This window comes from Streptomyces canus, from assembly GCF_001514145.1.
In the GTDB taxonomy this organism is placed as follows: Bacteria; Actinomycetota; Actinomycetes; order Streptomycetales; family Streptomycetaceae; genus Streptomyces; species Streptomyces canus.
In genome coordinates, this window is sequence record NZ_KQ948666.1 from 339,730 (window position 1) to 386,278 (window position 46,549).

General features: G+C 71.2%; 41 protein-coding genes and 2 pseudogenes (1 of these 43 cut by a window edge). 19 read left to right on the forward strand and 24 right to left on the reverse strand.

Translation table 11 applies throughout. The features are described 5' to 3' along the window. Both AQJ46_RS32245 and AQJ46_RS32250 read left to right on the forward strand, forming a co-directional pair. A protein-coding gene (locus AQJ46_RS32245; protein ID WP_059208907.1) for a glycosyl hydrolase family 95 catalytic domain-containing protein crosses the window boundary here: on the forward strand, nt 1-1,316 show its 3' portion. 1,027 nt of this gene lie to the left of the window's left edge; 1,316 of the gene's 2,343 nt are visible here — the last part of the coding sequence; its start codon lies beyond the left edge, outside the window; its stop codon occupies nt 1,314-1,316. Then, nucleotides 1,313-2,518, forward strand: coding sequence for an SGNH/GDSL hydrolase family protein (locus tag AQJ46_RS32250; protein ID WP_059208908.1), 1,206 nt, complete (start codon nt 1,313-1,315; stop codon nt 2,516-2,518). Before AQJ46_RS32245 ends, AQJ46_RS32250 begins: the two co-directional genes overlap by 4 nt. Nucleotides 2,519-2,525: 7 nt before the next feature. Here the strand turns inward: AQJ46_RS32250 and AQJ46_RS32255 are convergent, their stop codons facing one another. The 5 genes from AQJ46_RS32255 to AQJ46_RS32275 form a co-directional block, all read right to left on the reverse strand. Continuing rightward, on the reverse strand, nt 2,526-5,471 hold the full coding sequence (locus tag AQJ46_RS32255; protein WP_059208909.1) for a helix-turn-helix transcriptional regulator: 2,946 nt from the start codon (nt 5,469-5,471) through the stop codon (nt 2,526-2,528). A gap of 60 nt (nt 5,472-5,531) precedes the next feature. Continuing rightward, nucleotides 5,532-5,885, reverse strand: coding sequence for a UBP-type zinc finger domain-containing protein (locus AQJ46_RS32260; protein ID WP_059208910.1), 354 nt, complete (start codon nt 5,883-5,885; stop codon nt 5,532-5,534). Beyond that, the gene (locus AQJ46_RS58840; protein WP_059208911.1) at nt 5,882-7,339 is read right to left on the reverse strand and encodes an ATP-binding protein; all 1,458 of its coding nucleotides are present in this window, start codon (nt 7,337-7,339) and stop codon (nt 5,882-5,884) included. The genes AQJ46_RS32260 and AQJ46_RS58840 overlap by 4 nt, the downstream gene beginning before the upstream one ends. Further along, nucleotides 7,336-9,012, reverse strand: coding sequence for an FAD-dependent oxidoreductase (locus AQJ46_RS32270; protein ID WP_059208912.1), 1,677 nt, complete (start codon nt 9,010-9,012; stop codon nt 7,336-7,338). The genes AQJ46_RS58840 and AQJ46_RS32270 overlap by 4 nt, the downstream gene beginning before the upstream one ends. A 119-nt stretch (nt 9,013-9,131) precedes the next feature. After that, entirely contained in the window at nt 9,132-9,485 is a 354-nt protein-coding gene (locus AQJ46_RS32275) for a VOC family protein (RefSeq protein WP_059208913.1), read from the reverse strand. Between the two features lie 60 nt (nt 9,486-9,545). Between AQJ46_RS32275 and AQJ46_RS32280 the strand changes: the two genes are divergently transcribed. Then, nucleotides 9,546-10,418, forward strand: coding sequence for a universal stress protein (locus AQJ46_RS32280; protein WP_059208914.1), 873 nt, complete (start codon nt 9,546-9,548; stop codon nt 10,416-10,418). 2 nt (nt 10,419-10,420) lie between these two features. On the opposite strand, the gene AQJ46_RS32285 is transcribed toward AQJ46_RS32280, so the two are convergent. The 3 genes from AQJ46_RS32285 to AQJ46_RS32295 form a co-directional block, all read right to left on the reverse strand. Further along, nucleotides 10,421-11,662 (reverse strand): DUF4032 domain-containing protein, encoded by a 1,242-nt coding sequence (locus AQJ46_RS32285; RefSeq protein ID WP_059208915.1) that lies wholly within the window; start codon nt 11,660-11,662, stop codon nt 10,421-10,423. 41 nt (nt 11,663-11,703) lie between these two features. Beyond that, nucleotides 11,704-12,450, reverse strand: coding sequence for an MBL fold metallo-hydrolase (locus AQJ46_RS32290; protein ID WP_059208916.1), 747 nt, complete (start codon nt 12,448-12,450; stop codon nt 11,704-11,706). A gap of 176 nt (nt 12,451-12,626) precedes the next feature. Then, nucleotides 12,627-13,256: an alpha-ketoglutarate-dependent dioxygenase AlkB gene (locus AQJ46_RS32295; RefSeq protein WP_059208917.1), complete on the reverse strand. Its 630-nt coding sequence runs from the start codon at nt 13,254-13,256 to the stop codon at nt 12,627-12,629. A 115-nt stretch (nt 13,257-13,371) separates the two neighbouring features. Between AQJ46_RS32295 and AQJ46_RS32300 the strand changes: the two genes are divergently transcribed. Both AQJ46_RS32300 and AQJ46_RS32305 read left to right on the forward strand, forming a co-directional pair. Next, on the forward strand, nt 13,372-13,998 hold the full coding sequence (locus AQJ46_RS32300; RefSeq protein WP_057611390.1) for a TetR/AcrR family transcriptional regulator: 627 nt from the start codon (nt 13,372-13,374) through the stop codon (nt 13,996-13,998). Nucleotides 13,999-14,015: 17 nt separating this feature from the next. Continuing rightward, the gene (locus AQJ46_RS32305; RefSeq protein ID WP_059208918.1) at nt 14,016-15,689 is read left to right on the forward strand and encodes an FAD-binding dehydrogenase; all 1,674 of its coding nucleotides are present in this window, start codon (nt 14,016-14,018) and stop codon (nt 15,687-15,689) included. On the opposite strand, the gene AQJ46_RS32310 is transcribed toward AQJ46_RS32305, so the two are convergent. Continuing rightward, nucleotides 15,686-16,036, reverse strand: a complete 351-nt coding sequence (locus AQJ46_RS32310) for a DUF488 domain-containing protein (RefSeq protein WP_059208919.1) — start codon at nt 16,034-16,036, stop codon at nt 15,686-15,688. The two genes, AQJ46_RS32305 and AQJ46_RS32310, sit on opposite strands and share 4 nt — an antisense overlap. 142 nt (nt 16,037-16,178) lie before the next feature. Between AQJ46_RS32310 and AQJ46_RS32315 the strand changes: the two genes are divergently transcribed. Genes AQJ46_RS32315 through AQJ46_RS32335 form a run of 5 tightly spaced genes read left to right on the forward strand, consistent with a single transcriptional unit; the run spans nt 16,179 to nt 21,416 of the window. Next, complete coding sequence (locus AQJ46_RS32315; protein ID WP_059208920.1) at nt 16,179-17,564, forward strand: M1 family metallopeptidase; 1,386 nt, start codon at nt 16,179-16,181, stop codon at nt 17,562-17,564. Nucleotides 17,565-17,605: 41 nt separating this feature from the next. After that, entirely contained in the window at nt 17,606-18,361 is a 756-nt protein-coding gene (locus tag AQJ46_RS32320; RefSeq protein WP_059208921.1) for a L,D-transpeptidase family protein, read from the forward strand. An 18-nt stretch (nt 18,362-18,379) separates the two neighbouring features. Next, nucleotides 18,380-19,081, forward strand: a complete 702-nt coding sequence (locus AQJ46_RS32325; RefSeq protein WP_059208922.1) for a response regulator transcription factor — start codon at nt 18,380-18,382, stop codon at nt 19,079-19,081. Beyond that, on the forward strand, nt 19,078-20,907 hold the full coding sequence (locus AQJ46_RS32330; protein WP_059208923.1) for a sensor histidine kinase: 1,830 nt from the start codon (nt 19,078-19,080) through the stop codon (nt 20,905-20,907). The genes AQJ46_RS32325 and AQJ46_RS32330 overlap by 4 nt, the downstream gene beginning before the upstream one ends. A gap of 59 nt (nt 20,908-20,966) precedes the next feature. Then, nucleotides 20,967-21,416: a DUF6098 family protein gene (locus AQJ46_RS32335; RefSeq protein ID WP_059208924.1), complete on the forward strand. Its 450-nt coding sequence runs from the start codon at nt 20,967-20,969 to the stop codon at nt 21,414-21,416. Nucleotides 21,417-21,481: 65 nt separating this feature from the next. On the opposite strand, the gene AQJ46_RS32340 is transcribed toward AQJ46_RS32335, so the two are convergent. After that, nucleotides 21,482-21,736, reverse strand: coding sequence for a WhiB family transcriptional regulator (locus AQJ46_RS32340; protein WP_057611382.1), 255 nt, complete (start codon nt 21,734-21,736; stop codon nt 21,482-21,484). Between the two features lie 110 nt (nt 21,737-21,846). Then, a complete protein-coding gene (locus AQJ46_RS32345) occupies nt 21,847-23,067 on the reverse strand; it encodes a saccharopine dehydrogenase family protein (RefSeq protein ID WP_059208925.1) in 1,221 nt (406 codons plus the stop codon). A gap of 106 nt (nt 23,068-23,173) precedes the next feature. Between AQJ46_RS32345 and AQJ46_RS32350 the strand changes: the two genes are divergently transcribed. Beyond that, nucleotides 23,174-23,899, forward strand: a complete 726-nt coding sequence (locus AQJ46_RS32350) for a TetR/AcrR family transcriptional regulator (RefSeq protein WP_059208926.1) — start codon at nt 23,174-23,176, stop codon at nt 23,897-23,899. 35 nt (nt 23,900-23,934) lie between these two features. On the opposite strand, the gene AQJ46_RS32355 is transcribed toward AQJ46_RS32350, so the two are convergent. Next, nucleotides 23,935-24,825, reverse strand: coding sequence for a LysR family transcriptional regulator ArgP (locus AQJ46_RS32355; protein WP_059208961.1), 891 nt, complete (start codon nt 24,823-24,825; stop codon nt 23,935-23,937). Between the two features lie 69 nt (nt 24,826-24,894). On the opposite strand from AQJ46_RS32355, the gene AQJ46_RS32360 reads away from it, so the two are divergent. Then, nucleotides 24,895-25,512, forward strand: a complete 618-nt coding sequence (locus tag AQJ46_RS32360) for a LysE/ArgO family amino acid transporter (protein WP_059208927.1) — start codon at nt 24,895-24,897, stop codon at nt 25,510-25,512. Nucleotides 25,513-25,622: 110 nt separating this feature from the next. Then, nucleotides 25,623-26,918, forward strand: a complete 1,296-nt coding sequence (locus tag AQJ46_RS32365; protein WP_059208928.1) for an MFS transporter — start codon at nt 25,623-25,625, stop codon at nt 26,916-26,918. Between the two features lie 29 nt (nt 26,919-26,947). Here the strand turns inward: AQJ46_RS32365 and AQJ46_RS32370 are convergent, their stop codons facing one another. The 3 genes and pseudogenes from AQJ46_RS32370 to AQJ46_RS32380 all read right to left on the reverse strand — a co-directional run bounded on the left by AQJ46_RS32370 (nt 26,948) and on the right by AQJ46_RS32380 (nt 29,407). Beyond that, nucleotides 26,948-27,403 carry a cyclic nucleotide-binding domain-containing protein gene (locus tag AQJ46_RS32370; RefSeq protein WP_059208929.1) on the reverse strand — a complete coding sequence of 152 codons (456 nt, stop codon included), beginning with the start codon at nt 27,401-27,403 and terminating at the stop codon, nt 26,948-26,950. Nucleotides 27,404-27,661: 258 nt separating this feature from the next. Continuing rightward, a pseudogene (locus AQJ46_RS32375) lies at nt 27,662-29,139 on the reverse strand (aminotransferase class I/II-fold pyridoxal phosphate-dependent enzyme). Nucleotides 29,140-29,197: 58 nt separating this feature from the next. Beyond that, the gene (locus AQJ46_RS32380) at nt 29,198-29,407 is read right to left on the reverse strand and encodes a hypothetical protein (protein ID WP_059208930.1); all 210 of its coding nucleotides are present in this window, start codon (nt 29,405-29,407) and stop codon (nt 29,198-29,200) included. A 208-nt stretch (nt 29,408-29,615) separates the two neighbouring features. Here AQJ46_RS32380 and AQJ46_RS32385 point away from each other — a divergent pair, with 208 nt between their 5' ends. The 4 genes from AQJ46_RS32385 (at nt 29,616) to AQJ46_RS32400 (ending at nt 32,542) form a co-directional block, all read left to right on the forward strand. After that, nucleotides 29,616-30,059, forward strand: a complete 444-nt coding sequence (locus tag AQJ46_RS32385; protein WP_059208931.1) for an ATP-binding protein — start codon at nt 29,616-29,618, stop codon at nt 30,057-30,059. Between the two features lie 204 nt (nt 30,060-30,263). After that, nucleotides 30,264-31,121: a SigB/SigF/SigG family RNA polymerase sigma factor gene (locus AQJ46_RS32390; protein WP_059208932.1), complete on the forward strand. Its 858-nt coding sequence runs from the start codon at nt 30,264-30,266 to the stop codon at nt 31,119-31,121. Between the two features lie 124 nt (nt 31,122-31,245). Further along, nucleotides 31,246-32,079, forward strand: a complete 834-nt coding sequence (locus tag AQJ46_RS32395; RefSeq protein ID WP_059208933.1) for a DUF1206 domain-containing protein — start codon at nt 31,246-31,248, stop codon at nt 32,077-32,079. A gap of 28 nt (nt 32,080-32,107) precedes the next feature. Beyond that, a complete protein-coding gene (locus tag AQJ46_RS32400) occupies nt 32,108-32,542 on the forward strand; it encodes a hypothetical protein (RefSeq protein ID WP_059208934.1) in 435 nt (144 codons plus the stop codon). A 10-nt stretch (nt 32,543-32,552) separates the two neighbouring features. Here AQJ46_RS32400 and AQJ46_RS32405 read toward each other — a convergent pair whose 3' ends face one another. Together AQJ46_RS32405 and AQJ46_RS32410 are read right to left on the reverse strand one after the other, a co-directional pair. Continuing rightward, the gene (locus tag AQJ46_RS32405) at nt 32,553-34,784 is read right to left on the reverse strand and encodes an FUSC family protein (protein ID WP_059208935.1); all 2,232 of its coding nucleotides are present in this window, start codon (nt 34,782-34,784) and stop codon (nt 32,553-32,555) included. Nucleotides 34,785-34,865: 81 nt separating this feature from the next. After that, nucleotides 34,866-36,242: an NAD(P)/FAD-dependent oxidoreductase gene (locus AQJ46_RS32410; RefSeq protein ID WP_059208936.1), complete on the reverse strand. Its 1,377-nt coding sequence runs from the start codon at nt 36,240-36,242 to the stop codon at nt 34,866-34,868. Between the two features lie 265 nt (nt 36,243-36,507). Here AQJ46_RS32410 and AQJ46_RS32415 point away from each other — a divergent pair, with 265 nt between their 5' ends. Beyond that, a complete protein-coding gene (locus tag AQJ46_RS32415) occupies nt 36,508-36,867 on the forward strand; it encodes a hypothetical protein (RefSeq protein ID WP_059208937.1) in 360 nt (119 codons plus the stop codon). Between the two features lie 16 nt (nt 36,868-36,883). On the opposite strand, the gene AQJ46_RS32420 is transcribed toward AQJ46_RS32415, so the two are convergent. Next, entirely contained in the window at nt 36,884-37,318 is a 435-nt protein-coding gene (locus AQJ46_RS32420; RefSeq protein ID WP_059208962.1) for an ATP-binding protein, read from the reverse strand. A 117-nt stretch (nt 37,319-37,435) separates the two neighbouring features. Then, nucleotides 37,436-39,331 (reverse strand): AMP-dependent synthetase/ligase, encoded by a 1,896-nt coding sequence (locus AQJ46_RS32425; RefSeq protein ID WP_059208938.1) that lies wholly within the window; start codon nt 39,329-39,331, stop codon nt 37,436-37,438. A 152-nt stretch (nt 39,332-39,483) separates the two neighbouring features. On the opposite strand from AQJ46_RS32425, the pseudogene AQJ46_RS57465 reads away from it, so the two are divergent. Then, a pseudogene (locus AQJ46_RS57465) lies at nt 39,484-39,703 on the forward strand (DUF6480 family protein). A gap of 3 nt (nt 39,704-39,706) precedes the next feature. Here the strand turns inward: AQJ46_RS57465 and AQJ46_RS32430 are convergent. The 5 genes from AQJ46_RS32430 to AQJ46_RS32450 form a co-directional block, all read right to left on the reverse strand. Beyond that, nucleotides 39,707-40,795: a glutamate--cysteine ligase 2 gene (locus AQJ46_RS32430; RefSeq protein ID WP_059208939.1), complete on the reverse strand. Its 1,089-nt coding sequence runs from the start codon at nt 40,793-40,795 to the stop codon at nt 39,707-39,709. 108 nt (nt 40,796-40,903) lie between these two features. Next, a complete protein-coding gene (glgB, locus tag AQJ46_RS32435; protein ID WP_059208940.1) occupies nt 40,904-43,111 on the reverse strand; it encodes a 1,4-alpha-glucan branching enzyme in 2,208 nt (735 codons plus the stop codon). Nucleotides 43,112-43,114: 3 nt separating this feature from the next. After that, nucleotides 43,115-44,476 carry a maltokinase N-terminal cap-like domain-containing protein gene (locus tag AQJ46_RS32440; protein WP_059208941.1) on the reverse strand — a complete coding sequence of 454 codons (1,362 nt, stop codon included), beginning with the start codon at nt 44,474-44,476 and terminating at the stop codon, nt 43,115-43,117. Nucleotides 44,477-44,502: 26 nt separating this feature from the next. Beyond that, complete coding sequence (treS, locus tag AQJ46_RS32445) at nt 44,503-46,221, reverse strand: maltose alpha-D-glucosyltransferase (RefSeq protein WP_059208942.1); 1,719 nt, start codon at nt 46,219-46,221, stop codon at nt 44,503-44,505. Beyond that, a partial coding sequence (locus AQJ46_RS32450) for an alpha-glucosidase C-terminal domain-containing protein (protein ID WP_208617015.1) occupies nt 46,218-46,549 on the reverse strand: 332 nt, incomplete at its 5' end. The genes treS and AQJ46_RS32450, both read right to left, overlap by 4 nt.

Genomic DNA, 46,549 nt, shown 5'->3' on the forward strand with positions numbered 1-46,549 from the left:
TCGCGGGATCACGCGGCAGCCTCCCGCTGGGCCTCCAGGGACTGTGGCTCGACGGCAACGACCCGGACTGGATGGGCGACTACCACACCGACATCAACATCCAGATGAACTACTGGGCGGCCGACCGGACCGGCCTGCCCCAGTGCTTCGACACGCTCACCGACTACTGCGTCGCCCAGCTCCCGTCCTGGACCGACCTCACCCGCAGGCTGTTCAACGACCCCCGCAACCGCTACCGCAACTCCACGGGGAAGAACGCCGGCTGGACGGTCGCCATCTCCACCAACCCCTTCGGCGGAGGCGGCTGGTGGTGGCATCCGGCGGGCAACGCCTGGCTGTGCAACTCCCTCTGGGAGCACTACGAGTTCACCGCCTCCCGCACCCATCTGGAGAAGATCTACCCCCTCCTGAAAGGCGCCTGCGAGTTCTGGGAGGCGCGGCTGCTGACCACGACCCTCCCGGGCATCTCACGGGAGGTCCTGATCGCCGACAGCGACTGGTCGCCCGAGCACGGCCCGCTCGACGCCAAGGGCATCACCTACGCCCAGGAACTCGTCTGGACGCTGTTCGGCAACTACTGCGCGGCCGCGGCCGAGTTGAGGAAGGACGCGGAGTTCGCCGCCACGATCGCCGGCCTCCGCAAGCGCCTCCACCTCCCTCAAGTCAGCCCCACCACAGGCTGGCTGGAGGAGTGGATGTCCCCCGACAACCTCGGCGAGACCACCCACCGTCACCTGTCGCCGCTCGTCGGTCTCTTCCCCGGCGACCGCATCCGCCCCGACGGCTCCACCCCGGCCGACATCGTCGAGGGTGCCACCGCCCTGCTCACCGCACGCGGCATGGAGAGCTTCGGCTGGGCCAACGCCTGGCGCGGCCTGTGCTGGGCCCGCCTCAAGAACGCCGACAAGGCCTACCAGCTGGTGGTCAACAACCTCCGGCCCTCCACCGGAGGCAGCAACGGCACCGCCTTCAATCTCTTCGACATCTACCAGGTGGAACAGGGCCGCGGAATCTTTCAGATCGACGCGAATCTGGGTACCCCTGCGGCGATGATCGAGATGCTGCTCTACTCCCGCCCCGGCCACCTGGAACTCCTGCCCGCACTGCCCGACGCCTGGGCCGCCTCCGGCTCCCTCACGGGAGCGCACGCACGCGGCGGCTTCGTCGTGGATCTACGCTGGCGTGATGGGAAACCGACCGAAGCACGGATCCGCAGCGCCGGAGGCCGTACCACGACGGTCGCGTACGCGGGAAGCTCCCGCACGGTGACACTCAAGCCGGGCGCCACGGTCACCCTGAAAGGCTTCGACCGATGAGGCGTCGCACGGCCCGAGGGGCCCGGCTCCTCGCGGTCACGGTCGCGGCCGCCGCACTCCAGGCCACGCCCGCACCGGCCGCCGTCAGCCCGCCCGAGGGGGTGATCACCTGGGGCACGAGCGCCTACCCCATCGGCGACTCGGCCGCCGACCGCGGCTACCGCATGGTCGTGCACACCAGCGTCGGCGGAAGCGAACCGCGCATCCGGCTCTCCAACGCGTTCGGCCACCAGCCGGTCACCTTCGACAGCGTCTACGCCGGTCTCCAGCTGAAGGACGCCGAGCTGGTGCGCGGCAGCAACCGGCGGCTCACCTTCGACGGGTCGTCCTCCGTCACCGTGGAACCCGGCAGCACGGTGTACAGCGACCCCTTGTCCGGCAGGCTGGCCGCCGGATCGAACCTGGTCGTCAGCCTCCACACCCCGGACGCAGCGGGCCCGGTCACCGGCCACTGGATGGCCCTGCAGACGTCCTACGCCACCCAGGGCGACCACACCGCCGAGGAGAGCGGCGCCCACTGGACCGAAGGCATCGGATCGTGGTTCTACCTCGACGCGGTCTCGGTGCGGACGCCCGCGGCCACCGGTGCCGTGGTCGCACTCGGCGACTCCATCACCGACGGATGGCAGTCCACCAGTGACCACAACCGCCGCTGGCCCGACTACCTCGCCCGCCGCCTCCAGAAGGCACACACCACGGTCAAGGGCGTGGCCAACGAGGGGATCTCCGGCAACAAGGTGCTGGCCGACGGCGCCGGGCCGAGCGCCCTGAACCGGCTGGACCGGGACGTCCTCTCCCAGCCGGGCGTGCACACCGTGTTCCTCTTCGAGGGGGTCAACGACCTCAAGGCCCACACCGGCGTCACCGCACCGGACCTGATCGCCGGCTACCGCGAGATCGTCGACCGGTCCCACGACGCCGGAAAGTGCGTGGTCGTCTCCACCATCGCCCCCTTCAAGGGCTGGCCGGAATGGGATCCGGCCGCCGAGGCCGTACGACAGGAGGTCAACGACTTCATCAGGAGCCACGGCGACGAGTTCGACGCGGTCACCGACTTCGACCGCGTCCTGCGCAGCCCCTACGACCCCGAGCGGATGCTGCCCGTCTTCGACGGCGGGGACCACATCCATCCCAACGACAAGGGCATGCAGGCGATGGCGGACTCCGTCGACCTGAACAGCCTGGACTGCGCACGCCACTGAGGCAGCGTCAGCCGCGGGCCGTCGTCTCCGGGGCGATCAACCCCTTGCGGTAGGCGACGGCCACGGCCTCGGTGCGGCTCGCCGCGCCCAGCTTGGCCAGGATGTTGGAGACGTGCACACTCGCCGTCTTGCCGGTGATGAACAGCTCCTCGCCGATCTGGCGGTTGCTGCGCCCCCGGGCGAGCAGCCGCAGCACGTCCTGCTCACGGGCAGTGAGCACCGACGCGGTGGGCGGAGCCTCGGCGAGCCGGCCGCGCCGGATCAGCTCGTCGACCTGCTCGAGCAGCACCGTGGCGCCGAGCCGGGCGAACACCTCACGAGCGGCACGCGCCTCGGACTCGGCTTCCACACGCCGGTCGGCGGCGAGCAGGGCCTCGGCGTACCGCAGCCTGCAGCGCGCCGGTTCGTACACGTCACCGAAGTCGAACGCGGCGACCGCCCTCGCCCAGGCCTCCGGATCCGGCCCCGACCGGGCCCGTGTCCACTCCGCCTCGGCCCGCGCCAGCCAGGCCTGTCCCTCCGGACCCTGCGGTATCCCGCGCTCGCCGTGCGCGGCGGTGGTCCTGGCCAGTTCGACCAGCTCGGTCGCGGTCTCCGCCCAGCGACGCGCCCCGGCCTGGTCCCCCTTGCGGCGCAGATCGTCGGCCCGGTCGGCGACCGCGGACAACGCGAGGGTGGCCAGCCGGACGGTGACGTGAGGAAGCGCGCCCGTGTCGTCCGTCAGCGCCGAGACGGTGGACCGCATCCGCTGTACGGCGTCCTCCGCATCGCCCCGCAGCGCCGCCGCGTCGGTCAGCGCGATGCCCGCGACAAGCGTGGCCATCCAGTCGAAGGGCCCCTCCAGCAGGGCCCGCGCCCGGTCGGTGGCCCTGCGGTCGCCGCGCGCGAGCCCGACGTACAGCGCGGGCGCCATCGTGTACCCGCCGGCCGCGGGCAGCACGTCGGCATCGGCGTGGGCCGCCCGGACACAGTCGTCCCAGCGGCCCAGCGTGTACAGCACCAGCAGCTGCAGGTAGCGCATCTCCATCGGATACGGCGACGACAGCAGCCCGGCGCGACGGGCACGGTCCAGCCCTTCGGTGAGCCAGGGCAGACACTCGTCCAGGTGCCCGGACTCGAAGCAGCCGACGGCGAGATTGAACAGCGCGCGCATCTCCACGGGGGTGCTGCCCGCCCGCCGGGCCAGCTCCCGGGCCTGGCGCAGCCGCTCCCGCCCCGCCTTCGTGCGGCGGCCGCCGCCTTCGAGGACGGCCAGGGAGATCAGCAGATCCGCCTGGGCGTCCGGTACGCCCAACTGCTCGGCGGTGCCGAGGGCCTGCCGGGCGACCCGCAGCGCGACCTCGTTCTCCCCGACGTGCCGGGCCGCCATCACATGGGTGGCCGCGGCCCACACCCAGGTACGGGACGGGGGATCGGCGGGGATCATGGCGAGCGCCTCGCTGCTGTAGGCGAAGGCCGCGGTGAGGTTGTCGACGCTCATCAGGTTCCCGGCGAGCGTGTAGCGTACCCGGGCGGCGAGTTCGGAGTCCGCCTCCTGGCCGACACCGGCGAGCGCGGCGCGCGTGAGCGAGACCGCCCGGTGCAGTTCGCCGGTGTGCGCGGCCGCCGCCGAGGCCCGCAGCATGAGCCGTACCAGGCCGACCCCCTCACCCGAGGGGCGCGCCGTCGGCTCCACCGCCGACCACAGGTCGAGGGCCGCCTCCAGATGCCGTAGCTCCTCGGCGGGCGCCCCCACCCGCTGGGCGTGGTCCGCGGCCTCCAGCGAGGCGGCGAGCGCCTCGGCCAGGTCATGGCTCTCGCGGTAGTGGTGGGCCCGCTCCGCCGCGCTCTCGGCCCGATGCCCGCGCCCGTCGAGCAGCCGGGCGAACGCCCCATGCAGCCGCGCCCGCTCGCCCGGCAGCAGATCGGCGTACACGGCCTCACGAGCGAGGGCATGCCGGAACGTGTACGTGTCCCCCTCGCCGGGCACCAGCAGCTGTCGCCCGATGGCCTCCCGCAGCGCCGTTTCCAGCTCTTCCTCGGGCAGTCGTACGGCATCCCGCAGCAGGTCGTGCTCGACGCGCCGCCCGGCGACGGCGGCGGTGCGCAGCATCTGCTGAGCGGTGTCGGACAGCTGCTCGAACCGAATCAGCAGCACGTCGGCGAGCCCACTGGGCACCCCGCCGTCCCCGCTCCCCGTGGCGGCGAGCAACTCCTCGGCATAGAACGCGTTGCCCTCGGCCCGCTCGACGATCCGCCGCACGGTGTGGTCGGGCAGCGGCCCCTCCCGCAGAGACCGCACCAGCCGGGCCACCTCGCCGTCGGCCATCGGCCGCAACTCCAGCCGCTCGACCCCGGGCAGCCGCACCAGCTCGGCGAGCAGCGGACGCAACGGATGCCGCCGGTGCAGATCATCCGCACGGTACGAAGCGAGAACGGCCAGCCGGTGCGTGGGCGTCCCACCCGCCGACCGCTGGAGGATCCCCCGGCTGAGCAGGAACCGCAGCAGATCGCGGGACGACTGATCGGCCCAGTGCAGATCCTCCAGGACGAGCAGCAGGGGAGCGATGTCCGAGAGATCGGCGAGCAGCCCGGCGATCCCCTCGAACAACCGAAGCCGCCCACCGGAGTCGCCGACAGCGCCGCCGCCCAGCAGTCGTCCCACCGCCGGATACGCGGCGAGGGCATCGGCGAACCGCGCGTCCTGGGCGAGCGCTCCCAGGACCTCGGTGAACGGCAGATACGGCAGGCCGACGTCACCGAGATCGACACAGTGCCCGGTGAGCACGGTCATCCCGGCCGTCGCGGCCCGCCCCGTGACCTCGTCCAGCAGCCGTGTCTTGCCGACCCCGGCGTCCCCGGCGACGAGGACTGCCCGAGCCTCCCCGCTGCGGGCACGCTCCAGCACACCTGAGAGCCGGGTCAGTTCGTCTTCCCGGCCGATGAGAGGCGTACTGATGGAGATCTGCGACACGAATACATCCTGGCACTTGCCTCTGACAGGGGCTTGACCGACCTCAGGGGCGCGGGGAACTCATCTGCGCAACGTTCGGGCCCAATCCGCCGGCACCCGCCCCTCCGGCCCAGGAGCCGGCTGACCCTCCGGATGACTCCCCGGCGCCGCGAGCTCGGGCCCCGCCTCGAACATCTCACTCGTCTCGAAGTTCCAGAACCACTCCTCACCCGGCTCGAAACTCTGCACCAGGGGATGCCCCGAGTCCCGGAAATGCCCGGTCGCGTGCTGCCCGGGCGAGGAGTCACAGCACCCCACGTGCCCGCACTGCGCACACCGCCGCAGATGGAACCACCATCCGCCCGCCGCGTCGCACTCCACGCACCCGTCCCCGCTGGGCGGCACACTCGGGTCGAGCCCCTTGATGTCGGTCATTCCGGCTCCTCGGTCGTGTCGTTGTCCGCGGCGGTCAGCGGAAGCAGCACCTGGAAGCGGGTGTCGCCCGGTGACGACTCCACCTGAAGCGACCCGTGGTGCTTGTTGACCACGATCCGCCAGGAGATGTCGAGCCCGAGCCCCGTCCCCTCGCCCACGGGCTTGGTGGTGAAGAAGGGATCGAAGATACGCCCGCGGATGTCCGGCGGCACCCCGGGCCCGGTGTCCCGGAACTCCACCAGCAGCCGGTCGTTGTCGAGCGCGGTCCGGACGGTCAACGTCCCGTCCCCGCCGACGGTGTTGATGGCCTGCACCGCGTTGTCGATCAGGTTCGTCCACACCTGGTTGAGTTCGGCGGGGTAGGCCGGGATCCTCGGCAGCGTCCGGTCGTACTCCTTGACCACCTTGATCTGCTGCCCGATCTTCCCGGACAGCATCAGCAGCGTGCTGTCGAGGAGTTCGTGTACGTCGGCCACCTGATACGGCGCCCGGTCCAGCTGGGAGTACTGCTTCGCCGCGTCGACGAGATGCGAGATACGGGCCGTGGAGTCGTTGATCTCGTCCATCAACAGCTCGGTCTCGACGGTGTAGTTGAGCCAGCCGATCGCGTTCGGCAGGATCTCCTCGTCCACGGCCGCCGCGATCTGGTCCAGCCAGTCCACGTCGAGGCCCGCCTGCACGAAGGTGGGGGCGATCCGCCAGCCCTCCTGGATGCCGTGGTCGTCGAGCCAGTCGCTGAGCGCGTCCTCCCGGTCCGAGGCCTCCAGCGGGCTCAGCACAGGCGCCTTGGCCACCCGTTCGGCCGTGCGCTCCTGGATGTCGATGAGGTTCGCCATCACCTCGGGGCTGTAGGAGCCCTGCGCGATGACGGCGAGCTTGTGGCGCATCTTGCCGACCCGCTCGCGCAGCGTCGCCGTGGCCCGCACGGCCGCCGCCGCCGGGTTGTTGAGCTCGTGCGTGAGACCGGCGGACAACGAGCCGAGCGCCAGCAGCCGTTCCCGCTGCCCGATGGCCCGCTGGGTGTTCTTCGAACCGAAGAAGAGCCCCTCCAGCAGATGGACCGCCATCGGGAACCATTCCTGCATGAAGGCCGAGAACGCCTCCGCGGGCAGCACGAAGAACCGCGAAGGCTCCGTCACCCGCATGGAGTTGTTGTAGGTCTGCCGCACCCGGTCCCCGAGATAGGCCTGCATGGACCCCGCGTACACCCCGCGCTGCGAGGTGCGGCTGACCTCCACGTCGTCGCCGCCGACCCGGCGGGAGAGGACGACTGTGCCCTCGACCATCACGTAGAAGCAGGTGGCGGGTTCACCCTCGGTGTACACCGGACCGGGTTCGAACCGCTCCACCCGGCCCGCGGCGCACAGCTGACCGAGCTGCTCGGGGGACAGCTTCTCGAACAGGAACAGCGATCCGATCTCCCCGGGACTGCACGGCATCAACTGCCCGCTCATGACTGCTCCAGGTACCGGTGGACGAGCATCACGGCCATGGCTCCCTCTCCGACGGCGGACGCGACCCGCTTCGCGGACTCGGCGCGCGCGTCGCCCGCGACGAACACGCCCGGAATGTTGGTCTCCAGGTGGTACGGCGGCCGGTCCAGCTCCCAGTCCGCGGGCGGCCGCCCGTCGGCGGTGAGGTCGGGCCCGGCCAGGATGAACCCGTGCTCGTCCCGCAGCACCGTGCCGTCCAGCCAACCGGTCAGCGGGGCCGCGCCGATGAACACGAACATCCACTGCGCGTCGACGAGTTCGGTCTCCCCGCTCTCGGTGTCGCGCAGGGTCAGCTGCTCCAGGTGGTCGGAGCCGTGCGCGGCCTCGACGACGGTACGCGCGCGTACCGAGATGTTGGGAGCCTCCTCGATCTGCTGGATCAGGTAGTGCGACATCGAGGCGGACAGATCGGGTCCGCGCACCAGCAGGGTCACCGACTTGGCGCCCCGGGACAGGTACATCGCCGCCTGCCCCGCCGAGTTGGCGCCTCCGACGATGTAGATGTCCTGCCCCTGGCAGGAGGCCGCCTCGGTGAGTGCCGAGCCGTAGAACACCCCGCAGCCGGTCAGGTCCGTGCAGCCCGGCGCCTCCAGCTGCCGGTACGACACGCCGGTCGCCAGGATCACGCTGTGCGCGGCCACCGCCGACCCGTCCGAGAAGCGCACGGTGCGGGCCGCGCCGTTGACCTCCAGGCCGGCCACCTCACGGGCGGTGAGGATCTCCGCGCCGAACTTCGTCGCCTGCCGGCGGGCCCGGTCGGTGAGCTGGGCGCCCGACACACCGTCGGGGAAGCCCAGGTAGTTCTCGATCCGTGAGCTCTGCCCGGCCTGACCACCGGTCGCCGACCGCTCCACGAGCACGGTCCGCAGCCCCTCCGAGGCCCCGTACACCGCCGCTCCGAGCCCGGCCGGGCCGCCGCCGATGACGACGAGGTCGTAGAAGTCGGCGGTCGGGGTCGTGGCGAGGCCCACGTGGGCGGCCAGATCGGGTGCCTCCGGCTTGACCAGGGGCGTGCCGTCGGGGGTGATCACCACCGGCAGCCGCTGCCCGTCCTGCCCCGCGGCGGCCAGCAGCCGCTGCCCCTCCGGCTCCTCCGTGGAGTACCAGCGGTACGGCACCTGGTTGCGGGCCAGGAACTCCCGCACGTCCGAGGATCGCGCCGACCAGCGGTGTCCGATCACCTTGGTGGCGGGCACCGGCCGGTAGTCGCTGCAGCGCCACGCCTCCAGGAGGTCGTCCAGCACCGGATAGAGCTTCTCCTCGGGCGGGTCCCACGGCTTGAGGAGATAGTGGTCGAGATCGACGACGTTGATCGCGTCGATCGCCGCGCTGGTGTCCGCGTACGCCGTCAGCAGCACGCGACGGGCTCCCGGATACACGTCCAGGGCCTGTTCGAGGAACTCGATGCCGTTCATCTGCGGCATGCGGTAGTCGGCCAGGATCACCGCCACGAGGTCGCCGCGCAGCTTCAGCTCCCGCAGCGCCTCCAGCGCGGACTCCCCGGACTCCGCGCGCACGATCCGGTACGACTCGCCGTAACGCCGCCGCAGATCGCGGGCGACGGCGCGGGAGACCCCCGGGTCGTCGTCCACGGTCAGGATGACGGTCCGCGCCGATTCGGCGGCCTGTGCCATACGTCTCCCACCCCGAGTGGTCGGTCAGGGCCCAGCGCCCCCCGTGGTCACCGACCCGGTCCCGCCCATCGTATGTTCGATCGCCGGGCTACGCGCAGGTATGGCTGACCCTGCCGGGGTCAGGCCCGGCGCTCGCCCAGCACGCAGAACTCGTTGCCCTCGGGATCCATGAGCGTCACCCAGGGCACCTCGCCCTGCCCCACGTCCGCGTGCCGGGCGCCCAGGGCGAGGAAGCGGGTCACCTCGGCCTCCTGGTCGTCCGGACGGAAGTCGAGATGGAGCCGGTTCTTGACGGTCTTCGCCTCCGGCACCGGCACGAAGAGCAGCCCCGGCATCCGGTCCTTCTCGGGACGGATCTCGAACTCGTCGGGGGCCTCCTCGACCACCACCCAGCCCAGCGCCTCGGCCCACCAGCGCCCGAGGGCGACGGGATCGGCCGAGTCCACGATGACTTGTTCCCATTCCAGTGCCATGAGGGCAGCGTAGTGAAGACTGGACCGCACGCACGTGACCGCTGACAGGAAGGCCACCGCATGACCCGCCCGATCACCGCAGGGATCGACGGAACCGAGGAGAGCATCGCCGCGCTGGACTGGGCCGCGCGGGAGGCGGTCCGGCGAGACATGGCGCTACGGGTGGTGCACGCGTGGCGGTTCCAGCCGTACGAGGGGATCGACGCGGGGGACCGGGACACCCAGGAGGGGTGGGCGCGGGACGCCGTGGGCGAGGCCGTCCGGGCGGTCACCGGGCGGCACACCGGGCTCGACGTGTCCACCGAGGTCGTCGAGGGCGGCAGCGTGGACGTGCTGGTGGCCGCCGCGGCCGACGCCGAACTGCTGGTCCTCGGCTCCCGCGGGCACGGGCCGGTCGTCGGCTTCCTGCTGGGCTCGGTGGGCCAGCAGGTGATCGCCGAGGCGGCTCGGCCCGTGGTCCTGGTGCGCGCCGGGGACCAGGCCACCGCGGAGGCCTCCGGGCGCGAGATCGTCGTGGGCCAGGAGGGCGACCCGGAGGACAGCGCCGACGTCCTGCGGTTCGCCTTCGAGACGGCGGCGGCACGGGGGGCCACCGTGCGTGCCGTACGGGCCTGGACGCTGCCGCCGGTGTTCGCGTACAGCCCCGGCTCGCTGAAGCTACTGGACGAGGCCGGCGGGCTGGAGCCGTACGAGAAGAAGGCCCTGGCCTCGGCGCTCCAGCCGTGGCGGGAACGCTTCCCCGGCGTGCCGGTCGTCGAGCACATAGAGATGGGCAGCGCGGGGCAGGTGCTGCTGTCGGTGACCGCGCGGGCCCAGCTGATGGTCGTCGGCCGCCGGGCCCGCCGTACCGCTGTGGGATCCCGGATCGGGTCGGTCGCGCACGGCGTGCTGCACCACGCGGACTGCCCGGTGGCCGTGGTGCCGCACGCCTGAGGTCAGTCCGCGGTGGCGGGGGTGGGCTGGAGCGTCTCCCGGGCCTTGGGGAGGATGTTCTTGATGTAGTCGTCCACCGCCGTGTCAAGGCCGATGTCGTGCTGGGCCCGCTCGGACAGGTACCAGCGGTGTTCCAGCAGCTCGTGGTAGATCTCGGCCGAGTCCATCGACCCGCGCATCTCGAGCGGCACGGCCCGCACCGTGGGCCGGAAGACGTCCCGCACCCAGCGGTGGGCGAGCACCTCCGGGCGGGCGCCGAGGGGGTCGCCCGGAGCGTAGTCGTCCTGGGTGGCCATCCAGCTCTCCAGGTCGTTCAGGAGCCGGCGGGCCTGGTTCTCCTCGGTGTCCAGGCCCGTCAGGCGCAGGAGCTGGCGCTGGTGGTGGCCCGCGTCCACGACCTTCGGCACGAACGTGACCGTGTCGCCGTTCGGCGCGTGCTCGATCTGCATCTCGGCCACGTCGAAGCCGAGTTCGTTGAGCCGGCGGATCCGGCGCTCGATGAAGTGGTACTTGCCCGCCGGGTAGACGGACCTACGGGTCAGCTCTTCCCACAGGCTGTTGTAGCGCGAGCAGATCTCCATGCCGAACTCGATCGCGTCCACCGAGGGGTGCAGCGCCCCGGAGGCCTCCAGGTCGAGCAGCTCGCCGCTGATGTTCACACGGGCGAGGTCGAGGTCGTACTCCCGCTGCCCGGGGCTGAGCTGCGGATGCAGGTCACCGGTCTCGGCGTCCACCAGATAGGCGGCGTAGGCGCCCGCGTCCCGTCTGAACAGCGTGTTGGACAGTGAGCAGTCGCCCCAGGCGAACCCGGCCAGGTGCAGGCGGACCAGAAGCACGGCCAGCGCGTCCATGAGGCGGTGCATGGTGGCGGGTCGCATGGTCGTCTCGAACATCGAGCGGTACGGCATCGAGCCGCCCAGATGCCGGGTGACCAGCACCGGCTCCAGCGGGGCCTCGTCGCTGTCGGCGCGCCCGGTGACCACGGCGAGCGGATCGACGGCGGGGATGCCGAGCCGGTCCAGGTCGCGCAGCAGTTCGTACTCGCGCAGCGCCGGGCGCTCGGCGAGCTCCTTCACGGCGATGACCTCGTCACCGGCCCGGGCGTAGCGCACCACGTGGCGTGATATGCCGCGCGGCAGCGGGACCAGGACCTCCTCCGGCCACTGCTCCAGCGGCAGCTGCCACGGCAGTTCGAGCAGGAGCGCGGGGTGCTCCGGGTTCGTCGCGCTGATCTGCAGTGCCATCGGTGCTCTGTCCTTGCCTGGTCGGTGATCGTCACCTCACCTTAGAGCGCACGGTCCCTGGCCTGAAGTGCCGCTTCACGGACTGGACCACGGTGGACCGGCCCGTGCCCCGGCAGCAGGACATCTCCCTCCAGTTCCGCGAACACGTCCAGTGACGCCACGGCACGGGCGCGCTCGTGATGGAACATGTCCGGCAGCAGCTGGGGCCCCTTGACCCGCGAGGTGGGGTGACCGCTCACCAGGCCGTCGCCGGAGATCACCACGCCGCGCTCGGGGAGGTGGAAGGCGCAGTGCCCGTCGGTGTGGCCCGGCGTGTACACGGGCACCGGACGGCCCGGCAGATCGAGCGTGCCCTCCGCCGGGAACGGCTGCGGGGAGGCGACGGGCACATGGGCCGTGCCGCCCACCCGGATCGCGTGCACCGCCCACGGCAGCACACCGGGCCGCCAGCCGTTCCGCAGGACCGTCCCGACGGACACCTGGTGCAGGAACTCCCGCCGCGCGTGCGGCACTTCGGCCTCGTGCAGGTAGACCGGCGTGCCGTAGGTGCTGCGCAGATACTCGGCGGAGCCGAGGTGGTCGTTGTGGGCGTGCGTGATGAGCACGGCGGTGACCGCCTCCGGTGAACTCCCCACCTCCGCGAGGGACGCGAGTACCTGCTCCCGGTCGCCCGGGTAGCCGGTGTCGACCAGCGTGGCGGCGCTTCCCTCGGTCAGGATCACCCAGTTGGTGTTGCTGCCGTGCACCAGATAGGTGCCGTCCGCGACTTGCTGCACGCCTGCGCTCATGATCGCCCCACCCGATGAGTCCCTGCCCGACGGCACACAGCAAAGCAGACGCTCAGGCGATCCGGAGCGGCGGGTACCGGTCCTCCAGCGGTCAACTTCCGTGGTGACAAGGCTGCCTCCGGCACCGTCCGCCGGAGGCAGCCCCCGCGTGCGGCGGAAGCAGCCGCCTCTCTGCCTCAGCGCACGCCGTTCGGGCGGAACTGGATGCTGATGCGCGGTCCCGTGGCGCGCGTGGACTTCGGCACGGCGTGCTCCCAGGTGCGCTGACAGGAGCCGCCCATCACGATCAGGTCGCCGTGTCCCAGCGGCCGCCGTACGGTCCCGGCACCGCCGCGCACCGGTCGCAGCACCAGGTCGCGTGGCGCGCCCACGGAGAGGATGGCGACCATGGTGTCCTCCCGGGCGCCCCGCCCGGTCCGGTCGCCGTGCCAGGCGACGCTGTCCCGGCCGTCGCGGTAGTAGCAGAGCCCGGCGGTGGTGAAGGGTTCGCCCAGCTCCTCGGCGTAGTGCGCGGTGAGCGCCTCGCGGGCCTCGGTGAGTACGGGATGCGGCAGCTCGTCGTCCACACCGTAGAAGGCGAGCAGGCGCGGTACGTCGACGACGTGGTCGTACATCGTGCGGCGCTCCGCCCGCCACGGCACCTCCGCGGCCAGCTGTTCGAAGAGGGGGCCGGAGCCGCCGAGCCATGCGGGCAGTACGTCGATCCAGGCGCCGAAGCCGAGCACGGTACGGCGGATCCCGTCGAGGGGGCCGAGCCGCAGCTGGTCGGTCTGGTCGAAGAGAGAGCCCTGGAGGTGCGCGGTCATGGATCCAGCGTACTCCTTATTCGAAAACTTGTTCCAATAAAATCTGCTGAGCTGTTCGGCTCTTTCGATGCATCGCTGTATCGGATACATTCGCGTATCGAACGGAGGACCCGACATGGCGACACAGGACACGACCAGACGCGTGACCAGGCGCCGGGTCCGCACGCGTGCCAATCTCCTGGACGCGGCCTTCGCGGTGTTCGCCGCCAAGGGCTTCGGGCGCGTGTCGATCGAAGAGGTCTGCGAGGCCGCCGGATACAGCCGGGGCGCCTTCTACTCGAACTTCGACAGCCTCGACGAGCTCTTCTTCGCGCTCTACCAGCAGCGCGCGGACCTGATCGCCGAGCAGGTCTCCGGCGCGCTCGCCCTCGACGGGCCCGAGCTCGACGTGCTGGCCGCCGTCGACCGGGTCACCGAAGTGCTGCTCCTCGACCGGGACTGGCTCCTGGTCAAGACCGACTTTCTGGTGCACGCCGCCCGCGTGCCCGAGGTCGCCCGGACCCTGCTCGAACACCGGGCGCGGCTCAGGCGGGCCGTCGCCGACCGGCTGGCACGCGCGCGTGGACACGCGGAACTGCCCGCCGTGCTGGCCGACGTCGAGGACGCCGCCCACGCCGTGGTCGCCGCCTACGACGGTGTCACCGTCCAACTGCTGCTGGACGGGGACCTCGAGCGGGCCCGGGTCTGGCTGAAGCAACTGCTCACCGCGCTGCTCACCGACGGCAGCGACACCACCGTATGAGGGAAGGGACGGTCGCCATGGATGCCGACGTCATCGTCGTCGGAGCGGGGCTCGCGGGCCTGGTCGCCGCGCACGAGCTCACCAGCCGCGGCAAGAGGGTCGCGCTGGTCGACCAGGAGAACGCCGCCAACCTCGGCGGCCAGGCCTTCTGGTCCTTCGGCGGACTCTTCCTGGTCGACTCCCCGGAACAGCGGCGCCTCGGCATCAAGGACTCCTTCGACCTCGCCTGGAACGACTGGCAGGGCAGCGCGCAGTTCGACCGCGTCGACGACGAGGACTCCTGGGCGGTGCGCTGGGCGCGCGCCTACGTCGAGTTCGCGGCGGGGGAGAAGCGGTCCTGGCTGGAGGGGCACGGGATCAAGTTCCTGCCGACCGTCGGCTGGGCCGAGCGCGGTGACCTCACCGCCCACGGACACGGCAACTCCGTGCCCCGCTTCCACGTCGCCTGGGGCACCGGCACCGGGGTCGTCGAGCCCTTCGTGGGGTACGCCAAGCAGGCCGCGCGTGACGGACTGCTGACCTTCTACCACCGCCACCAGGTCGACGAACTGGTCGTCGAGGACGGCACCGCCCGCGGCGTGCGGGGCACGGTGCTGGCCGAGGACAACTCCGCGCGCGGTGTCGCCTCCAACCGTGACCGGGCCGGCGACTTCGAGCTCACCGCCCACGCCGTCGTCGTCACCACCGGCGGCATCGGCGCAAACCACGACATCGTCCGCCGCTACTGGCCCGAGCGGCTCGGCACCCCGCCCGCCGAGATGGTCACCGGCGTGCCCGCCTACGTCGACGGCCGGATGCTCGACATCAGCGCCGGCGCCGGCGTCCGGCTGGTCAACCGCGACCGCATGTGGCACTACACCGAGGGCATCCAGAACTGGGACCCGATCTGGCCCGGCCACGGCATCCGCATCCTGCCCGGCCCCTCGTCCCTGTGGTTCGACGCCCTGGGCCGCCGGCTGCCCGACCCCTGCCTGCCCGGCTACGACACCCTCAGCACCCTCAGGCACCTGCGCACCACCGAGGACATCGCGGACCACGACCACTCCTGGTTCATCCTCACCCAGAAGATCATCGAGAAGGAGTTCGCGCTCTCGGGCTCCGAGCAGAACCCCGACATCACCGCGAAGGACCGCGCGGGCTTCCTCAAGGAGCGGCTCCTCGGCAAGGGAGCTCCGGGACCGGTCGACGCGTTCCTGCGCAAGGGCGCGGACTTCGTGACCGCCCCGAACCTGGAGCAATTGGTCGAGAAGATGAACGGGCTCACCGACAAGGCCCTGCTCGACGCCGCCGTCATCCGCCGCCAGATAGAGGCCCGCGACCTCCAGATCGCTAACTCCTACAGCAAGGACGCCCAGGTGCAGGGCATCCGCAACGCCCGCCGTTACATCGGCGACCGCCTCGGCCGGGTCGCCACCCCGCACCGCATCCTCGACCCCGCCGCCGGCCCCCTCATCGGCGTCAAGCTGCACGTCCTGACCCGCAAGACCCTCGGGGGCATCCAGACCGACCTCGACTCCCGAGCCCTGGGCACCGACGGCAAGCCCCTCGAAGGCCTGTACGCGGCGGGTGAGGTCGCCGGCTTCGGCGGCGGCGGTGTGCACGGCTACAACGCGCTCGAGGGCACCTTCCTCGGTGGCTGCCTCTTCTCGGGGCGCGCGGCGGGCCGGGCGGCGGCCAAGCAGGTCGGCTAGGACTCCAGCAGGCGCGCCAGCACGGTGGCGTGGCTCCGCTCCGGCGTCTTCGACGCGGTCAGCAGGGTCACGTCACCCTTGTCCGCCAGCTCCCGGACCCGGTCGAGAAGTCCGGACGCCTCGGGACCGGTCAGCTCCGCCTCGTAGCGCTCGGCGAACTCCTCGTACGACCCCTCGCCGGCGTGGTACCAGCGGCGCAGCTCGGTCGACGGGGTGAGCGCCTTCGGCCACTCGTCCACGCGGGCCGCGTCCTTGGACAGCCCGCGCGGCCAGAGCCGGTCGACCAGGACGCGCACGCCGTCCGCGGGCTCGGGGGGTTCGTAGACACGGCGGATGCGAACGCTCACGGACGGCCTCTCGACGAAGGGAGGGTGTGCGTCGGGAGCGTACTGCGCGGCCGGGCGCGACTTGACCTGATCAAGGGTGAGTTGCGGCGGAGGCGGCCTTTAGTGTGAAGCGTTGCCCACCCCCCGACCTGTAGGAGCGCACGTGCCGAAGGCCGTCAGACGCACTCTCGTCCTCGCCACCACCCCCGTCGCCCTCGTGGCGCTGCTCGGGGCCGGCGCGCCTCCGTCGACGGGTTCGTCCGGAGCCGGCGATCCCTACTTCCCGCTCGCCGGGAACGGCGGATACCACGTCGACCACTACGATCTGACGCTCGGTTACGACCCCGGCAGCGGCCGTCTCGACGGCAAGGCGGTCCTCACCGCCCGCGCCGGCCAGCGCCTCAGCCGCTTCGACCTCGACTTCAAGGGCCTGACCGTCACGGGCCTGACGGTCGATCACGCCAAGGCCGGCTTCCACCGCGACGGACAGGAACTGGTCGTCACCCCGAGGCGCGCCCTGCGCAAGGGGGAACGGTTCACCATCACCGTGACCTACCAGGGCAAGCCCCGCCCCGTCACCGACCCGGACGGCTCGCTCGACGGCTGGATCCCCACCGACGACGGGGCCTTCGTCGCCGGGGAGCCGCAGGGCGCCATGACTTGGTTCCCGGCGAACAACCACCCCACCGACAAGTCGTCGTACGACTTCACGATCACCGTCCCCAAGGGGCGCACCGCGGTCGCCAACGGTGTCCTCCTCTCCCGGCGGACCACGCACGGAAAGACCACGTTCCGCTGGCGCCAGAGCGAGCCCATGGCGGCCTACCTGGCCACGGCCACCGTCGGAAAGTTCGACGTGCAGCAGTTCACCACCAAGAGCGGCATCCGGGTCTACAACGCCGTCGACCCGCGCGAGGCCGCCGCGGCAGCCCCGGTCCTCAAGAAACTGCCCTCCGTCCTGGAGTGGGAGAGCAAGCTGTTCGGGCCCTATCCGTTCCGTGCGGCGGGCTCCATCGTGGACCGCGCCCCGAACGTCGGCTACGCGCTGGAGACCCAGAGCCGTCCGGTCTACGACCGGGCACCCGACCTGAGCACCCTCGTCCACGAGAACGCCCACCAGTGGTTCGGCGACTCCGTCTCCCTCACCTCCTGGAAGGACATCTGGCTCAACGAGGGCTTCGCGACCTACGCGGAGTGGCTCTACGCCGAGCAGCACGGCGGCGACAGCGCGCAGAAGGCCTTCGACGACCTGTACGCGAAGCCCGCGAGCGACGACCTGTGGGAATTCCCGCCCGGCGACCCCGGCAGCGGCGCCAACATCTTCGGCACCCCCGTCTACGCCCGGGGCGCCATGACCCTGCACGCGCTGCGCACGAGGGTCGGCGACCGGGCGTTCTTCCTGATCCTGCGCGCCTGGGCGTCCGGGCACCGCGGCGGCAACGGGACCACCGCGCAGTTCCAGCGCCTTGCCGAACGGGTGTCGGGGAAGGACCTGGACAGCCTGTTCCAGACCTGGCTCTACGCACCGGGTAAACCGAACCGGCCCTAGAACCTGACGAGTTCCTCAAAAGTGTCGGCCAGAGTCGTTGCATGATCACACGCAGAACCCACGTGGCCCTGCTCGCCGCATCCCTGCTTCTCACCGGATGCGGCGGCGGTGCCGTGGCCAGCACGGAGGGCCCGCTGACGCCCTCTCAGGAGATTCCTGATCCCACGCCCACGCCCACACCCTCGCCGGAGATATCCGTCGAGGTCGCCCCCCAGCAGATACCCGGGCTCGGGCCGAAGACATGGGCGAAGGTGCCGGCGGACGCACGACAGGCCGTCGTGGTCACCGGGCGGGGCCGCGACTCGTCAGCCTCCGCCGTGGTCCTGTACGAGCGCACCGAGGCCGGCTGGCAGGCCGGTGCGAGCTGGCCCGCACACAACGCCCTCAAGGGCTGGACCGACCACCACCTGGCGGGCGACCTGCGCTCACCGATCGGCGTCTACACCCTCACGGACGCCGGAGGGCTGCTGAAGGACCCCGGCACCAAGCTGCCGTACGACCGCGGCGTCGGCTTCACCGCACCCGGCACGGGCTTCGAGGGCGAGCCGCTGGCCGGATCCTTCGACTACGTGATCGCCATCAACTACAACCGGCAGCCCGGGACTTCACCGCTGGACTGGACCCGGCCCCTCGGCGCGGGGCGCGGCGGCGGGATATGGCTCCACGTCGACCACGGCGGACCCACCCACGGCTGCGTGAGCATCGCCGAGGACCACATGAAGGAGCTGCTCCGCACCCTGGATCCGGACCTCCATCCGGTCGTCGTCATGGGCGACGCCAAGTCCCTGGCCCGCTGACCGCTTAGGATCCGCCAGGTGTGCGCACATGTGCTGGTTGCCGAGGACGACGAGATGCAGGCCGAACTCATACGGAGATCCCTGCTCGCGGAGGGCCACACCGCCACCGTGGTCCACGACGGCCGGGCCGCCCTGGACGCGGCCCGGCGGCTCGCCCCCGACCTCGTCGTCCTGGACCTGATGCTTCCGGTGATCGACGGCTTCGGCGTGTGCCGGGTGCTGCGCCGCGACGAGGACATTCCCGTCGTGATGCTCACCGCCCGGTCGGAGGAGGACGACGTCCTGCTGGGCCTGGAGCTGGGCGCCGACGACTACATCACCAAGCCGTACAGCCCGCGCGAACTGATGGCCCGTATCCGGACCGTGCTCAGGCGCAGCGGACGGGGCGCGGTCACCGACCGGCCCGAGGATCCCGTCGTGCGCGCCGGAGGCCTGGCGGTCGATCCCGTACGGCACGAGGTGCGCTGTGACGGGGCACCGGTGGACTGCACGCCGGCCGAGTTCGAGATCCTCCTCGCCATGGTCGCCGAGCCGGAACGGGTCTTCTCACGGCGGCAGTTGCTGGAGGTCACCCGGGGCACCGACCGGGCCTCCACCGAACGGGCCGTGGACGTGCACATCATGAACCTGCGCCGCAAGATCGAGGCCGACCCGCGCCGGCCGGTGCGGCTGCTGACGGTGTTCGGCGTGGGCTACAAGCTCAGCGGCGGCCGCGGATGAGTGCCCGTATACCCCTGCACAAGCGGCTGCTGGTCCGCCTGCTGATCACCTCCGGGCTCATCGCCGTGTGCTCGGTGGCCGCGACCGCCTGGCTGGCCGTGGCGACCACCACCCAGGCCCTGCGCGAGGAACAGGGGCAGGCACTCGCCGACGACATGGAGGTCCTCGCCGAGCTCAGCGGATACGCGGCGACCCACCCCGACTGGACCGGCGTGGCCGCCACCGTGCGGGAGCTGTCCGCGAAGACCGGCCGGCGCATCGCCCTCGTCACCCCCGACCGCAGGACCGTCGCCGACTCGGCTGCCCGCGGCACCGCCCTGCCGCCGAGCGCCGCCGCCACCGTCGACCCGCTGCGCACGGACACGTACAGCGAACGCGGCGCCCAGATCGGCGGCATCGACCCTCGGGTGGTCGGCCCGTACCGGCTCACGAAGGGGGAACGTACCGAGATCGACGCCAACGCGCGCAGACGCCAGTCCTGCTTCGCCCGGAACGGCATCGAGACCACCATCGTGCACACCCCGAGCGGCCGGGCGGTCCTCACCGAAGCGGACAGCTCCGCGCAGCCCTCCTATGTGCCCGACGCCTGCGCCGACGGCGTCCTGAACACGCCGATGCCCACGGAGCAGAAGGCCCTGGCCGCACTCCAGGCAGGGGCGCGCGCCTGTCTGACCCGCAATGGCCTGAGCGCCGAGACACCGCTGAGTGTCGGCGCCGGGCTCGCGGGCACCGACTTCCGGTCCCCGTCGCTGGCGCCCACCTTCGTCAAACAGGACGCGAAGGAGGCACGCGAGGCCCAGGCCTGCCTCGACGACGCCCGCCGCGCCCAGCTCGACCCGTACGTGGCCCCGGTGGCCGAACTCTTCCTGGGCACCGGGGACACGCCCGCCGTGCTGTTCGACATGTCCCCGGCCAACAAGGCCAAGGTCGTGGGCACCGCGGGTCTCGTGCTCGCCGTCACCGTCGCCGCCACCGCACTGGTCGCCACCCGGCTGGTGCGCCCGCTGCGCGCGCTCACCGCCGCGGCCCAGCAGCCGCCCGAACTCCATGTGCGCGTCCCCGTCACCACCCGCGACGAGACCGGCATCCTCGCCGTGGCCTTCAACGACCTGACCGAACGCCGCGAACGCCTGGAAGCCCAGCGCAAGGCGATGGTCAGCGACATCGCCCACGAACTCCGCAGCCCGCTCACCAACATCCGCGGCTGGCTGGAGGTCACGCGGGACGGTGTCGTCGACCCCGACCCCGCCCTCCTCGCCTCCCTGCACGAGGAGGCCCTCGTCCTCCAGCGCGTCATCGACGACCTCCAGGACCTGGCCGCCGCCGACGCCGGCACCCTGCGTCTGCACCGGGAGCCCGTCCGCTGCGACGAACTCCTCCAGCAGGTCGCCGCCGCCCACCGCGTCACCGCCGGCGCGGCCCGGGTCGAACTGCGCACCGACATCGACGGCGAGCCCTGGCTGGACGCCGACCCGCTGCGGATGCGGCAGGCGCTCGGCAACCTGGTCTCCAACGCCGTGCGCCACACCCCGGCCGGCGGCACGGTCACCCTGTCCGCGCGCCGGGACGGCGAGGACATCGCCTTGGCGGTCGCCGACACCGGCACCGGCATCGCGCCGGACGACCTGCCGCACGTCTTCGACCGGTTCTGGCGCGCGGAGAAGTCCCGCAGCCGCCGTACCGGGGGATCGGGCCTCGGCCTTCCCATCGTCCGCCACCTGGTCGCCGCCCACGGCGGAACGGTCGAGGCGGCGAGCGAGCCCGGCGTCGGCAGCCTCTTCACCCTGCGGATGCCGGGGGCCCCGCCGCCTCAGCCGTACGCCTGATTTTCTTCGTGACGCGCCGGGTACCCCGTATGCCTGCGAAAGGAGAGGGAGGTCGGGACATGAGCGTGTCGGACGGGTTGCCGGTGGTAATGACACTCGCTGAACTCGGGAGCCTGACCGAACGGCACGGACAGCTGTACGTCCGCTGGTCGTGCGGCCCCAAGGTGGATCTGGCCCGCGTTTCCAGCACCGACGAACTCACCGGCGTGTCCCTGCCGGGACTGTCGGCGAACCCGCTCGACGTGGAGGAGTGGTGGCAGGGCCGACCCGTGCAGCTGTGGGTGGCGCGCCGCCTCTACGACTACTCGCACCTTCCGCACGAGAAGGGCCCGGACGTACGCCCCTGGGTCCTCCAGGGCCGCGAGCAGGGCCGGGGGCCGGACAACGAGCCGCTCGTGACGGACGTGCGGCCGATGGGCTGGATCGATACCCGGGTGATCGACGAGGCGCGGGCCGAAGTGGAGCGGCAGGAGAACTCCTGGGGTCCGCTGCGCCGCACGGCTCGCTGAACGGGCCCGGTCGCCGCACATGGCGTCGACCGGGCCCGATCGTCGGGCCCGCTGAACGGACCCGGTCAGCCGGACCTTCTCCGCGCGGCGGCCGCGCGCCGGGCGAGTGCCCGGCGTTCCGTCTCGCTCGTGCCGCCCCAGACGCCGATTCCCTGCCCGGTGTCGAGTGCCCACTGAAGACACTGCTCCTGGACGGGGCAGCGCCGGCAGACGGACTTGGCCTGCTCCGTCTGGACCAGTGCGGGACCGGTGGTGCCGATCGGGAAGAAGAGGTCCGGGTCCTCGCGGCGGCACGCGGCATGGGTTCGCCAGTTGTCCATCAAATGTCACCTGCGATCGAAGTCGTACGTGCCCTCGTGCATGCCTTACTCGCTTTCGGGTCACCTGTCGATGCGCGGTGAAACAATCGGGTCCTGTGGGACTCGCCCGGTCACTGCTCCCGCAGGCCCCACGGGGAGCCGTACGCGGTCAGCAGATCAAGGAAGGGGCGGGCCGGGAAGGCCTCCGGACCGAGGACGCCCGCGCCGGACCAGGCGCCGGTGGCGAGGAGTTCGAGGGCGACGACCGGGTTCACGGCGGTCTGCCACACGACCGCCTGACTGCCGTACTCCGCCATGGACCACTGGTTGTCGACCACGTGGTAGAGGTACACCTCGCGCGGCGCCCCGTCCTTGACACCCTTCACCCAGGTGCCGGCACAGGTCTTGCCGTGCATCCGCTCGCCCAGCGTCGCCGGATCGGGCAGACATGCGGCCACGACGTCCCGCGGCGAGACCGCGACCGGCCCCGCGGCGCTCGGCACGGTCACCGGCTCGGTGCGGTCCAGGCCGAGCAGGTGCAGTGTCTTCAGCGTCTCCACGAACTCGCGGCCCAGTCCGTACTTGAAGGTGACCCGGCGCGCACCGACCCAGCGGGGGACGAGCAGCACCTCTTCGTGCTCCACGTTCACGCACTCGACCGGGCCGATGCCCTCGGGGAAGTCGAAGACCTCCGGCTCGCTGAAGGGTTCCGTCGTGAACCAGCCGCGGTCGGCCTCGTAGACCACGGGAGGGTTCAGGCACTCCTCGATGGTGGTCCAGATGCTGAAGGAAGGGGCGAAGTCGTAGCCGTCGACGGTGAGATCCGCGCCGTCGCGGACACCGATCTCCTCGATCTCGTCGAAGAGCTCATCGGCCGCGTGCCGGGCGAAGACGTCCGAGAGGCCCGGCTCCACACCCATGCCGACGAGGGCCAGGGCGCCCGCCTTCTCCCACTCCTCGGCCTGCGCGAACTGCTCGTCGCCCAGCTTGACCCGGCACTCCTCGTACGGCCGCTCGGGATGCGGACGCGACAGGGACATCGCCATGTCGACATAGTTCGCCCCGGCGGAGTGCGCCGCCCGGAACAGGGGCATCACGAACCGCGGGTCGGTGGCGTTGAGGAGGACGTCGCAGGCGTGCCGCTCCAGCAGGGCGGTCACGGCCGACTCGTCGTTCGCGTCCACGCGCTCGGCGCGGAACCGGTCGGCCCGGTCGCCGAGCGCGGTCACCGCGGCCTCGGCGCGGGCCGGGTCGTAGTCGGCGACGACCATGACGTCGAAGAACGGCCGCCGGGCGGCGATCCGGGTGATGGCCGTGCCGACGCCCCCGGCGCCCACGAGCAGTACACGCATGACAAACACTCCCTTACGGGTCAAAGGTCGCAGTACGGGGCCCCTGGCGGAGATACAACGCCGTGCGCTCGTTTAAGGTCAATGGCGTTGGCATAAGGAGGCCGCCATGCCGAAGCCCGTGGTCCCCGAGGACAGGCGCCGTCGGCGCAGGCCCACCAGGAGCGGGACCGTGCTGTCCGAGGGGCTGATCGTCGAGACGGCTCTGCGGATGCTCCGCGAACACGGCAGCACCGGGCTCACCGCCCGCCGCCTGGGTCTGGCCCTGGACGCCGACCCGAGCACGCTCTACCGCTACTTCCGCGGCATGGACGAGCTGACGCTGGCCATCGGCGACGCCCTGATCGGACAGGCGCTGGAGGGCTGGGCGCCGACGGGGCGGTGGCGGCACGATCTGCGCGAGGTGGGCCTGCGCATCCACGCCGCGTACGTCGCCCATCCCCAGGCCGCCGTGCTGACGACCAGCAGGGTCACCGGCCGGGCCAACGAACTGGCCGCGGACGAGGCGGTCCTGGACCTCCTGCGCAGGGCGGGCTTCCCGCTTCCGGACACGGTGCGGATCTACCACGCCTTCATCGACCAGACTCTGGCCTTCGCCGCCCTGGACGCGGCGTCCCTGGCCCTGCCGAGCGCGGCGCTGGACGCCGACGAGTCCATGTGGCGCTCGACGTACGCCCACTTGCCCGGCGACCGCTACCCCCGCATCGCGGAGGCGTCACCTCTTCTGGCCACCCGCATGGTCACCAGCGCCTATCCGACGGCCTTGGACATGCTCCTGGACAGCGCCGAGAGGGAGCTGGGCAACGCTGAGAGGGAGCTGGACAGCGCCCCGTAACGGATCCCCGTCCCCGACGGCTAGGAGCGGCGGCTTCATGTGAGCCTTTCCGACGCGGCCGCCGCCACCGCCTCCGCCACCGCGGCCAGCGCGGGCGAGTCCAGCTTCCACTGCTGCCAGTACAACGGCACGTCGACCGGCCGATCCGGCGCCAGCGAGATCAGCCGCCCCTCACGCAGCAACGCCCCCGCCTGAATCTCCGGCACCATCCCCCACCCCAGTCCCAGCGAGACCGCCTCCACGAACCCCTCCGACGCCGGCACCGCATGCCGTACCCGACTCGCCCCACCGCTGCCCAGCTGCCGCAGGAACCCGTCCTGGATGTCGTCACTCCGGTCGAACGTCACCACCGGCGCCTCCGCGAGCCCCTCCCTCGGCGACCCCTCGAGATACCGCGACACGAATCCAGGACTCGCCGCGGCGAGATATCGCATCCGCCCCAGCGCCCGCACGGAACACCCCGACACGGCCTCGGGTGAGGACGTCACCGCCGCCATCACCAGCCCCTCCCGCAGCAGCTCCGCCGTGCGTGTCTCGTCCTCGCGCCGGAGTTCGAAACACAGCCGCTCCCGTTCGGGAACCCGCGTGAGCGCCCCGAGGAACCAGGTCGCCAGGGAGTCAGCGTTCACCGCGACCGAGACCCGGGTCACCTCACCCTCGCCGGGCATGCCCAGCTCGGCGAGAGCGTCCCGCTCCAGCCGGGCCAGCTGCCGGGCGAACCGCACCACCACCTCGCCCGACTCGGTCGGCCGCACCGGTTTCATGCGCACCAGCAGCACCCGCCCCGTGCGCTGCTCCAGCGCCTTCACCCGCTGACTCACCGCCGAAGGGGTCACATGCAGAGCGGCGGCCGCGGCGTCGAACGTGCCCTCGTCGACCACCGCGAGCAGAGTCCGCACCTGGTCCAGGGGTAGCTCGGTCATCATCACAACAGCTAATGATACGTAAGAATCTTTAGCTGTACGTGCAGTGATCGTCTCCGTACCGTCGAAGCCATGCCCGCTTCCCTGTCCGCCGCTGCCGCCGGTTTCGGCACCGGCCTCTCGCTCATCGTCGCCATCGGCGCCCAGAACGCCTTCGTCCTGCGTCAGGGGATCCGCCGCGACGCCGTCCTCGCCGTCGTCGGCATCTGCGCCCTGTCCGACGCCCTCCTCATCGCTCTCGGCGTCGGCGGCGTCGGCGCCGTGGTGGTCGCCTGGCCGGGCGCGCTGACCCTCGTCGGCTGGATCGGCGGCGGATTCCTGCTCTGCTACGGCGCCCTCGCCGCCCGCCGGGTCCTCAGGCCGGGGGAGTCGGGCCTGCGGGCGGAGGGCGAGGCGACGGGCTCCCGGAAGCGCGCGGTACTGACCTGTCTGGCCATGACCTGGCTCAACCCGCACGTCTACCTCGACACCGTGTTCCTGCTCGGATCCGTGGCCGCCGACCGCGGTCCACTGCGCTGGACCTTCGGGCTCGGTGCCGTGCTCGCCAGTCTGTGCTGGTTCGCGGCGCTCGGCTTCGGCGCCAGGCTGCTCAGCCGCTTCCTCGCCAGGCCGGCCGCCTGGCGCGTGCTCGACGGACTCGTTGCCGCCACGATGGTCGCGCTCGGCGCCACGCTGGTGGCCGGAGCGTGACGTCATCAACGGCCGGGTCCACAAGCTGAGATACCGCGTCCCGGATTCCTGGACGGTGCTGCGATAGTGAACCCCGGATCCGTTAGATGTAACGAGCAACCAGGACACGTGTGGACACCGGCGAGAGCAGCACCGAACCCAGGACACCGGCGGCGGACGAGGCGCCGCCGCCCCGGCGCGGCTGGCGTCGCTGGGCGATGGACACCCGCCCGTTGCGCATCCCGGCCTACCGCCGGCTGTGGAGCTCGACCATCGTCACGGCCGTCGGCAGCCAGCTCACCGCCGTCGCGGTGCCCAAGCAGATCTACGACATCACCGGCTCCTCGGCCTGGGTCGGCGCCGCGAGCATGGCGGGACTGCTGCCGCTGATCGTGTTCGCGCTGTGGGGCGGCGCGGTCGCCGACAGCATGGATCGCCGCAAGCTGCTGCTGATCACCAACAGCGGAATCGCCGTCACGTCCGTCCTGTTCTGGCTCCAGGCCGTCAGCGGGCTCGACTCGGTGGCGACCCTGATGGTCCTGCTCGCGGTGCAGCAGGCGTTCTGGGGCCTGAACGCTCCCGCCCGCAACGCCTCCATCGCCCGTCTGGTCCCCGAGGCACAGCTGCCCGCCGCCAACGCCCTCGGTTCCACCGTCATGCAGACCGGCCAGGTGGTCGGTCCCCTGCTCGCGGGTGTCCTGATCCCGGTGATCGGCCTGCCCGAGCTGTACCTCATCGACGCCCTGGCGCTGTGCGTCACGGTGTGGGCGGTGTACCGGCTGCCCTCCCTGCCGCCGCTCGCGGCCGCCGCGGCGCGTCGGGCCGGCGTCCGCGAGATCGCCGAGGGCTTCCGCTACATCTCCGCGCACAAGGTGCTGTTGCTTTCCTTCCTCGCCGACATCATCGCCATGGTCTTCGGCATGCCCCGGGCCCTGTTCCCGCAGCTCGCCTCCGAGACCTACGCCTCCTACGACGAGGGAGTCGCGCTGGGCCTGCTGTTCGCCGCGATCCCGATCGGGGCCGTGGTCGGCGGGCTGTTCTCAGGCGTCTTCTCACGGGCCCGTCGGCATGGCTGGATGGTCATCGGCGCGGTCGTCGCCTGGGGGGTGGCCATCACCGGCTTCGGGCTGAGCGGCAGTCTGTGGCTCGCCGTGGTGTTCCTGGCCGTGGCCGGGGTCGCCGACATGGTCTCGATGGTGTTCCGCGGGGCGATCCTGCTCTCCGCCGCGACGGACGAGATGCGTGGCCGGATGCAGGGTGTCTTCACCGTCGTCGTGGCGGGCGGCCCCCGCCTCGCCGACGTCCTGCACGGCACCGCCGGCTCGGCCTTCGGCGCCCGGCCCGCGGTCGCCGGCGGCATCCTGGTCGTCGCCGTCATGCTGACCCTGGCCTTCACCTTCCCGGCGCTGCGCCGCTACCGCGTCTGAGACCTGGAGAGCCTCCTGGCGCCACAGCCCTAGAGACCACCGCGCCGGTGCGTGCCGTACTGCTCCATGAGCTTGCCCCGGGTGGTCTCCAGCCGGTGGGCGAGGATCTCGGCGACGCTGCGGACCAGGATCATGCCGAGCTGCTGGTCCTCCTCGCACAGCCGGAGCACCGCCGCGGCGTCGAACTCGTGGGCCCGCACGGGGCTGAAGGCCTCCGCGCCGAAGTCCCACCGGTAGGGCGGGAACAGCCAGGACCAGCCGAGGAGGTCGCCCGAGCCGAGTCCGCCGACCGTGACCCGGTGGTGCGCGGTCACCTGCTGGGTCAGTGAGACCGCTCCGGAGCGGATGACCCAGAAGCGGTCGGCCGTGCCGCCCGCCTCGAAGATGTGGAAGTCCTCGGGGAAGGAGACCTCCTTGGCGAGCGTCATCAGGCTCTGGCGCTGCGGCTGCGGCAGTGCGGTCAGCAGTTTTATCGCTTTGGTCATGACGCGGGGCTCCTCGCCGGCGATGGATTCCGGTGTTGTGCCTACGCCCATTTCAGCGGCTGCCGCCGTCCGGGGCACCTCGGCGGAGGTGAGGATCTGGTCAGGGCATGAAAAAGCCCTGGCTGGACGGGGGAGGCCAGCCAGGGCAGACAGAGGTGGTGTCGGAGGACGGTATGTCGACCCCGTCACCACGTATGAATGAACCGTAAACCATCCATGGCGATTTCGCGCAATCGAAACCGAGGCGCGTGACCGGTTTCACTCGGCGGACGCGTTTACCACCCTGATCGTCTCCAACTCCGCGTCGGCGGGATCGGGCAGGTTCATGCCCGCGGCCAACCCGGTCCGCAGACATTCCAGCACGGGCTCGGTCAGCAGTTCACCGGGCAGCACGGCCGGGATCCCCGGCGAGTACGGCGTGATCATCTCGGCCGCGATCCGCCCGGCGGCCTCGGCGACCGGCACGTTCGCGGCCGGACCGAAGAACGCGTCCCGGGGAAGCCTGGCCTGCTCCATCCGCAGCTCGGACGGCGGCGGTACCTCCACCCGCGGGGCCGGGCCCAACTCCGGCGCCGCCCGGGCGAGATCCCTGAGCGCCTCGAGCAACTCGTCGGTCGTCTCCTCGTCGTCGCCGTGGGTGATCTGCATCCCGATCCGGCGGTGGTCCGTGAGATGGGCGTCGATGTGCCGGTGCTCGCGCAGCCAGTCCGCGGCCTGGAACCCCGTGATCCCGAGCCCGTCGAGGTCGATGACACCGGGCAGCGGATCGAAGTCGTCGGCCAGGCCGGGCCCGCAGAAGTCGTCGCGGTCGTCGACGTTCATCCCGTCGATCTCCTCGATCGCGGAATGGACCCGTGCCGCGAGATCCAGTGCCCCGCCCATCAACTCCTTGCCCCGCAGCGCCATCTGTCGGCGCCAGCCGTCCAGACCGGCGTACAGCAGCACCGAGGGACTGGTGGTGCCCAGCAGGTCGGCGCGCATCTTCAGCAGATCCGGCGGGACGAGGTCACCCCGCAGAGGGAACACCGACCCCTGCTCGAAACCGCTGCCCATCTTGTGGATGCTGGTCACACAGATGTCGGCGCCCGCGTCCATGGCCCAGGACGGCAGATCGGGATGGAAGGGCAGGTGCGCGCCCCACGCCTCGTCCACGACCAGCGGGACCGAACGGCGGTGGCAGACCTCGGCGATGTCCCCGAGCCGCGCAACTGCCGTAGGGCGTCGGGCTGGTGACCAGGGCGCCCTTCGCGTCGGGATGGGCTTCGAAGGCCCGCTCGTACTCCGCGGCGGACGGCGGGTGCGCCAGGTGGCGTTCGGCGTCCCACCGCGGCTCGATCCAGACCGGCTCGATCCCCGACAGGATCAGCCCGGACACCACCGACTTGTGGGCGTCCCGCCCGATCAGCAAGTTTCTCGTGCGGACCCGCGACGGCCAGCATCGCCGCCTTCACCGAGAGGGAACTCCCGCACGTGGTGAAGCACGTGTGCTCGGCGTGCACGGCGTCGGCCATCAGCTCCTCGGCCCGCTCCAGCACCCGCCCCCGGGTCAGCCGGTCGTCCGGACCGCCCGAGGCCAGTACATCCCCGAGGAAGACCGCGTCACCCAGCGTCTCCCGAACCGCCGGGTCGGCCCCACGGGCCTGTTTGTGCCCCGGCGGTGTGAAGGACAGCTGTCCCCGGCGGTGGTAGTCGGCCAGAGCTTCCAGAACGGGTGCTTGGGTGTGGTCGACAGTCATGGCCCCCGGGTGCCCGGCCCGGACGTCCGTCAAGCAGTCCGCACCGGGCCCCCGATGGTCAGCGGCTGCCCGGCCTGACCACCTCGTCCAGCACCCTGACCACGGCCTCGTAGGCCAGGGTGCGTACGGCGGCGTCCCCGGCGGCCTCCGGATCGGTGGGCCGCAACTCCTCGCTCCGCGCCCGCCAGGACCGCTCCTCCTCCGCAGCACAGGCCCGGGCGCGCTGGATCCGGCGCAGCAGTTCATCTGAGTCCACGACATCCGTCATACCGTCCGCGTACCCCGGGAACGCGATCGAATGGCCGAACGTCCCGTCCGAAACAGGGAGGTTTGACCGGGCGCAGAGAGGTCAGCCGCTACTAGAGGCTCACGGGGAAAGCGCACCGTACAGGGGCACCGTGTCCGTGGGTCGAGCCGGGCCCGGCCTCCGCTGCATGACCCAAGAGCCAGTCGATTCATCGATCAGGAGCCACCTCATGTGCGAGGAGCACAGGGCCGAAGCCACCCCCGAACTCGCCGTCGCGCACCCGCGCGCCCGGTCACGGCCGTGCCGGCCGGCCGAGGCACGCCGGGCGGTCGAGCGGGCCGTGTCCGAGAGCTGCCGCTCCACGCACACCTCGTGCGACGCGCAGGCCCTCTCCGACGCGCTGCTCGTCGCCTCGGAACTCACCACCAACGCGATCCTGCACGGCGGCGGCATCACCGACTTCCACGTCGATGTCGGGGGCCGGGGCGTGTGCCTGTCGGTGAGCGACCGCAGCGCCGAGCTGCCGGTCGCCAAGGAGCCCGTCGACCCGCAGGGCAGGTGGCGGCCCGGCGGTCACGGCTGGCCGATCGTCTGCCGGCTGGCCCGCGACGTCCGCGTGACCGACCTGCCTTCGGGCGGGAAGTGCATCACCGCCGTGGTGCCCCTGAGCTGATCCGACACCTCTGTGGAAGCCGCCGGAAACGGAGTTTCGACAGCGGAGTTTGAGCCCCGTACAGCAGGGCAGACGCAGTTTCGTGCTTCGGACCGGAGGCGCGCCAGCGGGAGCTGCATGGCTGCTGCGGGCCCCTCTTCGGCGGTCCCGGCAGCATTCCTCCCGCGGTCATTCCCTGAACCCGTTCTTCAGGAGCGAATCCGCATGCTCACCGACACGTCGACCAGCCGTCCCACCCAGGACCGCCCCACCACCGCCGGCAGGCGGCGGCACGACGACGCCCCCGACACCATGGCCCTCTTCGCCCGGCTGGCCGGGCTGGAGGAAGGCCCCGAGCGCGACGCCCTGCGTGACGAGCTCGTCACCGCCTGGCTGCCCATGGCCCACCGCATCGCCGGCCGGTTCCGCGACCGCGGCGAATCTCTGGAGGACCTGCGCCAGGTCGCGGCCCTCGGGCTCGTGAAGGCCATCGACCGGTTCGAACCGGAACGCGGGGCCTTCGAGAGCTACGCCGTGCCCACCATCACCGGCGAGGTCAAGCGCCACTTCCGGGACCGCATGTGGGCCCTCAGGGTGCCCCGCCGCGTACAGGAACTGCGCAACAAGGTGCGGGTGGCCCGGCGCGAGCTCACCCAGAACCCCGGTTCCCCCGAACCGACGCCCGCCGACCTCGCCGCCCACACCGGCCTGACCGAGGACGAGGTCACCACCGGCCTGGAGGCCCTCGAAAGCTTCAGCACCCTGTCCCTGGACGCCGAGCTCTCGGCCGGCGACGACGGCTACAGCCTGGCCGACACCCTGGGCGCGCCCGACACGTCGTACGACGTCGTGGTCGACCGCGAATCGGCCAAGGAGGGCCTGCGTCGGCTGCCCGAGCGCGAGCGCGCCATTCTCTACATGCGTTTCTTCGAGGACATGACACAGAGCCGCATCGCCGATCAGCTCGGCATCTCGCAGATGCACGTCTCCCGGCTCATCAGCCGCAGCTGCGCGCGCGTGCGCGACGAGGCGCTTGCCGACCGGGCGCGGCGGCAGGCCGCAGACGGGCCGGGCGAGGCATGAGCTCACGAGGAGTGAGCCCGATGCCGATACCCGACCCCGCGTTCCCGCGCGCGCGACCGACCGAGTGACCGCACTCCGTGTGACCGCCCGCCAGGACGGCATCCGGACTACCAGGGGGGTCTACATGACCGCGAGTTCCACGGCACAGACCGGCCGGATGGAGGCCAGGCGCGCGGCGCGCGGTTCCGTCATGGAGGGTGCCGCCCGCGCGGGTTTCACCGCCCGTGGAGTGATCTATCTACTGGTCGGTGTACTGGCCCTGCAGATCGCCTTCGGCGACGGTGGGCGCCAGGCCGACCGGGGCGGCGCGCTCGCCGCCCTCGCCGACAAACCGTTCGGTTCCGTCGTCCTGTGGGCGCTGGGCATCGGGCTCGTCGGCATGGCCCTGTGGCGACTGTCCGAGGTGGTGTTCGGCTCGGTCGGTCCTGACGGCCGTAAAGCCACGAAACGGCTGCTGTCGGCGGCCCGCTGCGTCTTCTACGCGTTCGTCGCCTACTCCGTGCTGTCCTTCGCCGCCGGCTCCGGCAGCGGAGGATCGAGCGACAAACAGTCCAAGGACATCACCGCCCGGGCCCTGGAGTGGCCCGCGGGGCAGTGGCTCGTGGGCGCCGCGGGCGTCGGCGTCGCGGTGGCCGGTGTGTGGATCGCCGCACAGGCGCTGCGCAGGTCTTTCCACGACAAGCTCAAGCTCGGCCAGATGGGCCCGCGGGTCAGGAGGCTGGTCGATGTGACGGGTGTCGGCGGCGGAACGGCGCGTGGAGTGGTGTTCACCGCTGCGGGCGCGTTCGCCGTCCGCGCCGCGGTCGACTACGAGCCCAAGAAGGCGAAGGGCCTCGACGACACGCTCCGCTCGTTCGCCGAGACACCCCTCGGACCGTGGCTGCTCGTCCTGGTCGCGGCGGGTCTGGTGCTGTTCGGGGTGTTCTCGTTCGCGATGGCCCGCTGGCGGAGGGTCTGATCTGCGTGACACGGGGAACCCGAGGGGCATGAACGAACCCGAGCTTCCGCCCGACGGTAGGCCCGTGGACGTCTACCTGAACCTGTTGCGCATCCGCATGGCCTCGGAGGACTACGAGACGCTGCTCGACGTGGTCCGCCCGGTCCTGCGGGCGATCGAGGAACAACAGCTGCCCGCGTTGGACTTCGCGCTGGAGGACAGCCAGCAGGAGGGGCTGCCCCAGGTGGTCCGCGACGAGGCCGCCCTGGTCATCGCCACCGCCGTGACCGGCCGACTGGACAACAAGGTGATCGAACTCCATGTCGACGAGGGCACCAGCCCGATCCGGGTGGTCACCGACGCGGACACCGCAGAGGACCCGGTCCGCCTCGGGGAGATCGCCGACTACATCCGCGAACGCCGTCGGCTCGACGACGAACTGCGCGGCATCGCCGAGGTGAGCGGTCTGCCCACGGACCTCTGAGCACCGCGCCCTATCGCTTCGGCGCCGCGACCGGCACGTGCAGCGGCCTGGCCAGACCCACCACGGTCTCGTCCAGGCGCTGTACGTGCCGCAGCACGCGGTCGGTGACACGGCCGAAGCGCGGAGTGCCGGGGACCTCGGTGTCCAGCAGGGACGCGATGCTCGGCCCGGTCTCGACCCGGTCGGTGGACCGCTCGTCGGCGACATGCGCGGCGATCGCCGCGATGTTGTCCCCGATCCGCCTGCCGGCCCGGCGCAGCCGGGGATCCGCCGCGATCGAGGGGTGCGTGGACAGCAGTTCGGCCGTCGCCGCCAGCGAGCGCGCGTGGTACGCGCACGTCTCCAGGAGCGCCACGACATAACGGGCCGTGTCGCGCCGGGCCCGCAGTGGTGTGATCGGATGCGTCAGCGGCTGGGTCGCCGCCCGCAGATCGGCCAGCGCCTGGTCCAGATCGCGGGCCTGGTCGAGCAGTTCGACGGGGGAGCCGCCGCTGAGCTGGTCCACGGCGGCCTCGGTGACCTCGGCGAGCCGCTCCAGGACGGTGACGAGCAGGTCGTTCGTACGGCGGTCCGTGCGCACCGGCAGGACGAACGCCGCCGCTATCACTCCGCAGGCCGCGCCGAGCGCGGTCTCCTCCACGCGTAGCACCAGCACCGAGAGGCTGTAGGTGTGCAGCAGGGTGTAGAGGAGCCCCAGGGCCGCGGTGACAAAGAAGGACATCAGCGTGTAGGAGAGCGGCGCGGTGTAGAACATCGCGAACACCAGCACCAGCACCAGGGCGAACGCCGTCCAGGTGTGCTGCCCGACCACCCCCGCCAGCACGATCCCGGCCAGCACGCCGAGGACGGTCCCCAGCAGCCGGCGGTAGCCCTTGACCAGGATCTCGCCCGTGGACGCGGTGTTCATGAAGACGATCCAGCAGGTCAGCACCGCCCAGTACCAGCGCTGGCTGGAGAGGAACTCGCCCCCGACGATGGCGAGCGAGGACCCCACGGCGACCTGTACCGCGGCCCGCGTCGTGGGCCGCCCGAGCCCCCTGAGCTCCTCCTGCGTCCCGGCGTCCTCGTCACCGGCGTCGATGACCGCGTCCTCGGCGTCCAGCTCCTCGCGGGAACGGGCCGTCGCGGGGGAATCGTCCGACTCGTCCTGCGGACCGTCCAGGGCGATCCTGAGCCCCAGCACCGCGCGGGCGGCCTCACCGACACCCCGGAAGACGTCCTGGACCGCGGGCGGCGCGGGCGGCAGGTTCTCCTCCTCGCGGTAGCCGAGGAGCCGGTTGCGGACCTGGGACAGCGCCGTGCCGGACCTGGCGGCGACGGGACGCAGCACCAGCAGCCGCAGCGCCTCCAGATCGCGGCGCACCTGGGCGATCGCCTCGTCCCGACCGGCCATCCGGCCTGCTCGCGGTGCCGGCGCGCCCGGCAGGTGAAGGGTCAGCGTGTCCGCCCGCTGGGCGCTGCGGGCGCTGAGCAGCAACAGGCCGAGCCGCTCGGCGGCGATCTCGGCGTCCGCGACACGCCGCTGCACGAGCCGCGCCGCGGCCGCGTCGGACGTCCCCTCCTCCAGCCGCCCCTGGATCATCAGCGCGGTCTCGTGCAGCCGCGCGGTCCCCTCGCGTACGTCCTTCAGCGCCTCGTCGATCTCCTCGGGCCCGGCGTCCAGCAGCTGGAGCTGCGCGGAGACCAGCTGGGCCAGCCGGGCCCGGAATGCCTCCCGCAGGCGTTCGAGAAGGCCTGCGGGAGTCTCGGGCACCAGCAGGAAACGTGCCGCCGCGCTGCACAGGAAGGCGACGCCGAGGACGCCGTACAGCTCGGGCAGACCGGAGACGGTCGCCCCGACGAAGAGGGACACGAAGTAGACCTGGAAGCCGATCAGTCCGAGCGCGGTGCCCCGGTCGCCGAAGCGGCGGCCGTAGACGGCGCAGAAGATCAGCACGACGAAGAAGAGGTCACCGGCCACCACACGGGAGCTGAGGAGCGCGCCCAGGGACATCGAGGCCAGGGCCACGGGGAGGCCCAGGGCGAGCGTCACGGCCTGCGGGGCGCGCTGCTTCTCCCGGATGGCGAACGTCGCGACCATCGCCGCGATGGCGCCCGCCACCAGGTGGGGGACGTCGGCCTTCAGCAGACCGAGTACGGCCAGCGTGAGCGCGATCGCCCCCACCGTGCGCAGCCCGGCGGCCAGCCGGAGCAGCCCCGGGTCCGACGCGGCGACCCGATCGCGCAGCCTCGCTGTGTTCACTCCGCCGTACTCACTCCCGTGTCACGTCATGATCCGTTCCAGCATGGCACGGCGGGGTGGCTCCGGTGATGTGCGCCCCTCCTACTGGTCCAGTGCCCGCGTCCCCTCGACCTGCTCCCGGACCTGTTCCGGCGTCAGATACGCGTCGGTGTACTCGAAGTCCTTCAGCTTGGCGGGCTTGCGGGCCTGGAAGCCGGTGCGGACGAAGTCGTCTCCCGCGATGGCGTTGAGCGTCCAGTTCGTCGCCACGCGGACCTTGGCGACGTTGGTGCGCAGCGCGGCCCAGTGGTAGCCGCGGGCCGCGAACTGGGCGGGCAGACCGCGCAGTTCGATGCCGAGCGGCTTGGACACGGCATCCGTGCCGCCGAGGTCGACGACGAGACCGAGATCCTTGTGGACGTACGGCTTCAGTGCCTGGCCCCGCAGGGTCGCGATGACGTTGTCGGCGACCTGCTTGCCCTGGCGCATGGCGTGCTGGGCCGTGGGCGGGCAGATCGCGCTGTCGTCGTCCTTCGCCTTGTCGGGCACGGCGGCGGAGTCGCCGAGCGCGAAGACGCCGTCCTGGCCCGGCAGGGTCATCTCGGCGGTGACCGCCAGCCGCCCGCGAACCGTCTCGGCGCCGAGCGTGGCGATCAGCGGGCTCGCGACGACCCCGGCCGTCCAGATCAGGGTCCGGGTGGGAATCACCCGGCCGTCGGTGAAGGTGACCTCCTCGGGGCCCGCCTTCTCGATGGAGACGCCCAGCGACACGTCGATGCCGCGCCGGCGCAGGATCTCCTGCGCGCTGCGCCCCAGCTTGTCGCCCAGCTCCGGCATCAGCTTCGGGGCGATGTCGATCAGATGCCACTTGATCAGCGACGGGTCGATGCGCGGGTAGCGCTTGACCGCCGCGTGGGTGAGCTTCTGCAGACAGGCGGCGGTCTCGGTGCCGGCGTATCCGCCGCCGACGACCACGAACTGCAGCCGGGCCGCGCGCTCGGCCGGGTCCTGGCTGGCGTCCGCCAGATCGAGCTGGGAGATGACGTGGTCGCGGATGTAGGCGGCCTCGGCGAGGGTCTTCATCCCGAAGGCGTGCTCGGTGAGCCCGGGGATGTCGAAGGTGCGGGTGATGCTGCCGGGAGCCAACACGATGTAGTCGTACGGCTCGTTGATGATCTCGTCCGTGATGGTGCGGATCACGCAGACCTTGGACTTGAGATCCACGCCGATCGCACCGCCCGGAATGATCCGGGTGCGGTACTTCTTGCTGCGGCGCAGCGAGACGGCGATCGACTGGGGCGTCAGCACGCCGGAGGCGACCTGGGGCAGCAGCGGGAGATAGAGCTGGTAGGCGAACGGCGTCACCAAGGTGACGTCGGCTTCGTCCGGGGAGAGTTTCCGCTCCAGCCGGCGAACACATTCGACACCGGCGAAGCCGGCGCCAACCACCAGGATCCTGGGTCGTGTCACGGTGTTCATCCCTTTCTGCGGCTCCAGGCGGTCTGCCTCGAACGCCCTTCGTCTGCCCGTGCGGGCGCGACGAATGCGTCGAGGACCACCATGCCCGTCCTGGCCTGAAAGTGCACTGGGAGAAAAGTGAAGGAGGTGCGCGGACCGGACGCGGGGAAACCGCTTGTGAGGGTGCCGCTCGCCGAATGTGTGTGCGGCAGAGGGGTATTGGGTGCTGTGGGCCCGCTCGCAGCGGAGAGCCGGCCCGTGCAGTACCAGGAAGGGAAGGAGCAGCGTGACCACCGAGAGAATCTGGTCGTACGCGCCGGACAGCGGATACGTCGAGGGACAGGACCTGACGGGATTCACCGTCGTCGCGAGCGACGGCACGATCGGACACGTGGACCGGCAGGCCGCCCCGCACGGCATGGGACACCTCGTCGTCGACACCGGCGTCTGGGTCTTCGGCAGGAGCGTCCTGGTGCCGGTGGGCGTCGTCACCGGCGTCGACACCCAGGGCCGCCGCGTCACCCTGGCCTGCACCGGGCCGGAGGTGAAGGCGGCCCCGCGCTTCGGGACGGACAGCGAGACCAGGGACCCCGAGTACCTCGCGGCGGTCGGCGCCTACTACGCGCGGCTCGCCGCCACGGCCTGACCGGGGCCGGGGGACGTCACCACGGCAGAAAGGCGTGCACGTCCTTGCCACGGTCGTCCGTGACCACGCTGACCTGGTCGCACAGCGCGTGCACGAGGTGCCAGCCGACGCCCCCGCCGCCGCTGCGCGGATCGAAGGCGCGGGGCGCGGGCGGTGTGGGATTGGTGTCGCGCAGGGTCACGTGCACGCCGTCGAAGGTCCGGCGCAGGCGGAGCGCGAAGGGGCCGGGAGCGTACTGGACCGCGTTGGCGGCGAGTTCGGTGACGATCAACAGGATGTCGTCCCAGTGCTCGGCGCTCGCGGGCGGCACCCGGTCGGCCAGGTCGCCGAGGAATTCCTCAGCGGCAAGCCGCGCGCCCGTCACGCAGTGCGGTTCTCCCGCGAAACGGGTCGTACGGCTCGGAATCGCCTCGGAAGTCAGTGTCTCGTCCCAACGCGGCTCGGTCGCCATGCCGGAGTTCACCCCCGTGGAGTCGGCAAGGCTTTGTCCTTTCACTGGCATCGCCATTGTGCTGTGTTCCCGAGGGGACGCGGCCCAATCGTCCTTGAGCATGTGGGCTCGGGCGCATCACCGGAACACGTTGTCCGAGTCGTCCCAGCTCAGCACGTCCTCTGCCGGTGTGCGCCGGGCGCCGGGCGAGCGGGCCTGGTACATCGCGTCGATCTCCAGCGCGTACCGTCGCACGATCTCGTCCCGGCGCAGCTTCATCGACGGCGTCAGCAGGCCGTTGGCCTGGTCGAACGGCTCCGACAGCACCCGGAACACCCGGATCGACTCCGAGCGCGAGACCGTGCTGTTGGCGGCGGCCACGGCCCGTGCGATCTCCTCCCGCAGCGCGTTCTCCTCCCGCGCCGAGGGGTCCTGCTGGGCCACCAGGACCCCTCGCCAGTGGGCCAGGAACACCGGGTCCAGGGTGAGCAGGGCGCCCACGCAGGGCCGGTTGTCACCCACCACCACGGCCTGGTGGATGAGCGGGTGCATCCTCAGCCGGTGTTCGAGGGCGGCCGGGGCCACGCTCTTGCCGCTGGTGGTGACGATGATGTCCTTCTTGCGGCCGGTGATCGTCAGATAGCCGTCGGCGTCCAGCCGCCCGAGATCCCCGGTGGCCAGCCAGCCGCCGTACAGCGCGGCCCGCGTCGCGGCCTCGTCGTTGACATACCCTTGGAAGACCGACGGCCCGCGCACCAGGATCTCCCCGTCGTCCGCCACCCGCAGGTCCACGCCGGGCAGGGGCCGGCCCACCGTCCCGGACTTCTCCCGGCCCAGCGGCTGCATGGTGATTCCGCCGCAGGTCTCCGTGAGCCCGTACCCGTCGTGGACGTAGACACCGATGCCCTCGTAGAACAGGGAGAGTTCACGGTTGAGGGTGGAACCGCCCGAGGTGGCACGCCGGGCCCGGCCGCCCAGCGCTGCCCGCAGTCTGCGGTACACCGTCCGTTCGTACAGGGCGTGCTGGAGCCGCAGGTCGAAACCGGGACCGGGGCCCTCGCCCAGCCGCTGCCGCTCGCAGGCCAGGGCGAAGTCCCGTGCCGTGTCGGCGGCCCGCTCGAACAGGGCGCCCCGGCCCGCCTGCTGGGAGGCGCGCAGGAAGTTCTTGTAGATCTTCTCGAAGACCGAGGGGACGGCATAGAAGTAGGTGGGGCGGAAGGACCTCAGGGAGGCCGCCAGCGCCTCCTCGCTCAGATCGGGCTCGTGGGCCATGAGCAGACCGCCGCGGATGCACACGCCCTGGATCATGAGGCCGTACACATGGGAGAAGGGCAGGAAGGCGAGGACGGACGGCTGCTGCCCCGCCGGTGCCGTGATCTGGCGCCAGCCCTCGAGCAGCGTGTCGACGGGGCTCGCGAGGCCGCGATGGCTGAGTGCGCAGCCCAGCGGACGGCCCGCGGTGCCGGAGGTGTAGGTGACGACCGCCGTGGAGTCCGGCAGCACGATGCGGCGCAGCGACTCCACGGTGGCGAGCGGGATCATCCGGCCCCGCTCCGTCAGTGCTTCCAGCGCGTCCGCGTCCAACTGCCAGACGTGGCGCAGTCTGGGCAGCGAGGCGCACACCGAGCCGACCGTCATCACCGCCTGCTCGTCCTCCACCACCACGGCCACACAGCCGGTGTCCCGCAGGATCCACTCGACCTGTTCGCGCGACGACGTCGGATAGATCGGCACGACCTCGGCGCCGACCGTCCACAGCGCGTAGCTGAGAACCGTCCACTCGTAGCGGGTGCGCGCCATGATCGCCACCCGGTGGCCGGGCGAGATCCCGGACGCGACCAGCCCCTTCGCGAGGTCCACGACCTCGTCCCGCAGCTCCACGGCCGTGACCTCCTGCCAGCCTCCCGAGGAACCCTCGGGACGGCGGGCGAGCACCGGCAGGGTGGGGTCGAGTTCCGCCCTCTCGAAAACGCTGTCGGCCAGACCACCGCTGGAGTGCGAGATGGTCCGGGGAGCGAGGGCGAAGTCGCGCATGCGCTGCTCCTGACGTGTACGGGCTGTGACTGAGCCGACGAGCTCGGTCATCGGCGGTGCTCGAATCTAGCCCAGGTGTGAGCGGGCGGTACCTGGAATACGGAAGTAAGCGGTCACCCGTGATCTGGTCGAGATCGGGGCACTCGGAGCGCATGAGTTACACGAACCCCGAACCCGAACGCACCACCGCCGGGCGGCGGCGTACCCCCGGGCGAGACCCCGCCCGCCGAGAGCAGCCTGCCCGAGGCAGGCCCCCGGGAGACGCACCACCCGACCAAGGGCTGGGCCAAGGGGCCGCTGGCCCTGATCCTCCTCCTGGTCGTGCTCGTCGCCGCCTTCTTCCTGGTGTACGCGATCGTCCTGGCCCTGTGACGACTACGCCTGGGTCAGCCGCACGCACTCGGTGACGACGTCCCGCAGGCTCCCGGTGCGCTCCAGCAGCTCGCGCTGCACCCGGGCACCGTTGCCGTGCCGCAGCAGTGCGGCACAGGACTCGCGGGCCCGGTCCAGGTCGCCGCTGTCGGCGAGCGCGTCCTCGACGTACTCCAGCAAGGCCCGCACCACCGTCTCCGCGGGCATCCGGTGCATGGTCGCCGGGTGGAGCAGCTCCTCGGACAGCCCGGAGCGCGCGGCCCGCCAAGCGGCCAGCCGCAGCAGGCTCACGCTGTGCGTCACCGGCTCCCGGCCCGCCCGCCACTCGCGCGCGGCCGTCTCCACCAGCCCGCGGGCGAGGGTCGCCAGGAGGACGGCGGTGTCCGCCTGCAGACAGACGTCCGAGACCCGGATCTCCACCGTCGGGTAGTTCCGGGACAGCCGGGCGTCGAAGTAGATCATTCCCTCGTCCAGGATGACGCCGGTCGCCACCATGTCCGCGACCCGCCGGTGATAGCGCTCCGCCGAGCGGAAGGGCTCGGTCGGACCGGCCGAGGGCCAGCGCTGCCACACCCGGCTGCGGTAGCTGCTGTAGCCGGTGTCCTTGCCCTGCCAGAAGGGCGAGTTGGCGCTCATCGCGGCCAGCACGGCCAGCCAGGGCTGCATCCGGTCGACGACGGCGACGGCCTCGTCGTCGGATTCCACGGACACATGGACGTGACAGCCCATGACGAGCTGCTCGCGGGTGGCGATGCCGTACTGATCCGCCATCCACTGGTAGCGACGGCCGATGCCGACCGAGGGGCTGACGGGCAGCGGCGAGGTGGCCAGGGAGGCCACGGCGCAACCACTGTCACCGGCGAGCCGGGCGGCCTCCTTGCGGCAGCGCACGATCTCGGCGCGGAGTTCGTCCATCCCCGACTGCGGGTGGGTGGCGAACTCCAGCATCTGGTTGTGCAGCTCCTTCTCGAAGACGTCCTGGTCCGGCCCGTCCTGCGCGGCCCGCGCGAGCACGGCCGCGGAGAGCGCCTGCGGCTCGCCGGTCTCGGGGTCGACCAGGAGGAGTTCCTCCTCCACTCCGACGGTGCGCACGTGATCCAGCCCCTTCTGTGGCCCTCGGCGACGACGAGGATGCTCGTTCTCGTACGACCCCGACTGCCCCTTCGGGACCGGTCGGACACCTCCGCGTCGCCCGCGGACTCAGTCCGGCACCGGGACCAGCCACACCGTCGCGAGCGGCGGCAGGGTGAGCCGCAGTGCCCCGTCCTCCGCCTTGACCGGGTCACGCAGGACGATGTCGCCGCCGCCGTACCGCGCGGCGTCGGTGTTGAGGGACTCCTGCCACAGGGGGAGACCGTCGGGAACGGTGAGGCGGTAGTCCTCGCGCACGACGGGGGAGAGGTTGGAGACCGCGAGCAGCGGGCTGCCCGCCGCATCGAACCGCAGGAAGGCGAAGACGTTGTCCTCGGCCGCGTCCCCCACCACCCACCGGAAGCCGCCGGGGTCGGTGTCGCGCTGCCAGAGCGCGGGGGTCGCCCGGTAGGCGGTGTTCAGATCGCGCACGAGGTCACGGACGCCCAGGTGGTCGGCCCCGGCCCCGTACGCCGGGTCGAGCAGCCACCAGTCCGGGCCGTGGGACTCGGACCACTCGGCGCCCTGGGCGAACTCCTGGCCCATGAACAGAAGCTGCTTGCCTGGGTGGGCCCACATGAAGCCGAGATACGCCCGGTGGTTGGCGCGCTGCTGCCACCAGTCGCCCGGCATCTTGGACACCAGCGCCTGCTTGCCGTGGACGACCTCGTCGTGGGAGATGGGCAGGACGTAGTTCTCGCTGTAGGCGTACACCATCGAGAAGGTCATCTCGTTGTGGTGGTACTTGCGGTGCACCGGCTCATGGCTGATGTAGCCGAGGGAGTCGTGCATCCAGCCCATGTTCCACTTCAGGCCGAAACCCAGACCCCCGCTGTCCGTGGGGCGGGTCACGCCGTCCCAGGCCGTGGACTCCTCGGCGATCGTCACGACACCCGGCGCCCGCCGGTACACGGTCGCGTTCATCTCCTGGAGGAAGGCGACCGCGTCGAGATCCTCCCGCCCTCCGAACACATTGGGGCTCCACTGGCCGGAGTCGCGCGAGTAGTCGAGATAGAGCATCGAGGCGACCGCGTCCACGCGCAGCCCGTCGATGTGGAACTCCTCGCACCAGTACACGGCGTTGGCGACCAGGAAGTTGCGCACCTCCACGCGCCCGAAGTCGAACTCGTAGGTCCCCCAGTCGGGATGCTCGGCCCGACGGTCGTCTCCGGGCTCGTACAGGGGGTCCCCGTCGAACCGGGCCAGCGCCCAGTCGTCCTTGGGGAAGTGCGCCGGCACCCAGTCCATGATCACGCCGATGCCGGCCCGGTGCAGGGCGTCGACCAGGTACTTGAAGTCGTCCGGGGTGCCGAGCCGGGCCATCGGCGCGTAGAACCCGGTGACCTGGTAGCCCCAGGAGCCGCTGAAGGGGTGCTGCGCGACCGGCATCAGCTCGACATGGGTGAAGCCCAGGTCCCTGACGTACGACGGCAGCTCGTCGGCCAGTTGACGATATGTCAGTCCTGGCCGCCAGGACGGGAGATGGACCTCGTAGACCGAGAACGGCGCCACGTGCACAGGCGCGTCCCCGCGGTGGGCCATCCAGTCGTGGTCGCCCCACTCGTAGCGCGAGGAGGTCACGATGGACGCCGTGTCGGGCGGCACCTCCGCGCGGCGGGCCATCGGGTCGGCCTTGAGGAATCGGCCGCCGTGGCGCGAGGTGATCTCGAACTTGTACCGGGTGCCCTCTCCGATGCCGGGCAGGAACAGCTCCCACACCCCGGACGCGCCAAGGGACCGCATCGGGAACGCCTGCCCGTCCCAAAAGGTGAACTCCCCGGCCACCCTGACCCCTTGGGCGTTGGGTGCCCACACCGTGAAGCGGGTGCCGGTCACCCCTTCGTGGGTCATCGGCTCCGCGCCGAGCGCCTTCCACAGCTGCTCGTGGCGGCCCTCCCGGATGAGGTGGAGGTCGGTATCGCCGAGCGCGGGCAGGAAGCGGTACGGGTCGTGCACCTCCTGCTCCCCGTCGGCGTACGCCACCACCAGGGTGTAGTCGGGGATCGTGTCGAGAGGCAGCAGACCGGAGAAGAGGCCGTCGCCCTCCGAGGCCAGCCGCCTGCGCTCGCCGTCGGTCACGACGCTCACCGCGCGGGCGAACGGGCGCAGCGCCCGGAAGACGACCCCGCCCGCGACCGGGTGGGCCCCGAGCAGCGCGTGCGGGTCGTGGTGGGCGCCCGCCAGCAGCCGGCCCCGGTCCATGGGGTCGAGCGGCGGGGCCGGAGCACAGCGCGCCACTCCGGACGGCTCGGGCAGTGAGGTGTCGCGCAGGGCCACGGCTCAGTCTCCTCTCACGGCGAGTCGTTCGATCGCCGCCATGGGCACGGGCAGCCAGTCCGGCCGGTGTCGTGCTTCGTACAGGACCTCGTAGACGGCCCGGTCGGTCTCGTAGGCGCGCAGCAGGCCGTGCTTCTTGCGCGGATCCCACCCCGCGAGGGCGGCATAGCCCCCGCAGAAGGCCTCACGGCAGCGGCGCGCCCACTCCGGGCGCCAGGGCCGGCGCTGCCGGGCCGCGTAGTCGAAGGAGCGCAGCATGCCCGCGATGTCCCGCACCGGGGACTGGGCGGCGCACCGCTCGGCGAGCGGACGGGACGGCTCGCCCTCGAAGTCGATGACGAACCACTCGCGGCCCGCCCGCAGCACCTGCCCCAGGTGCAGGTCGCCGTGGACGCGCTGTGCGGGCGGCCCGGAGTCGCACGTGGCCAGCGCGCCGAACGCGCTTTGCAGGCCGGGGACGAACGGCCGCAGCGCGGGCACGCTGTGCGCGGCGGCGTCCAGGCGTTCGGTCATCGCGGCAGCCGTGGAACCGTTGTCGTCGTGGCCTCTGGCGGGGAAGGCGGCGGCCAGCGCGAGGTGCACCTCGGCCATGGCCCGCCCCAGCTCGTGGGCCTGCACGGTGAAGTCGTCACCCGAGGCCAGTGCCTGCAGGGCCAGTGCCCAGCCGTCGGACGCGTCGCGCAGATACGGCTGCAGCACGCCGAGCGTCGCCCCCTGCGGATGCGTGGTCCGGAACCAGGCCACCGGCGCCGGCACCCGGCGGCAGCCCTGCCCGGCCAGGGCGACCGGCACCTCCAGGTCCGGATTGACCCCGGGCTGGATGCGGCGGAAGACCTTCAGGATGAACTCGTCGCCGTACACCAGTGAGGAGTTCGACTGCTCGGTCTCCAGCAGCCGCGGTGGGAGCCCGGCGGGCACCGGCACCGACGGGTCGCCCTCGAAGCGCAGGGGACCCGCCGCGCCGGGATGCCGCAGCCGCTCCAGCAGCAGCTGCGCCGAGCGCGGGTCGTGCAGGGCGTCGTAGATCGTCAGACCGGCCAGCGGACCCTGCTCCGCACGGCCGATGAGGGCGCGTCCGAGACGCGGCGAGAGGTGTTTGCGCACGCCGAGCAGCAGCTGGTAGCAGTCACCGGCCGGGGCGGCGCCGCCGCGCCCGGGTAGCCCGCCGTGACCCGTGTGGACCAGCAGATGCAGACAGCCCGGGAACAGCTCGGTCATCGACAGCAGACCGAGCTCGCTCACGGGGCGGTCCTTGCCCGCGAACCAGCGCTGCCGCGGCAGCCATTGGCGCAGCAGCTCGCCCAGCGAGGTCATGAGATCGGTCGCGAGCGCGGGCCTCGGGCTGACCGATGCGGTCTTCGGCATGGTGACGCGTCCTTTCGTCGGCACGCTCAAAGGCGTCGGCCGATGCGGGATGCGACTCGGGAGAGCCGGAACCAGTAGAAGCCGTGGCCGCCGAGGGTCAGCAGATACGGCAGTTCACCGATGGCCGGGAAGCGCACCCCGCCGAACAGCTCGACCGGGTGCCGGCCGTCGAACTCGCGCAGATCCAGCTCCGTGGGCTGAGCGAACCGGGAGAAGTTGTTCACACACAGGACCAGGTCGTCCTCGTACTCCCGCAGAAAGGCCAGCACCGCGGGGTTGGAGGAGTGCAGTTCGGTGAAGGTGCCGAGACCGAACGCGGGGTTCTGCTTGCGGATCTCGATCATCCGGCGGGTCCAGTGCAGCAGGGAGGACGGCGACGCCATCGACGCCTCGACGTTGGTGACCTGGTGCCCGTAGACGGGGTCCATGATGATCGGCAGGTTGAGGCGGCCCGGATCGGCCGCGGAGAAGCCCGCGTTGCGGTCGGGGGTCCACTGCATCGGGGTGCGTACGGCGTCGCGGTCGCCGAGCCAGATGTTGTCGCCCATGCCGATCTCGTCGCCGTAGTAGAGGATCGGCGAGCCGGGCAGGGACAGCAGCAGGGCGGTGAAGAGCTCGATCGTGTCACGGTCGTTGTCCAGCAGGGGCGCGAGGCGCCGCCGGATGCCGATGTTGGCGCGCATACGCGGGTCCTTCGCGTATTCGGCCCACATGTAGTCGCGTTCCTCGTCGGTGACCATCTCCAGGGTCAGCTCGTCGTGGTTGCGCAGGAAGATGCCCCACTGGCAGCTGTCGGGGATGGCCGGGGTCTTGGCGAGGATTTCCGAGATGGGGTAGCGGGATTCCCGCCGTACCGCCATGAAGATGCGGGGCATCACCGGGAAGTGGAACGCCATGTGGCATTCGTCGCCGCCGGCCTGGTAGTCGCCGAAGTAGTCGACGACGTCCTCCGGCCACTGGTTCGCCTCCGCCAGCAGCACCGTGTCCGGATACATCGCGTCGATCTCGCGGCGCACCCGCTTCAGGAACTGGTGAGTGGCGGGCAGGTTCTCGCAGTTGGTGCCCTCCGCCGCGTACAGGTAGGGCACGGCGTCGAGGCGGAAGCCGTCGATGCCGAGGTCGAGCCAGAAGCGGAGGGCGGCCAGGATCTCCTCCTGGACGGCCGGGTTCTCGTAGTTGAGGTCGGGCTGGTGGGAGAAGAAGCGGTGGAAGTAGTACTGGCCGCGGACGGGGTCGTGACTCCAGTTGGAGGCCTCGGTGTCGACGAAGATGATCCGGGCGTCCTGGTACTGCTTGTCGTCGTCGGCCCACATGTAGTAGTCGCCGTAGGGACCGTCGGGGTTGGCCCGGGACTCCTGGAACCACGGGTGCTGGTCGCTGGTGTGGTTCATGACGAAGTCGATGATCACGCGCATGCCGCGCTGGTGGGCGGCGTCGACGAACTCCACGAAGTCGGCGAGGTCACCGAACTCCGGCAGGACGGCGGTGTAGTCGGAGACGTCGTAGCCGCCGTCCCTGAGCGGAGACTTGAAGAACGGCGGCAGCCACAGGCAGTCGACGCCCAGCCACTGGAGATAGTCGAGTTTGGCGGTCAGGCCCTTGAGATCGCCGACGCCGTCGCCGTTGCTGTCCTGGAAGGAACGGACCAACACCTCGTAGAAGACCGCACGTTTGAACCAGTCGGGATCCCGGTCCTTCGCCGGGGTGTCCTCGAAAGTGTCGTGGACGGGCTCGTTGACGGTCACGGTGTGGATCCTCCGATCTGCGGCGCCGACCTCCGGACCTGGAACACGTGCGCGGGCGCCCGACCGGGTTCCAGACGCACATAGTTGTTGCTGCTCCAGTGGTAGGTCTCACCCGTCAGTTCGTCGTGTACGGACAGGGACTCGTGCCGTTCCAGGCCGAGTTGCGGCATGTCCAACGAGACCGTGGCCTCCTGGGTGTGGTGCGGATCCAGGTTCACGACCACCAGGACCGTGTCGTCACCGATGCGCTTGCTGTAAGCGATGACCGCGCTGTTGTCGGTGTGGTGGAAGCGGAGGTTCCGGAGGTGCTGGAGGGCGGGGTGCCGGC

Excerpts from the sequence above, each read along its gene's own strand:
- AQJ46_RS32250 (WP_059208908.1), top strand. The coding sequence starts at position 1,313 with ATGAGGCGTCGCACGGCCCGAGGGGCCCGGCTCCTCGCGGTCACGGTC.
- AQJ46_RS32260 (WP_059208910.1), bottom strand. The coding sequence starts at position 5,885 with ATGACCGACATCAAGGGGCTCGACCCGAGTGTGCCGCCCAGCGGGGAC.
- AQJ46_RS58840 (WP_059208911.1), bottom strand. The coding sequence starts at position 7,339 with ATGAGCGGGCAGTTGATGCCGTGCAGTCCCGGGGAGATCGGATCGCTG.
- AQJ46_RS32270 (WP_059208912.1), bottom strand. The coding sequence starts at position 9,012 with ATGGCACAGGCCGCCGAATCGGCGCGGACCGTCATCCTGACCGTGGAC.
- AQJ46_RS32275 (WP_059208913.1), bottom strand. The coding sequence starts at position 9,485 with ATGGCACTGGAATGGGAACAAGTCATCGTGGACTCGGCCGATCCCGTC.
- AQJ46_RS32280 (WP_059208914.1), top strand. The coding sequence starts at position 9,546 with ATGACCCGCCCGATCACCGCAGGGATCGACGGAACCGAGGAGAGCATC.
- AQJ46_RS32285 (WP_059208915.1), bottom strand. The coding sequence starts at position 11,662 with ATGGCACTGCAGATCAGCGCGACGAACCCGGAGCACCCCGCGCTCCTG.
- AQJ46_RS32290 (WP_059208916.1), bottom strand. The coding sequence starts at position 12,450 with ATGAGCGCAGGCGTGCAGCAAGTCGCGGACGGCACCTATCTGGTGCAC.
- AQJ46_RS32295 (WP_059208917.1), bottom strand. The coding sequence starts at position 13,256 with ATGACCGCGCACCTCCAGGGCTCTCTCTTCGACCAGACCGACCAGCTG.
- AQJ46_RS32300 (WP_057611390.1), top strand. The coding sequence starts at position 13,372 with ATGGCGACACAGGACACGACCAGACGCGTGACCAGGCGCCGGGTCCGC.
- AQJ46_RS32305 (WP_059208918.1), top strand. The coding sequence starts at position 14,016 with ATGGATGCCGACGTCATCGTCGTCGGAGCGGGGCTCGCGGGCCTGGTC.
- AQJ46_RS32320 (WP_059208921.1), top strand. The coding sequence starts at position 17,606 with ATGATCACACGCAGAACCCACGTGGCCCTGCTCGCCGCATCCCTGCTT.
- AQJ46_RS32330 (WP_059208923.1), top strand. The coding sequence starts at position 19,078 with ATGAGTGCCCGTATACCCCTGCACAAGCGGCTGCTGGTCCGCCTGCTG.
- AQJ46_RS32335 (WP_059208924.1), top strand. The coding sequence starts at position 20,967 with ATGAGCGTGTCGGACGGGTTGCCGGTGGTAATGACACTCGCTGAACTC.
- AQJ46_RS32340 (WP_057611382.1), bottom strand. The coding sequence starts at position 21,736 with ATGGACAACTGGCGAACCCATGCCGCGTGCCGCCGCGAGGACCCGGAC.
- AQJ46_RS32345 (WP_059208925.1), bottom strand. The coding sequence starts at position 23,067 with ATGCGTGTACTGCTCGTGGGCGCCGGGGGCGTCGGCACGGCCATCACC.
- AQJ46_RS32350 (WP_059208926.1), top strand. The coding sequence starts at position 23,174 with ATGCCGAAGCCCGTGGTCCCCGAGGACAGGCGCCGTCGGCGCAGGCCC.
- AQJ46_RS32355 (WP_059208961.1), bottom strand. The coding sequence starts at position 24,825 with ATGATGACCGAGCTACCCCTGGACCAGGTGCGGACTCTGCTCGCGGTG.
- AQJ46_RS32360 (WP_059208927.1), top strand. The coding sequence starts at position 24,895 with ATGCCCGCTTCCCTGTCCGCCGCTGCCGCCGGTTTCGGCACCGGCCTC.
- AQJ46_RS32370 (WP_059208929.1), bottom strand. The coding sequence starts at position 27,403 with ATGACCAAAGCGATAAAACTGCTGACCGCACTGCCGCAGCCGCAGCGC.
- AQJ46_RS32380 (WP_059208930.1), bottom strand. The coding sequence starts at position 29,407 with ATGACGGATGTCGTGGACTCAGATGAACTGCTGCGCCGGATCCAGCGC.
- AQJ46_RS32385 (WP_059208931.1), top strand. The coding sequence starts at position 29,616 with ATGTGCGAGGAGCACAGGGCCGAAGCCACCCCCGAACTCGCCGTCGCG.
- AQJ46_RS32390 (WP_059208932.1), top strand. The coding sequence starts at position 30,264 with ATGCTCACCGACACGTCGACCAGCCGTCCCACCCAGGACCGCCCCACC.
- AQJ46_RS32395 (WP_059208933.1), top strand. The coding sequence starts at position 31,246 with ATGACCGCGAGTTCCACGGCACAGACCGGCCGGATGGAGGCCAGGCGC.
- AQJ46_RS32400 (WP_059208934.1), top strand. The coding sequence starts at position 32,108 with ATGAACGAACCCGAGCTTCCGCCCGACGGTAGGCCCGTGGACGTCTAC.
- AQJ46_RS32410 (WP_059208936.1), bottom strand. The coding sequence starts at position 36,242 with ATGAACACCGTGACACGACCCAGGATCCTGGTGGTTGGCGCCGGCTTC.
- AQJ46_RS32420 (WP_059208962.1), bottom strand. The coding sequence starts at position 37,318 with ATGGCGACCGAGCCGCGTTGGGACGAGACACTGACTTCCGAGGCGATT.
- AQJ46_RS32425 (WP_059208938.1), bottom strand. The coding sequence starts at position 39,331 with ATGCGCGACTTCGCCCTCGCTCCCCGGACCATCTCGCACTCCAGCGGT.
- AQJ46_RS32440 (WP_059208941.1), bottom strand. The coding sequence starts at position 44,476 with ATGCCGAAGACCGCATCGGTCAGCCCGAGGCCCGCGCTCGCGACCGAT.